Annotated in this window: 53 protein-coding genes (1 of these 53 running past the window's edge); 31 read left to right on the top strand and 22 right to left on the bottom strand. The window is 55.7% G+C overall.

The window, feature by feature from the left end; translation table 11 throughout:
• Window positions 1-34, bottom strand: the beginning of a protein-coding gene (locus RG807_RS14325) for a GGDEF domain-containing protein (RefSeq protein WP_309045494.1). The gene continues 1031 nt to the left of window position 1, outside the view; 34 of the gene's 1065 nt are visible here — the first part of the coding sequence; its start codon is at window positions 32-34; its stop codon lies off the left edge, out of view.
• Window positions 35-244: 210 nt separating this feature from the next.
• Here RG807_RS14325 and RG807_RS14320 point away from each other — a divergent pair, with 210 nt between their 5' ends.
• Window positions 245-1327 carry a patatin-like phospholipase family protein gene (locus RG807_RS14320; protein ID WP_309045493.1) on the top strand — a complete coding sequence of 361 codons (1083 nt, stop codon included), beginning with the start codon at window positions 245-247 and terminating at the stop codon, window positions 1325-1327.
• A gap of 19 nt (window positions 1328-1346) precedes the next feature.
• Here the strand turns inward: RG807_RS14320 and RG807_RS14315 are convergent, their stop codons facing one another.
• The 11 genes from RG807_RS14315 to pilG form a co-directional block, all read right to left on the bottom strand.
• Window positions 1347-2171, bottom strand: a complete 825-nt coding sequence (locus RG807_RS14315) for a metal ABC transporter permease (RefSeq protein WP_309045492.1) — start codon at window positions 2169-2171, stop codon at window positions 1347-1349.
• Complete coding sequence (gene znuC, locus RG807_RS14310; protein WP_309045491.1) at window positions 2158-2946, bottom strand: zinc ABC transporter ATP-binding protein ZnuC; 789 nt, start codon at window positions 2944-2946, stop codon at window positions 2158-2160. The genes RG807_RS14315 and znuC overlap by 14 nt, the downstream gene beginning before the upstream one ends.
• The gene (locus RG807_RS14305) at window positions 2939-3430 is read right to left on the bottom strand and encodes a Fur family transcriptional regulator (protein ID WP_309045490.1); all 492 of its coding nucleotides are present in this window, start codon (window positions 3428-3430) and stop codon (window positions 2939-2941) included. Before RG807_RS14305 ends, znuC begins: the two co-directional genes overlap by 8 nt.
• A 76-nt stretch (window positions 3431-3506) precedes the next feature.
• Window positions 3507-3968, bottom strand: a complete 462-nt coding sequence (locus RG807_RS14300) for a chemotaxis protein CheW (protein ID WP_298451952.1) — start codon at window positions 3966-3968, stop codon at window positions 3507-3509.
• Window positions 3969-3979: 11 nt separating this feature from the next.
• On the bottom strand, window positions 3980-5032 hold the full coding sequence (locus RG807_RS14295) for a chemotaxis protein CheB (RefSeq protein WP_309045489.1): 1053 nt from the start codon (window positions 5030-5032) through the stop codon (window positions 3980-3982).
• Entirely contained in the window at window positions 5032-12504 is a 7473-nt protein-coding gene (locus tag RG807_RS14290; RefSeq protein WP_309045488.1) for an Hpt domain-containing protein, read from the bottom strand. The genes RG807_RS14295 and RG807_RS14290 overlap by 1 nt, the downstream gene beginning before the upstream one ends.
• Before the next feature lie 11 nt (window positions 12505-12515).
• Window positions 12516-13415 carry a CheR family methyltransferase gene (locus RG807_RS14285; RefSeq protein ID WP_309045487.1) on the bottom strand — a complete coding sequence of 300 codons (900 nt, stop codon included), beginning with the start codon at window positions 13413-13415 and terminating at the stop codon, window positions 12516-12518.
• Between the two features lie 27 nt (window positions 13416-13442).
• The gene (locus tag RG807_RS14280) at window positions 13443-15518 is read right to left on the bottom strand and encodes a methyl-accepting chemotaxis protein (protein ID WP_309045486.1); all 2076 of its coding nucleotides are present in this window, start codon (window positions 15516-15518) and stop codon (window positions 13443-13445) included.
• A 91-nt stretch (window positions 15519-15609) separates the two neighbouring features.
• A complete protein-coding gene (locus RG807_RS14275; RefSeq protein ID WP_298451966.1) occupies window positions 15610-16155 on the bottom strand; it encodes a chemotaxis protein CheW in 546 nt (181 codons plus the stop codon).
• Between the two features lie 19 nt (window positions 16156-16174).
• Window positions 16175-16537: a twitching motility response regulator PilH gene (gene pilH / locus RG807_RS14270; protein ID WP_298451969.1), complete on the bottom strand. Its 363-nt coding sequence runs from the start codon at window positions 16535-16537 to the stop codon at window positions 16175-16177.
• A gap of 35 nt (window positions 16538-16572) precedes the next feature.
• Window positions 16573-16965: a twitching motility response regulator PilG gene (gene pilG, locus RG807_RS14265; RefSeq protein ID WP_100637866.1), complete on the bottom strand. Its 393-nt coding sequence runs from the start codon at window positions 16963-16965 to the stop codon at window positions 16573-16575.
• Between the two features lie 299 nt (window positions 16966-17264).
• Between pilG and gshB the strand changes: the two genes are divergently transcribed.
• The 8 genes from gshB (at window position 17265) to RG807_RS14225 (ending at window position 24241) form a co-directional block, all read left to right on the top strand.
• On the top strand, window positions 17265-18218 hold the full coding sequence (gene gshB, locus RG807_RS14260) for a glutathione synthase (protein ID WP_309045485.1): 954 nt from the start codon (window positions 17265-17267) through the stop codon (window positions 18216-18218).
• A gap of 39 nt (window positions 18219-18257) precedes the next feature.
• Complete coding sequence (locus tag RG807_RS14255; RefSeq protein WP_309045484.1) at window positions 18258-19124, top strand: energy transducer TonB; 867 nt, start codon at window positions 18258-18260, stop codon at window positions 19122-19124.
• Window positions 19121-19687 carry a YqgE/AlgH family protein gene (locus RG807_RS14250; RefSeq protein WP_309045483.1) on the top strand — a complete coding sequence of 189 codons (567 nt, stop codon included), beginning with the start codon at window positions 19121-19123 and terminating at the stop codon, window positions 19685-19687. Before RG807_RS14255 ends, RG807_RS14250 begins: the two co-directional genes overlap by 4 nt.
• Window positions 19680-20111: a Holliday junction resolvase RuvX gene (gene ruvX, locus RG807_RS14245; RefSeq protein ID WP_309045482.1), complete on the top strand. Its 432-nt coding sequence runs from the start codon at window positions 19680-19682 to the stop codon at window positions 20109-20111. The genes RG807_RS14250 and ruvX overlap by 8 nt, the downstream gene beginning before the upstream one ends.
• A 15-nt stretch (window positions 20112-20126) precedes the next feature.
• Window positions 20127-20636 carry a bifunctional pyr operon transcriptional regulator/uracil phosphoribosyltransferase PyrR gene (gene pyrR, locus RG807_RS14240; protein WP_309045481.1) on the top strand — a complete coding sequence of 170 codons (510 nt, stop codon included), beginning with the start codon at window positions 20127-20129 and terminating at the stop codon, window positions 20634-20636.
• 27 nt (window positions 20637-20663) lie between these two features.
• A complete protein-coding gene (locus RG807_RS14235) occupies window positions 20664-21686 on the top strand; it encodes an aspartate carbamoyltransferase catalytic subunit (protein ID WP_309045480.1) in 1023 nt (340 codons plus the stop codon).
• A complete protein-coding gene (locus tag RG807_RS14230) occupies window positions 21683-22984 on the top strand; it encodes a dihydroorotase (RefSeq protein WP_309045479.1) in 1302 nt (433 codons plus the stop codon). Before RG807_RS14235 ends, RG807_RS14230 begins: the two co-directional genes overlap by 4 nt.
• A gap of 219 nt (window positions 22985-23203) precedes the next feature.
• Window positions 23204-24241 carry a putative solute-binding protein gene (locus tag RG807_RS14225; protein WP_309045478.1) on the top strand — a complete coding sequence of 346 codons (1038 nt, stop codon included), beginning with the start codon at window positions 23204-23206 and terminating at the stop codon, window positions 24239-24241.
• A 77-nt stretch (window positions 24242-24318) separates the two neighbouring features.
• Here the strand turns inward: RG807_RS14225 and RG807_RS14220 are convergent, their stop codons facing one another.
• The gene (locus RG807_RS14220) at window positions 24319-24597 is read right to left on the bottom strand and encodes an HU family DNA-binding protein (RefSeq protein WP_309045477.1); all 279 of its coding nucleotides are present in this window, start codon (window positions 24595-24597) and stop codon (window positions 24319-24321) included.
• A 394-nt stretch (window positions 24598-24991) separates the two neighbouring features.
• Between RG807_RS14220 and RG807_RS14215 the strand changes: the two genes are divergently transcribed.
• Window positions 24992-25939 carry a hypothetical protein gene (locus RG807_RS14215; protein ID WP_309045554.1) on the top strand — a complete coding sequence of 316 codons (948 nt, stop codon included), beginning with the start codon at window positions 24992-24994 and terminating at the stop codon, window positions 25937-25939.
• Between the two features lie 27 nt (window positions 25940-25966).
• Complete coding sequence (locus RG807_RS14210) at window positions 25967-28030, top strand: TRAP transporter large permease subunit (RefSeq protein ID WP_309045476.1); 2064 nt, start codon at window positions 25967-25969, stop codon at window positions 28028-28030.
• A 99-nt stretch (window positions 28031-28129) separates the two neighbouring features.
• Here the strand turns inward: RG807_RS14210 and RG807_RS14205 are convergent, their stop codons facing one another.
• From RG807_RS14205 to mutM, 5 genes are all read right to left on the bottom strand, one after another.
• Window positions 28130-29662, bottom strand: coding sequence for a phosphoenolpyruvate carboxykinase (locus RG807_RS14205; protein WP_309045475.1), 1533 nt, complete (start codon window positions 29660-29662; stop codon window positions 28130-28132).
• Window positions 29663-29837: 175 nt separating this feature from the next.
• Window positions 29838-30692 (bottom strand): Hsp33 family molecular chaperone HslO, encoded by an 855-nt coding sequence (hslO, locus tag RG807_RS14200; protein ID WP_309045474.1) that lies wholly within the window; start codon window positions 30690-30692, stop codon window positions 29838-29840.
• Window positions 30693-30750: 58 nt separating this feature from the next.
• On the bottom strand, window positions 30751-31158 hold the full coding sequence (gene hslR / locus RG807_RS14195) for a ribosome-associated heat shock protein Hsp15 (RefSeq protein WP_309045473.1): 408 nt from the start codon (window positions 31156-31158) through the stop codon (window positions 30751-30753).
• A 41-nt stretch (window positions 31159-31199) separates the two neighbouring features.
• A complete protein-coding gene (yrfG, locus tag RG807_RS14190) occupies window positions 31200-31907 on the bottom strand; it encodes a GMP/IMP nucleotidase (protein WP_309045472.1) in 708 nt (235 codons plus the stop codon).
• Between the two features lie 101 nt (window positions 31908-32008).
• Window positions 32009-32821, bottom strand: coding sequence for a bifunctional DNA-formamidopyrimidine glycosylase/DNA-(apurinic or apyrimidinic site) lyase (gene mutM, locus RG807_RS14185; protein WP_309045471.1), 813 nt, complete (start codon window positions 32819-32821; stop codon window positions 32009-32011).
• A gap of 160 nt (window positions 32822-32981) precedes the next feature.
• Between mutM and RG807_RS14180 the strand changes: the two genes are divergently transcribed.
• Window positions 32982-34160, top strand: coding sequence for a DesA family fatty acid desaturase (locus tag RG807_RS14180; RefSeq protein WP_309045470.1), 1179 nt, complete (start codon window positions 32982-32984; stop codon window positions 34158-34160).
• Here RG807_RS14180 and rsmD read toward each other — a convergent pair.
• The gene (rsmD, locus tag RG807_RS14175; RefSeq protein WP_309045469.1) at window positions 34136-34783 is read right to left on the bottom strand and encodes a 16S rRNA (guanine(966)-N(2))-methyltransferase RsmD; all 648 of its coding nucleotides are present in this window, start codon (window positions 34781-34783) and stop codon (window positions 34136-34138) included. The genes RG807_RS14180 and rsmD overlap by 25 nt on opposite strands.
• 159 nt (window positions 34784-34942) lie before the next feature.
• On the opposite strand from rsmD, the gene ftsY reads away from it, so the two are divergent.
• The 8 genes from ftsY to RG807_RS14135 all read left to right on the top strand — a co-directional run bounded on the left by ftsY (window position 34943) and on the right by RG807_RS14135 (window position 43123).
• Window positions 34943-36148 carry a signal recognition particle-docking protein FtsY gene (gene ftsY, locus RG807_RS14170; protein WP_309045468.1) on the top strand — a complete coding sequence of 402 codons (1206 nt, stop codon included), beginning with the start codon at window positions 34943-34945 and terminating at the stop codon, window positions 36146-36148.
• A gap of 39 nt (window positions 36149-36187) precedes the next feature.
• Window positions 36188-36877: a cell division ATP-binding protein FtsE gene (ftsE, locus tag RG807_RS14165; protein ID WP_309045467.1), complete on the top strand. Its 690-nt coding sequence runs from the start codon at window positions 36188-36190 to the stop codon at window positions 36875-36877.
• The gene (ftsX, locus tag RG807_RS14160) at window positions 36867-37880 is read left to right on the top strand and encodes a permease-like cell division protein FtsX (RefSeq protein ID WP_309045466.1); all 1014 of its coding nucleotides are present in this window, start codon (window positions 36867-36869) and stop codon (window positions 37878-37880) included. Before ftsE ends, ftsX begins: the two co-directional genes overlap by 11 nt.
• A gap of 196 nt (window positions 37881-38076) precedes the next feature.
• Window positions 38077-38940, top strand: coding sequence for an RNA polymerase sigma factor RpoH (gene rpoH / locus RG807_RS14155; RefSeq protein ID WP_298452034.1), 864 nt, complete (start codon window positions 38077-38079; stop codon window positions 38938-38940).
• 235 nt (window positions 38941-39175) lie between these two features.
• Window positions 39176-40087, top strand: a complete 912-nt coding sequence (locus tag RG807_RS14150) for an NAD(P)-dependent oxidoreductase (protein ID WP_309045465.1) — start codon at window positions 39176-39178, stop codon at window positions 40085-40087.
• Window positions 40088-40092: 5 nt separating this feature from the next.
• Window positions 40093-40866, top strand: a complete 774-nt coding sequence (hyi, locus tag RG807_RS14145) for a hydroxypyruvate isomerase (RefSeq protein WP_309045464.1) — start codon at window positions 40093-40095, stop codon at window positions 40864-40866.
• A 108-nt stretch (window positions 40867-40974) separates the two neighbouring features.
• Window positions 40975-41655 carry a winged helix-turn-helix domain-containing protein gene (locus RG807_RS14140; protein WP_100637889.1) on the top strand — a complete coding sequence of 227 codons (681 nt, stop codon included), beginning with the start codon at window positions 40975-40977 and terminating at the stop codon, window positions 41653-41655.
• A complete protein-coding gene (locus RG807_RS14135) occupies window positions 41642-43123 on the top strand; it encodes a HAMP domain-containing sensor histidine kinase (protein WP_309045463.1) in 1482 nt (493 codons plus the stop codon). The genes RG807_RS14140 and RG807_RS14135 overlap by 14 nt, the downstream gene beginning before the upstream one ends.
• A gap of 3 nt (window positions 43124-43126) precedes the next feature.
• On the opposite strand, the gene RG807_RS14130 is transcribed toward RG807_RS14135, so the two are convergent.
• Window positions 43127-43408 (bottom strand): hypothetical protein, encoded by a 282-nt coding sequence (locus RG807_RS14130; protein ID WP_309045462.1) that lies wholly within the window; start codon window positions 43406-43408, stop codon window positions 43127-43129.
• A 297-nt stretch (window positions 43409-43705) separates the two neighbouring features.
• Complete coding sequence (gene greB / locus RG807_RS14125) at window positions 43706-44179, bottom strand: transcription elongation factor GreB (RefSeq protein ID WP_309045461.1); 474 nt, start codon at window positions 44177-44179, stop codon at window positions 43706-43708.
• Between the two features lie 167 nt (window positions 44180-44346).
• On the opposite strand from greB, the gene RG807_RS14120 reads away from it, so the two are divergent.
• Entirely contained in the window at window positions 44347-44805 is a 459-nt protein-coding gene (locus tag RG807_RS14120; RefSeq protein WP_309045460.1) for a hypothetical protein, read from the top strand.
• Window positions 44806-44891: 86 nt separating this feature from the next.
• Here the strand turns inward: RG807_RS14120 and RG807_RS14115 are convergent, their stop codons facing one another.
• The gene (locus RG807_RS14115) at window positions 44892-45152 is read right to left on the bottom strand and encodes an acyl-CoA-binding protein (RefSeq protein WP_298452054.1); all 261 of its coding nucleotides are present in this window, start codon (window positions 45150-45152) and stop codon (window positions 44892-44894) included.
• A 305-nt stretch (window positions 45153-45457) separates the two neighbouring features.
• Between RG807_RS14115 and tssB the strand changes: the two genes are divergently transcribed.
• The 10 genes from tssB to tssH all read left to right on the top strand — a co-directional run bounded on the left by tssB (window position 45458) and on the right by tssH (window position 57566).
• Window positions 45458-45952 (top strand): type VI secretion system contractile sheath small subunit, encoded by a 495-nt coding sequence (tssB, locus tag RG807_RS14110; RefSeq protein ID WP_309045459.1) that lies wholly within the window; start codon window positions 45458-45460, stop codon window positions 45950-45952.
• 65 nt (window positions 45953-46017) lie between these two features.
• The gene (gene tssC, locus RG807_RS14105; protein WP_309045458.1) at window positions 46018-47499 is read left to right on the top strand and encodes a type VI secretion system contractile sheath large subunit; all 1482 of its coding nucleotides are present in this window, start codon (window positions 46018-46020) and stop codon (window positions 47497-47499) included.
• A 27-nt stretch (window positions 47500-47526) separates the two neighbouring features.
• Window positions 47527-47931, top strand: a complete 405-nt coding sequence (gene tssE, locus RG807_RS14100) for a type VI secretion system baseplate subunit TssE (RefSeq protein WP_309045553.1) — start codon at window positions 47527-47529, stop codon at window positions 47929-47931.
• A 147-nt stretch (window positions 47932-48078) separates the two neighbouring features.
• Window positions 48079-49851: a type VI secretion system baseplate subunit TssF gene (tssF, locus tag RG807_RS14095; RefSeq protein WP_309045457.1), complete on the top strand. Its 1773-nt coding sequence runs from the start codon at window positions 48079-48081 to the stop codon at window positions 49849-49851.
• A complete protein-coding gene (gene tssG / locus RG807_RS14090; protein WP_309045456.1) occupies window positions 49815-50831 on the top strand; it encodes a type VI secretion system baseplate subunit TssG in 1017 nt (338 codons plus the stop codon). Before tssF ends, tssG begins: the two co-directional genes overlap by 37 nt.
• Window positions 50832-50850: 19 nt before the next feature.
• Window positions 50851-52200, top strand: coding sequence for a type VI secretion system-associated FHA domain protein TagH (gene tagH, locus RG807_RS14085; RefSeq protein ID WP_309045455.1), 1350 nt, complete (start codon window positions 50851-50853; stop codon window positions 52198-52200).
• Window positions 52197-52736 (top strand): type VI secretion system lipoprotein TssJ, encoded by a 540-nt coding sequence (gene tssJ / locus RG807_RS14080; protein ID WP_309045454.1) that lies wholly within the window; start codon window positions 52197-52199, stop codon window positions 52734-52736. Before tagH ends, tssJ begins: the two co-directional genes overlap by 4 nt.
• Window positions 52736-54070, top strand: coding sequence for a type VI secretion system baseplate subunit TssK (gene tssK, locus RG807_RS14075; protein WP_309045453.1), 1335 nt, complete (start codon window positions 52736-52738; stop codon window positions 54068-54070). Before tssJ ends, tssK begins: the two co-directional genes overlap by 1 nt.
• 3 nt (window positions 54071-54073) lie before the next feature.
• On the top strand, window positions 54074-54901 hold the full coding sequence (gene icmH / locus RG807_RS14070; protein WP_309045452.1) for a type IVB secretion system protein IcmH/DotU: 828 nt from the start codon (window positions 54074-54076) through the stop codon (window positions 54899-54901).
• On the top strand, window positions 54867-57566 hold the full coding sequence (gene tssH, locus RG807_RS14065) for a type VI secretion system ATPase TssH (RefSeq protein ID WP_435404680.1): 2700 nt from the start codon (window positions 54867-54869) through the stop codon (window positions 57564-57566). The genes icmH and tssH overlap by 35 nt, the downstream gene beginning before the upstream one ends.
• The last annotated feature ends 105 nt before the right edge of the window (window positions 57567-57671 follow it).

Below are 57671 nucleotides of genomic sequence, written 5' to 3'. Positions count from 1 at the left end.
TTGAGGTGGAATCCGTCGAGATAAACGCGCTCACAGCAAGCTCCGGCTGTTTTTGTGATATCGCCCAGCTGCTGAAAACGGGCGTGTGTTCAAGTCTAGCATGGGTGTTCTCCAGTGGAGCTGAAGTATCTGAGTATCGATAGTATTAGTTTTGTTATGTTGGCCCATAGTGACCACTTCGTTAAAATCCACGCCTCGTCTGAACCTATTATTATTCATACTGAACGCTGACAGGAACGCCGCCATGATCGCCATCCATACCCGTGCCCCGGCACTGACTATCCGGGCAGGCCGTCGAACCCTGCAGCGGTTGCAGGAAAAACCCCTGACGCCGGATGATGTGCACGTTATTCCCGGTGCTGCCGGCGGCCCCAAAGCCCTTGGGCTCAGCGGTCTGGATAAAGCCATTTTTGGGGACTGGCTGCTCCGGGTTGAACAAGAGCGCTCCCTGATTGGCTCCTCCATCGGCAGCTGGCGGTTTGCTGCAATTGCTTCCTCGGACAACCCACGGGCACAGCTTACCCGGCTGGCGGAGCTATACACTGCCCAGCGCTTCGAAAAAGGGGTCAGTGCGGCTGAGGTTACGCGCCAAAGTGTTAAATTCCTCGAAGAACTGATTGGCGGACGTGAGGACTATATTCTTGAACACCCTTGGTATCGCCTGAATGTGATGGTGGTTCGCAGCTTGGGCATGCTCGAACCAGACACCAAAGCGCGCCTGAGCCTCGGGTTGATGAGCGCCATAAGTGCTAATGCCGTTGGCCGACGACACCTTGGGCGTTTCATGGAGCGGGGTATTCTTCACGATGCCAGATTGAAGGCGCCATTGTCGCCGTTGGCGGATTTTTCAAGCCATGAAGTGCCTTTGAGCCGCGACAACTTGCACTCTGCATTGTTAGCCTCTGCATCCATACCTATGGTGATGTCCGGTGTCCGGAATATTCCCGGCGCCCCGGAGGGTATCTACAGAGATGGTGGGCTTTTGGATTACCACCTCGATCTGCCCTATGAACAGCCGGGTGTGGTTTTGTATCCGCACTTCACCGATCGAATTGTGCCTGGCTGGTTTGACAAGACCCTGCCATGGCGTCGCGGCGACGGAACTCGTCTGCAGGATGTGCTCCTGGTGGCGCCCTCGAAGGATTATCTGGAGCACTTACCGGATCGCAAGCTGCCAGACCGTAAGGATTTCGAAACCTATCTGGGCAATGACAAAGGCCGTGAGCGCTCATGGCAGAAAGCAGTTGCCGAAAGCGAGCGCCTGGGAGACGAGTTTCTTGAGCTACTTGAAACCGGCCGTTTGATGGACGTTATCCAGCCTTTGTGATGCATGGCGACCTGCTTGCTCAGGCAGGACGGCTTGCGGAGAACCGGCCAGCGCCGCCGTAAACAACCAGAAATGTTGCAAAAGCCGTTACCACCACGGATGGGCCTGCGGGCGTGTCCAGGTGCCACGACATACTCAGGCCGCCCGCTACCGCAACAAACCCGAATCCAACCGCCAGCGCTGCCATCTGTTCCGGGGTGCTGGCCAGCCTGCGCGCGGTGGCGGCGGGAATGATCAACATAGCAGTAATAAGCAATACGCCCACCATCTTCATGGCAACGGCAATCACCAGCGCAAACATTAACATCAGCAGCAGGCGCAGGCGCTCAACCGGCACCCCTTCCACCCTCGCCAGCTCTTCGTGAATGGTGCTCATCAGCAAGCCGCGCCAAAGCACGGCTAAGAGTGTCAGGATCACAACAGCGCCGCCATAAATCCACAGCAGGTCGTGTCGGTTCATGGCTAGCAGATCGCCGAACAACAGGCCGGTCAGGTCAATCCGTACATCCGGCATAAAGCTTAGCGCGACCAGGCCAATGGCCAGGGCGCTGTGGGCAAGAATTCCCAGCAAAGTGTCTGTCGCCAAGGTTTTGTTGCGGGAAAACAGCAACAGCGCCATGGCGAGAACAACGCTGGTGATGAGGACGCCAAGGTTCAGTGGAAGACTGAACAGAAAGCTCAGCGCTATGCCCAGCAGCGCCGAATGCGCGAGCGTGTCGCCGAAATAGGCCATCCTCCGCCATACCACAAAACAGCCCAGCGGCCCGGCAATCAAGGCAACGCCCAAACCACCAATGAGGGCGCGCCAGAAGAAGTCGTTCAGCACTGTATCAATGATGCTCATGGTTGCACTCCCCATGTTCGTTCGCTGAACCCGAATGACCTGTGCCAACCACGTTGCCGCTCAGGTCGTGGCTGTGGTTATGGTTGTGGTGATACACCGCCAGAGACTCCGCGACCGGCCGGCCGAAGGTTTCAATAAACGCAGGGTCGTGTGAGATATCGGCAGGATGCCCGCTGCAGCACACGTGCTGGTTCAGGCAGATCACCTTGTCGGTTGCGGCCATAACCAAATGCAAATCGTGAGAAATCATGATGACGCCGCAGTTGAGTTCATCTCTAAGCTGACGAATCAGATCATAAAGCGCCGCCTGGCCATTGATATCGACACCTTGTGCCGGTTCATCAAGCACCAGGAGATCCGGTTTCCGGACCAGTGCCCTGGCCAGTAAAAGGCGTTGCTGCTCTCCACCTGACAAATGGTGGACAGATGCCTTCAGCAGATGGCTGACACCGGTTCGCTCCAGCGCAGCGACGCAGGCTGCAAGAGGTTGGCCGCTGAGCAACATGAAGCGCTCTACGCTCAGGGGAAGCGTTGATTCAAGGCTTAGATGTTGGGGCACATACCCGATCACCAAGCCCTTTGCGCGCAGGATACGGCCGCTTGTGGCGGCCTGTATGCCCAGAACCGCCTTGATCAGGGTGGTTTTGCCGGCGCCGTTTGGGCCAATGATGGTAATGATATCGCCCCGGTGCAGCGCCAGGCTGACCCGATCAACAACTGGGCGATCATCAAACCGGACGGTAAGGTTTTCGATGGCAACCAGCGGTTCATCCATTGGGTTGCTCTCCCTGACAGCTGGGGCACAGGCCTGCTATTTCAAGAGTTATGGCTTCGGTAACGAATGCTTCGGCGCCGGCCGCTTCGTGTATGGCTTTGGAGACGGTTGTGTCTGTTAGCTCCAGAGCATTGCCGCAAGAGCGACAGATGAGAAACATCCCTGTGTGATGCTCGCCAGCATGGGCACAGCCGATAAAGGCATTCAGGGAGGCTATACGGTGCACCAACCCGTACTGTTGCAGGAAGTCGAGTGCCCGGTAGACCGTCGGAGGCGCAGCACTGTGGCCTTCTGATGCCAGTTTCGCCAGTACATCGTAGGCGCCGAGTGGTTTGTGGGATTCCCAGATAAGCTCAAGAACTCGCTCACGGGTGGGCGTCAGGCGAGCATGCTGCTCTTGGCAGATGGCTCTGGCTTCAGCCAAAGCCTGGCTGACACAGTCATCGTGGTTGTGAGGGCGGTAAGGTAGCGCGCGAGCGGACATGATCGGAATCCTGCAGAATTTGTAACATTATAACATCCGCAGGAGCCCGACTGCCAAGGGTAAGAATCGAGACGGCTTATACCAGGGAATCGCTGGCGAGAGATTCAAGGTAATCCAGGTTAGGAATCCAGGCCGTTTCGCCGTCAACGTCAACGAGCATAAGATCAGCAGGCCCGTTTTCTGCCTCCATTTTCTTGATCTGCTCTTCTGTAATGCGAACCTGGCTTGGAATGCCCTGAGTAATCAGTGCCAAGAAACGCAGCTTTTTGTTGTTGTCGGTGATGCTATTGAGCACCACGATTCGGCCCCGATTTTCACCAGGCACTGACAAGGTTCCGCCATTGGCTGCATCGTAGGAAATAACAGGCAGGTTAAGGCCTCGCCATTCCAGGCGGCCAGCAAGCCAGTCAGGTGCCCCGACACCGGCCTCACTGCTGGCGTAGTCCACCACTTCGGCAATGGATACGTTGGGCAGTAAAAGTTGCCGCCCGCTCACGGGAATCATGACGCAGGAGAGGGTTTGGCTGTTGTCATTCATTGCTTGTGTCCTCAGGCGGAGCCCCGTTTCTGCCGGCCTTTCAGCAGGCAGGATTTTTCGATGGTTTTGACCAGTTCCCGGGCCAGTTGCTCTGGTGTGCCGGTAAAGCTGGAGCAGCCGGTGGCAGCCACGGAATCCGGCATTGAGCTATTGCCGCAGCTGGAGCTCTCCTGAACCCAGATTCGGCTACCATAGGCTTTGAGCAGAGGTGCTGCAATTGCGCCGTCATTGCCCATACCGGAAAACAGAACGGCATGGCAATGGGAGCCGTAGTGGTCTGCAGTATTGAGCAACACCTGGTCAATCGACGGGCTATAAGGCCCGGGCCAAGGTGTATCCAGCTCAGTCAGAGCGCCAGTGGCAGAGAATCTCCACTCATGCTCAACCGGCATCAGTACCACATCGCCGTTTTTAACCCGGTAATTCTCTTCGGCATGCTGCAGCTTGTAATGCGCATGGCGGCCAAGCACCCGTGTGAGCACTTCGGCGAAATTCCCGTCAATATGCTGGGCATAAACGAAGCCCACTGGCAGACCCGGTGGAAGGCAGTCCAGAAACGCTTTCACGGCCGCCGGACCACCCAGCGATGCGCACAACACCCAAATCTCTTCTGCTACGGAACCCGGTGCCGCAGGGGTTAGCCACTGCGGAAGCTCCGACGATTCCAGGCTTAGTGGGGCTTCTGCTTCAAGCTCTTCGATACTGTCTTTGGAATCCAGCTGTGACAGGTCTCCCAGCTCTTGTTCCAGCTTGCCCAGCAATCGCCGTTCCCAGCGAAAATATTCTGTGCTCCCAGCCCCGGGTGCCTGATCCAACCCGAACAGAACCGGAGCCTCAGTGTTATCCAGAAGGTAATCAAACAAGGCAGGATGATCTGCCTCGTCTTCCAGTGTCACCAGCCAGAGCCCGGCTTCCGGGAACTCACGATGGCTCTGCAGGCGCTCCGGATCACCTGAGAAGCACACCTCAAGGCCGAATTTGGCGGCCGCCGCCTGCAGTCTGTGTCGCTGCAGGACAACGTCCGAAACAATGCCGACCTGAGCCCGACCGGTTTGGCCGGTCATCACTGCTTACCGGTTAGCCGTGCAATGGTCTTCAGCAGTTCCGTTTCCTGGAACGGCTTGCCCAGGTACTCGTTTACGCCGATGGCCAATGCCCGCTCACGGTGCTTTTCGCCGGTTCGGGATGTGATCATGCAGATCGGCATATCACGCAGGTTGTCATCGTGCCTTACGAAGCTGGCTACCTCAAAGCCATCCATGCGTGGCATTTCAATATCCAGCAGCATGATGTCCGGCTTATGATCCTGCAGCTGCGCCACCGCATCTAGGCCATCTTTTGCAGTGATGACCTCCATGCCATTACGCTCGAGCAGGCGCGAGGTAACCTTGCGCACGGTAACCGAGTCGTCCACCACCATGACAACCGTGGCGCGCTCTTCGTAGCGGGTAGACTCTCTTGTCTTGTCCAAGTCGGCCAGACGCTGGCGTTCAGACAATATGTCGGAACGAATCATGGCGGGCAGGTCGAGAATCACCACCACGTTGCCATCACCAAGAATGGTGGCACCGGACACACCGCGAACGGTGCCGAACTGCGGCCCCAGCGACTTAACCACGATTTCACGGCTGCCCATCAGGTTATCTACCTGCAGAGCCATAGGTTGCTCGGCACCGCGTACCAGAATTACCGGAAGCGGCAGGGCCTGGCCCTGAAGTTTCGGATGGTGATCACTGTTCAGCAGGCTGCCAAGATACTGCAGGCGGTATTCCTGGCCAGCGTATTCGTACATGGGCGCATCCGGCTTGTAGTATTCCTCAAGCTCGTAAGTGCTGACCCGCACGATACCCTCAATGGTGTTGAGCGGGATGGCGTAGAAATCTTCGCCCGTGGATACCATCAGGGCCCGGTTTACCGAAACGGTAAAGGGTAACCTGACGGTAAACACGGTGCCGCGACCGACCTGCGATTCAATGTCCAGGCTGCCGCCCAGCTGTTTGATCTCACTGGCGACCACGTCCATACCAACGCCACGACCGGAAATCTGGGTAATGTTCTGTGCGGTTGAGAACCCGGGCTGCACGATAAACTGCAGAATCTCGCGTTCGGAGAGTTCTTCATCCTCCCGCAACAACCCTTGGCGAATGGCCTTTTCCCGGATGACATTTGAAGGGATACCAGCACCGTCGTCTACCATGCGCAGAACCACGTCGCCACCTTCGCGAGCCAGCGACAGGGTGACTGCACCTGCCTCCGCTTTGCCGCTCTTCTTCCGGTCAGCCGGCATTTCAATGCCGTGATCAATGGCGTTACGCAGCATGTGTTCGAGCGGCGCAATCATTCGCTCGAGTATGGTGCGGTCCATTTCGCCTTCGGCGTTGCGTACATCAAACTCAACTTTCTTGCCCAGCTCACCGCTGATCTGGCGAACAATCCGGCGCAGGCGCGGCACCATGGAAGAGAACGGAATCATTCGGGTCTTCATCAGACCTTCCTGAAGTTCTGTGTTAATACGGGACTGCTGAACCAGCAGGGTTTCTGTATCCCGCACCCGGTCGGCTAGAGTTTCGCGAAGATCTGCGAGGTCTGAAGACGATTCCGTCAGAGCCCGCGACAACTGCTGAATGGAGGAATACCTGTCCATTTCCAACGGATCGAAATCGTCCCCGTAATCTGGACCATGCTCTTTCTCGGCACTGAACAGAATCTGTGCTTCGGTTTCGATTTCCATCCGGCGCAACTGTTCCCGCAGACGCTCGATGGTGGCAGCCATTTCATCCAGCGTATGGCTGAAGTCGCTGCTTTGCTGTTCCAGTCGACCACGGGTAATACTGGTTTCACCGGCCAGGTTAACCAGATCATCCAGCAAGGGAGCAGATACCCGAATGGTTTCCTGTGCTGCACGCTGTGCATCAACAACGCGCTTGGAGTTCTTGGCCCTGGCAGGCGCAGGCTTTGGTGTGGGCTCTGCTGGTGCCTCTGGCGCTTCGGGTACTTGTACTTCCGGTGCGGCTTCGGCCACAGGTGCGGCCGCCACTGCGCCAGACTCGTAGCGTTCGCGTATGTCAGCAACCAGGGCAATGATACCGTCGTGATCTTCGGTAATGGCTTGCCACTGGGTGTCATCAGGTGACTTGCCTGCCAGGTCAATCAAGCGTGTTTCAAAATTGTGGGCCTTATCACCCAGCAGCGTGAGCTGGGATAAACGGGCACCGCCCTTCAAGGTATGCAGTGCGCGCTGAGCTTCCTGATTGAAGTGTTTGCTGGCAGGATCTTTGCGCCAATCTGCAAGAAGGTGCTCCAGCTGGTCCATGATCTCGCCAGCCTCTTCCAGGAAGATCTCCAGAATCTCTGGATCAATCGCTTCCTGATCAGCGGTGGCCGTTTCTTCTGGTGACGCTTCAAAATTGCCTGACTCCAGAGTTTGGGCACTGCTGAAGGACATCAGAAGATCCGGGTCTGCCGCTGGCTCTGTACCAAACGCCAGCTCACCGAGCATGGACTTCAGGTTATCAAGTCCACGGGTGCTCAGGGCTAATAGCAGCCGCTGGTTCCCTGGGATCGATGTCACCGCTTCGAGGGCGCCAGCCCAAACTTCCGCCAGTTCAGCGATGGGGTCGACATCGGATAGTCGAGCACCACCTTTGAGTGTGTGCAGCTCTTGCTGAAGCTGTGGAACGCCATGCATTGCCTGGGGGTCTTCACGCCATTGGTCGAGGCACTCGCTGATGGCGTCGTGGATCTCATGGCCTTCATCCAGGAAAATATTGGCTATGTCGTCGTCATGGCTTGTGTCAGCTTGCGTGATTTCCGGAAGTGGTGCCGGAGTATCAATGTCTGCTGGCTCAATCTCAGTCTCAACAACTGTCTCTATGGGCGACGATTCGCCACGGAGAATCGCTTCAACCTGATCCACCAGATCGTTGGCGGGCGGGCAAGGCTTCTGGGTAGCAACCTGTTCAACCATCTGCGCCAGTCGGTCGTGGCATGCAAACAGCAGGTCGTTCATTGCACTGCTGGAAGCAAGCTGGCCTTCGGCTACCTTTTCAAACAGGTCTTCGAGCACGTGGGTCAGATCGCCAATGGCGTCAACCCCTGCCATGCGGGCGCCGCCTTTCAGCGTATGAACGTCGCGTTGCAGTTCTGCTGCCACGGACCGGTTCGACGGGTCTTCACTCCAGGCATGCAGGGCACTGCCTGTGGAGTTGATCAGGTCGTAAGCTTCCTCAAGGAAAATGCCGGTGAGTTCCGGGTCCATGTGCGAGAGATCGGTGCCGACGTCGGCAGCTTCCGGCTCATCAACACCCTCAAGCTCAGGCAACGGCGGCAGATCATCTGCGGAATCAGGGCTTTCCGGCTCAGCCGGTGCTGCCACATCTGTAACCGGTCGTGAACGGGTCGTGTTGTCCATGTAGGCATGGATTTCGCTGATCAGATCAGGTGCCGGGCGAGGTGATTCCTTGGCTTCCAGGTTGTCCACCATGCCGGCGAGACGGTCATGGCAGCGGAACAAAAGGTCAGACAGCTCGTCGTTTACGGAGAGTTTCTTATCTGTCAGGCCCTCGAACAGGGTTTCTAGCTCATGGGCCAGATCACCTACGGCCACAATTTCGGCAAGGCGTGCACCCCCTTTAAGGGTGTGAAGATCCCTTTGCAGCAGGCGCAAAATGTCGAGGTTGCCGGTGTCTTCGCTCCAGTTTTGCAGAGCCTCTGCGGTGCTGTCGATGAGCTCGCGAGCTTCTTCAAGGAAGATCTCCGCAAGTTCGTCGTCCATGTCACTGTCGGATGCTTCAACGCCTTCATCAGTTTCAGGCAGCGGCAGGTCGCTGGTTGTAGTGGCTTCCAGCTCTTCCATATCGAAGCTGAGGTCTATTTCCTCCAGGTCTTCGGTGAATTCCTGGTCGAATGCACTTGTGGTCTCGGTTTCGGCACCGAGCAGGGACTGGGTGAGCGCTTCAAGCTCAGCCACCAGCTCGTCACCGGACTCAGTGGCCAACCCTGCAGCAATCTGATCCATCATGTTGATCAGGTGCTCGTGGGCATTGCGAACGGATGAGAAGAACCAATCCTCTGGTGCCTCACTCTGGTTTGCGGCGGCTGCATAAACTTCGTGGAGAGCCTCTGACAAAGCGGCGACATCGGCCAGCCCGGCGTCGGATGCTGCATCGGTAAGCTGTGCCAATTCTGCAGTCAGGCGTTGGAGCGGGCCTCGGTCTTCAGGGGTTTCCGCCCACTGGGCAAGGATAAGGTCGGCATCCAGAACGACATCTAGCCCTTCACTGAGGAACAGTTGCACCAGCTGGGAGGGCGCTGGTTGTGTGCCGTCGTGGCTGATATCTTCGCTGTAGGTGCGAAGCCGGTCATTGGATATGCGTTCCAGCTTTTCCAGGAACGCTTCAGTGCTTGGCAACGAGGCCTGAGGCTCATTGCGTATCTGAGCCAGCCCTTGTGTCAGGAAGTCGCAGGCCGCCTCAATCAGTGACAGCACGTCGCGGTCTGCGCGCAGGTTCTGGGCGCGGGATTCTTTTATGAAGCGTTCAAGCGGGGCAATGATTGCCGCAATCGGCGCTATACCCGCAGTGTGGGCACTTCCTTTGAGGGTGTGCAGAGCGCGTGACAGGTCGTCTGTATAGGAGACGTTTACCTTGTCGCCTGCAGCAGCCAAAAATTCTCTGAGGGTTTGCAGATGGGTTTCTGTTTCACTCTCGAAGATATCCAGTAACACTGGATCAACGTCGCGATCATCATCCGTATCGTAATCGGATTCCGTCAGCTCTATAGCGGTACTGGCGAAGGCGCTGTCATCATCAGCTGAGGGCATCGTGCTTGCGTCAGGGATATCCCCATTCGCAAGAGCCTTGGCGCGGGCTTCCAGGTTGGAAGGGTCCATTGACGGCGGTTGTTTGTTCTCAAAATCACTGACCAGAGATGGAAGAACGCCCGTAGCCTCATCCAGCAGGCTGGCAATGTCGTCATTCATGAAGGTGCTGCCGTCGATTACGCGGTTCAGCATGTTTTCTATAGACCAGGCCAGCTCACCTACCACCATTGCACCAACCATGCGACCACTGCCCTTGAGCGTGTGGAATGCACGGCGCACTTCGGAAAGCGCGCTGCGGTCATCGTGTTGACGCAACAGCATGGGGAGGTATTCCCGGATGGTTTCCAGAACCTCACCGGCTTCCTCGACAAAGATTTCGAGGATTTCGTCGTCTATCAGGTCGTCTTGCTGCTCGCTATCGCCAGTCAATTCCGGTGTAGGAGCACTTTCAACCACTGCTTCCGGCTCAGTGACTTCGGCTGTTTCCGCGGCGGCCACTTGTTCATTGTCGCTGCGACGGGTTGTTGCCATGGCTTCCCCGCGCGCAACCAAATCTGCGACATCGTCGGCGGCTTGGCCGTCACGGAATGCATGAATCAGGGCGGGAATGCGGGCATTCGCTTCATCAATAAACGAGAACAGTTCGTCGGTCGGTTTGATGCTCTGATCAATTACCCGGTTCAGTAGATTTTCCACTGACCAAGCCAGGTCGCCAAGGCTTCTGGCACCAACCAGTCGGCCGCTACCTTTAAGTGTGTGGTAAGCGCGGCGGACTTCGGTCAGTGCCGGGCGGTCGTCGTGGTTCTGGTGCAAGCGCGGGTAGAATTCGTGGATAGTTTCCAGAACCTCTTCCGCTTCTTCCACAAAGATGCCGAGGATCTCGTCGTCCAGAAGCTCCTCATCCGAAGCTTTGGAGGCGGTACTGCCGCTATGCGCCGCAGCATCTTCTGACGCCATGGGCTCTACAACGGGCACATCATCCTGTGCCAATTCAGTGCCCCAAGTGGGCTCTTCGCCTACCGGGAACCCGAGGCCTGCAAGGCTTTCTTCAGCAATCCGAAGAATGTCTGCATTGTCGCTTATGCCTTCAGCCAGTCGCTCAAGGTAATACTCAATACTGGTAATGGCATCTGCGAGGGTATCCAACTGCCTCCAATCGGGAACATGCTTGTCGCTGAGGAGAACATCAGAAATATAACGCTCGGCAGACGCCAGCATGCTGGCTACACGCTCCAGCGGTACCAGGCTCAGGCCGCCACGGATGCTGTGGAGCAGACCGGGGACGTGTTCGATTTCACGGGTGTCCCACTGGGACGCAATAAAGTTGATAACCGCTGACTTTACTTGCTCCAGCGTATTGCGGGACTCTCTCAGAAGGGCACTGCTGGCTTCTCCAAGTTCGCGGGAACCCTGATTGGCAGGAAGGCTGTCGACGTTTCTCGAGGAAGGCTCAGGCTGCCGTTCGCTGTCCAGGCCTGCAAGGCTGGCTTCCACGTAAAGCAGAGCTCCGGCTATATCCATCAGAGTGCCGTCGTCAACCAGTTCGCTTTGGGCTCCCAGCTTTTCAATCAGCTCAATTTGTTCGGTAATAACCTTCCGAGGAATACCCAGACCAAGCACCGCTAGCGTATTACCCACCTGCACCAGGCCCGGAAGAAGATCTTCAAGCTCGCTGTTTTTTCGCAGCTCTGAACGTACAAAAAGGTCCAGTTGGTCTTTTAGCTTGGCCAGTTCTTCATTCAGTGCACTGACAACGGAGTGGATGGCTTCACGGCCGGGGCCGGAGACGCGATTTCGGGCTGCATCCACATCGTCTTCTGAAGGCAGTGCCTCTGTGAGCTGGTAGCGGTTACGCAGATCCCTTACATTTTCGGAATCCAGATCCCGCGCCCGTGCTACGTAATAAAGCAGGTGTTTGAGCAGTGCATCGGGTGCTGGTTGAGCGAGGATATCTCCATGCTCGTCGGTGAGGCGACGGATTTCGCTATCGAGCTCCCGAAGCAGGGACTTGACCGCTGCGTTGACCGGGTTCGCCTTTGCCTGAAGTGTTTCTACAAAGGCAGCCGCAGCTTTCCAGAGTTCGCCACGGGGCGTTTTCTGGCAAAGACGGGTGAGCCGGTGAATAACCTTCTGCAGGTAGACGAACTGGGCATCAAGGTCTTCTTCGCGAATGATCCCGGCAAGGGCAAACTGGTACATCTGTCGCAGTTTGCGGATGTGGCCGAGTACTTTGGGATCTTGCAGGCGCTGCGACACATTGTCTGCAACCTGCATTCGCGATGGAGCGAGATCTGGCTTGAACAGAGAGGTGTCAGACAGCAGCGAGTCGCCCCGCGCAGCCCGCAGGTCGTTCAGCAGAGGCAGCAGTACCATGGGGAAATCATCCTGGCTGCTGGCCAAGTGTTCCAGATACTGGGGAAGCTGAAGTATGGCTTCCATCAGAACATTCACGGCTTCGTCCACACTGACGACGCTGTTATCCAGCACCGCCTGGGTGAGCTTTTCCATTTCCTCGGTCAGCAGGGCTGCGCCGTATAGTTCAACCATCTGCAGGGTGCCATGCACCTGATGGAGATAATTCAGGCAGAAACGCAGGCGTGCTGTATCGTCACGATTTTCAACGTACGCCTCCAGCGCATGCTGACCTTGGGTCAGCGTGTCCTGTATCTCGCCCCGAACCCAGTCGAGGGCGATGTTGTCATGGTGGTTGCCCATAACCTCTCCGGTTATTCTTCGTCAGTCTGGCGCTTGATCCACGCCAGTACATGTTCCGAGGGTACTTTTTGTAGGCCTGGGGGCTGCCAGTCGGTCAGCTCTCCCTGGCCCAGAACCAGTAGTCCCCCGGGCGCCAGCCGCTCTGCAAGACGCCTGACAATGTCCCGTCTGCGCCAGCGACGGAAATAAATCAGCAAATTCTGGCAGAAGATAATATTCATTCCGTGCATGGGCGCTTTATCCAGATCCAACACATTCAGTCTGGTAAAGCAGACCCGCTCCCGGATGCTTTCGACAATTTCAACGGTGTTCCGCTCGGCCGGGCGGAAATACCGGGTTTTCATGTCTTCGTCCATGCCCAGCAATTTGCGGGCGTTGAACTGGCCTGTCCGGGCCTTCTCGATAACCGGTGTGCTGATGTCCGAACCGGTAACGCCATAGAGCGGCTGCAGTCCCAGCTGAGTCATACACTCGTTCAGCACCATGGCTAAGGTGTAAGGCTCTTCACCGGACGAGCAACCGACGCTCCATGCCTCAATTGGCCGTTTTCGGAACTGTTCCCTAGGTCGTGTGAGAACGTAATCGGCGACCAGTCGAAAGGCATCAGGGTCCCTGAAAAAACGGGTTTCCTGCACCGTAAGCCGGTCCACCAGCGTTGACCACTCCCGAATGGCATCCGGCCCCGAGATAATCGTTTCGTAGTAGGCCTGATAGCTACTGCAGCCTATTTCCCGCATCCGGATGGCCAGATTGGTTTCCAGAAACGAGCGGCGCTCTGCAGGCAGTGTCATGCCAGTACGGTGTTCCAGTAGGGTCTGCCACTGGCTGAACTGCGCCTCATCCATTTCCGGAAGACGGCGCAGACACCAGGAACTTTCGGCAGTTGACGGATTGTTATGAAATTCAGACATAAACCGCCATTAGCCTCGGGCTGTAAATCAGCCCACCACCGGAACGTTGCTGTCTTCCTCTTCGTCGTGGCCTGCCATATCTTCCTCGGGCAGCGTAAAGCCGGCAACGGAGGACCGCAGCTCGGAAGCCATTTCCGCCAGGTTCCCGATAGACTTCGCGGTCGCGTTGGTACCGGACGAGGTCTGGGAGGTGATTTCCTGGATAACGTTCATCGTGTTGGAAATGTGTGCCGCAGAAGACGACTGCTGGCGTGCCGCGTTGGAGATGTTCTGGATCAGTTCTGCAAGGCTCATGGATACGTTCTCGATTTCTTCGAGAGCAATACCCGCGTCCTGTGCCAGGCGTGCACCACGTACCACTTCGGCGGTGGTGTGTTCCATGGAAATAACGGCTTCGTTGGTGTCAGACTGGATTGTCTTAACCAGCGCTTCAATCTGCTTGGTTGCAGCAGAGGAACGTTCCGCAAGGCGCTGAACTTCGTCCGCAACTACCGCAAAGCCTCGACCCGCGTCACCGGCCATAGAGGCCTGGATAGCAGCGTTCAGAGACAGGATGTTGGTTTGGTCGGCAATGTCGTTGATCAGGGATACGATGTCACCGATTTCCTGGGAAGACTCACCCAGACGCTTGATCCGCTTGGAGGTTTCCTGGATCTGCTCACGGATATTGTCCATGCCGCGAATGGTGTTCTGTACCACTTCTGCGCCTTTCTTGGCGATGGCAACCGAGCGCTCCGCAACCGCAGAAGATTCCGCCGCGTTGGAAGATACCTGGTCGATAGAGACAGCCATTTCGTTAACAGCAGCAGATGCACCGGCAATTTCCTGGGCCTGGTGCTCGGAAGCATCGGCCAGGTGCATGGCGGTAGACTGGGTTTCCTGGGCCGCTGAGGCCACTCGCACCGCAGTACCACGAATTGCTTGTACCAGTCCGCGCATCTGGTCGATCGCGTAGTTGATGGAGTCAGCGATGGCACCGGTGAAGTCCTCGGTTACCGTGGCCTCCGTGGTCAAGTCACCATCAGCCAGATCGGCCAGTTCGTCCAGCAGTCGCAGGATCGCATTCTGGTTTTGCTCGTTCTGCTCCTGGGTAGTGGATAGCCGCGTTTGGGCTTCCCGGTACAGGGCAAGGCCGATAAACACAACCATGGCGACCATGGCGGCCAGGATAATAAAGGCCAGAGTCGGGCTTACCAGCCGTGAGCCACTCTGGGCGCGGAAGCTTTCGGCAAGAACAGACAGTTCAGACAGCAGAATCTCGGAGTTCTGGAAGATGTCGCTGGCAGAGTTACGTACCTTGAAGAGGTCGGGAGAGGCTTCAAGGATAGCGTCTACGTTCTGGGCGACGAATTCGAACAGCTCATCAACTGCCTCAAGGCCGTAGATTGCGTCTTCATCATCAACCTTGGTAGTGCCCATCGCCGGGTTGCCGTTTAGCTGCCCGTCGAGTACGCGGCCAAACAGGCTCGCGTCGCGACCAAAGCGGTCAGCGGCAATGACGGCGTCTTCGTCACCGGAGAGTACGTTGTTTACCGAGCGCACAATACGCTCTGCAAGCAATGACTGGCGCTGAGCCAGTGCAATCTGTTCGGCTGGTGCACCGCTATCCAGCAGGATTTGTACGATATCGTCGTACTCCACCTGAAGCTGGGGGATGGTTTCGTTCAGGGTGCGTGCCACTTCGTGCAGACCAAGAACGGCGTCCCGGGTGGATAGAATGCTGTCTGCGTTCTCGCGTACCGAGTTCCAATGCTGCTGAACACCACTTTCGCGGGCCAATTCACTGGGAGGCAGGCCGGTTTCGGGGTTGCCTTCGGTCACGTTAGACCAGAGCTGCTGGAATTCATCGCGGGAACGGCGCAACTGGTTGAACGCCTCGGCGGTACCGCCGGCGGCTTCAGTCGCGTTTTTCGCGATCTCCTGCGACAACACCCTGAGTTCAGCTGCGTTGGCAATGTATTCCTGGTCGTTCTGGCTGTCCCTGTTGATTATAAACAGGACCACAACGAGCAGGACAGTGAGTGCGATCAGCGAGGTAATCAGGCCGGCAACAAGTTTGTTGCCCCCCTGACCCGTACCGATTCTTCCGGCTCTGTTTTTCATTTTCTGGCTCCCGGCCTCTTCTGGAATTTGGCAAGTTGTTTTAATGAGGTTTCAGGCAGTCAGGGTGTTTTTCCTGCCACTGTCATCACCCTTACCACTGCGCGACGTCAAGAAAGCGTTCGTCTTCGAGCAGGTCGACTGCGGAAAACACTTTCCAGACTTCTTCGTTTCGTTCATAGCCGCCTGCGACAAACGGCTGAACGCTTTCAGGCACACCCGCGGGTGCTGCCTTGAAACTATCGGTTGCAAAGTACTGCATGCCCAACACGGAATCGACCACCAGGCCACTGAAGATGTCGCCTTGCTCAATCACAAGCACCCGCCGTTCTCGCTGACTGCGGGATGAGCGGGGAATGTCAAAGAAGCCGGCTAGATCAACCAGGGGGAGGAGGCGACCGCGCACGTTGGCAGCGCCCATCAGAAACGGCCGTACGCCCGGGATATGTGTAAACCGGGGAACGTGCAGTATTTCAGTGACCTCACCCATGGGAGCCACATAGCGCTCGCCTGCAAGAACAAAGCCGATGCCGTTCCAAAGTTCAACGGCTTCTTGCTGTTCGGGCAGACCGGCGGCCATGGATCGGCTGCGTCGGGCGATATCCGTCAGTACGGCAAAGGGGGCGGCCTGTGCGGACATGCTTTCTCCGAAGTTGGGATCAGCCAATCAAACTGTTGATTGTGTTGATCAGGTCGTCTTCGTTTACCGGCTTGACCAGGTAGCCTTTGGCGCCCTGACGGGTACCCCAAACACGGTCAGTTTCCTGATCCTTCGTGGTGACAATAATCACCGGAATGGAAGCCGTTTCGGGAGCCCGGGTAAGCTGGCGGGTTGCCTGAAAGCCATTGAGGCCAGGCATAACCACATCCATGAGTACCAGATCCGGGGTTTCGGCACGGGCCTTGGCAACACCATCTGCGCCGTTATCGGCAGTAAGCACTTCGTGCTTGTGCTTTTCCAGAATGGTGGAGATTTTTTTAACCTCGGTAGGAGAATCGTCAACAATCAGAATGCGAGCCATTGGTTCCTCGATGGTTCTTTATATGTCAGCAGGGTTTACTGTGGTGCCACAGGTACATAGTGGCGAATGGTATTGAGCAGCTCATCCTTGCTGAACGGTTTGGTCAGGTACTGGTCAGAGCCGACGATGCGACCCTTGGCCTTGTCAAAAAGCCCGTCTTTGCTTGATAGCATGATGACCGGCGTCTTCTTGAATGAGGAATTATTTTTGATGAGCGCGCAGGTCTGGTAGCCGTCCAGGCGGGGCATCATGATATCCACAAAGATGATATCGGGTTGTGAGTCGGCAATTTTAGCCAAAGCGTCAAAACCGTCTGTCGCGGTGATAACCTCACAGCCTACCTTCTTCAGGAGGGTTTCTGCGGTGCGACGGATGGTTTTGCTATCGTCGATCACCATGATCTTCAAGTTCTCGAAGTTGTCATCCATTGTCCAGGTGCCTTGCGCTCAGCGACTGTCATTGTTTTAAACGGGGGCTTTTTAGCATAAACCTTAAGGTTCTTCTATAAACCCTGTTCATTTATAGATTATCAGTGGCCTGATAAAAAGTATTACTTTGTGTCCAAATGTACTTTTGCCTGCAACATCACGTAATTTACCCAGGATTTCTCCGGATGCATTCAAGGCTCGGGTACAATACCATCTGATTTCTCAGCATAGCACTTATTACCCGGTTTACTCTGCATACCGGTTCGTGTTTTTCACCCCTCAGGAGCGCCAGAGACACTATGACCGTTCGACTTGGAATTGTGATGGATCCCATCGAGGATATCCATTTCAAAAAAGACAGTTCATTGGCGATGTTGCTGGCTGCGCAAAACCGCGGCTGGGAAATCGAATACATGGAGCTACCTGACCTTTATCTGGACGGTGGCAAGGCCATGGCCCACATGCGCAGCCTGACGGTGCGCAAGGATCCCGAAGACTGGTTCAGCTATGGCCCTGCGCGGGATCTGCCCTTGGGTGATCTTGATGTGATCCTGATGCGCAAAGATCCGCCGGTCGATGATGAGTTCCTGATGGCTACCTATATTCTTGGGTCCGCCGAGCAACAAGGCGCGCTGGTGGTTAATCCGGCTGCCACCTTGCGGGACTGCAATGAGAAGCTGTTTGCTACACAGTTTGAAGATCTTACGCCGCCTCTGCTGGTCAGCCGGTCGTCGAAGCGTTTCCGGGAATTTTATGCGCAGCACGGCGACATTATTATGAAGCCGGTGAACGGTATGGGTGGCCATTCCATTTTCCGCATTAAGGAAAACGACTTTAACCTGGGTGTGATTATTGAAACCCTGACCAATTATGGTGCGCGCCAGGCTATGGCCCAGAAGTTCATTCCTGAAATCAGCAACGGCGATAAGCGCATTCTGATGATTGAAGGTGAGGCAGTGCCATATTCCCTTGCGCGAATTCCATCGCAAGGTGAAAATCGCGGAAATCTTGCGGCCGGTGGTCGGGGCGAGGGTCGTGAGCTAACGGACCGTGACCGTGAGATCTGTGCGCGGGTGGCGCCGGTAATCAAAGAAAAAGGTTTGATGTTTGTAGGCCTGGATGTGATCGGTGATTACCTTACCGAAATCAACGTCACCAGCCCCACCTGCATCCGGGAGCTGGATGACACCTTCGGGACAGATATTGGCGGAATGTTGATTGATGCCATTGCGAAGCGTCTTAACCGGGGCTGACGTGAGTATTATGGGTCAACTACGGGAACGGGTTTAGTCATGGCGGTGCAGGTAAGCGATTTTGACAGGTTTTCCTTCACGCTGTTTATGGCGCTGGTGGTGCATGCAGTTGTGGTGTTGGGAATTACCTTTGCCCCGGAGTCTCCGCGCTCTTCTGCCCAGACAATGGAAATCACCCTGTCGCAGTTTGATGATGAGCAGGCGCCGGAAAAGGCAGATTTTTTGGCGCAGACCAACCAGCAGGGCAGTGGCACTGAAGATGAGCCCCGGGAGATGACCTCGCCGCAACCTGCGGAAATCAGCCAGCCGGAAGTGGCTCAGGTGCAGCCGGAACCCCTGGCCCAGGTGGAGCCTGTTCGCCGACAGGAGCGCGCGGTTGTGCAAACGGAGGGGCGATCGACTCAGCAGGTTCAGCAGCCTGAGCAGCGCGCTGAGCCAGAAGACGAGCCCTTGCCGGTTAAAGAAAAGAAAAGCCTGATGGAGCGTAGTCTGGAGATTGCCAGTCTGGAAGCCCGCTTTGATGCCCAGCAGCAGGCCTATGCCCGCAAACCCAGAGTGATGCGGGTGACCGCAGCTTCTACTCTGAAGTCCAGCAACGCATGGTACGTGCAGAACTGGGTAAGCAAGGTTACGCGGGTTGGCAATATCAACTATCCCACCGAAGCCCGGCGCGCCGGCGTTTATGGCACCCTGCGAATGCTGGTATCCATGCAGAAAGATGGCACAATCAAGGAAGTGGCTATTCTGCAATCGTCGGGCAGTACACTGTTGGATGATGCAGCCATTCGTATCGTCAGGATGGCCGCGCCCTTCGCGCCTTTTCCTGACGATATGCGAAAAGACGTGGATGAACTGGAAATCATACGCACCTGGTCTTTCCAGCAAAGGGGGCTGACATCTGGATGACGGCATCTAAGCATTCTCCTCACAGCTTGCGACATCACTTTCTGGTGGCATCGCCCTATCTTGCGGATCCTCGCTTTCACGGCGCTGTTATCTACCTTTGCGAGCACTCCAGTGACGGCGCCTTGGGGTTGATGGTCAACCAGCCTCTGGATATTCATTTGGGGGAGATTCTCGAACAGCTTGATCTTCAGGGTGGCGAGCTTGATTTGCCTGTGTTCAGCGGGGGGCCGGTGGAGCAAGAGCGAGGATTCGTGCTGCACTCCCCCGGAGCAGACTGGCAGAGTACCGCCAAGGTCGCCGACGACGTGATGCTGACAACCTCCCGCGATATACTGGCCGGCATTGGACTCAACGAAGGTCCGGAAGAGTTTTTGATGGCTCTCGGTTACTCAGGATGGGGCGAAGGACAACTGGAGGAGGAGTTGGGCAGCAATTCCTGGCTAACCTGCCCTGCCACCACCGACATTCTGTTCAGGACACCGTGGGCTGACCGCTATAAGGCTGTTCTTGCCCTGATAGGGATAGATATTAATCAGCTCAGTGAGACGGTGGGGCATGCCTGAACGCGGACAGCGCAGTGTGATGGCATTCGATTTTGGTCTCCGCCGTATTGGCGTGGCTATGGGGCAGGAGATGATCGGTACAGGCCAGCCCCTGACCATGATCCCTGCCGACAACGGAACCCCGGATTGGGCTCAGCTCGAAAAGCTGTTGGTGGAGTGGCAGCCGGATCTGGTGCTGGTGGGCCTGCCCCTGAACATGGATGGCAGCGAAAATGACATGTGTGGCCGCGCCCGAAAGTTTGGTAAACGCCTGCACGGGCGCTTCCATGTTCCGATAGAAATGGTCGATGAACGCCTGACCAGTTACGAAGCGAAAGGTCAGGTAATGGCTGCCGGTGGTAGTCGGGATTATGGTCGTCACGGTGTAGACGATCGCGCAGCGGTGCTGATACTGGAAACCTGGTGTCGGCTGCAAACAGAATAATAAAGTGAGGATTTAATGAGCGCATTGCTTGATGTAGACCAGCTTCTGGACAAGTTGGAGGCGGGGCTGCGTAATCTGCTTGAAGAGCGAGGTATCAAGTCGCCAGTACTCATTGGCATCCGTACCGGCGGCGTATGGGTGGCCGATATCATTGGCAAGCGCCTGGGAATCGAAGAGCCGTTCGGTGAGCTGGATATTTCATTCTACCGGGATGACTTCAGCCGGATTGGGCTGAATCCCAAGGTCACACCCTCAAGCCTGCCGTTTGATACCGAAGATCGGGATATCATATTGATCGACGACGTTATTATGAGTGGCCGTACAATACGTGCGGCGATGAATGAACTGTTCGATTATGGCCGCCCAGCCAGTATCATACTCGCCACGCTGATTGATCTCGGTGCCCGTGAACTGCCCATCCAGCCCGATGTGGCCGGGCAATCGCTGACGCTGGATGCGACCCAGCGCATAAAACTTCGAGGCCCGGATCCACTCCGGATAGAAATTCAAGCAGCCGAACAGTAAACCCCCGAACCCGATAGCAGGCACTCCATGACCGCAAACGCAGCTTCCCCCAACCACTTGCAGCTCACCCGGGATGGCCAGTTGCGGCATTTTCTGACTCTGGACGGGCTGAACAGGGAGCTGCTGACCGATATTCTGGATACGGCAGATTCTTTTATCGAAGTGGGTGAGCGAAGCATCAAAAAAGTGCCTCTTCTGCGAGGCCGAACTGTGGTCAACCTGTTCTTTGAGGCCAGCACCCGCACTCGTAGTACCTTTGAGCTTGCCGCAAAACGGCTGTCTGCCGACGTACTCAACCTCGACATAAACACCTCCGCAACGTCCAAGGGCGAGTCGCTTTCAGACACGCTTCTCAACCTTGAGGCCATGGCCAGCGATATGTTTGTTGTGCGTCATGCCCAGAGCGGCGCACCACACTTTATTGCAGAAAGCGTGACTCCCGGCGTCGCCATCATCAACGCTGGCGACGGTCGCCACGCACACCCCACGCAAGCCATGCTCGATATGCTGACCATTCGCCAGCACAAAGGCCGTTTTGAGGGTCTTAAAGTGGCCATAGTGGGTGACATTCTGCACTCGCGGGTAGCGCGCTCCCAAATCCGTGCGCTGAACGAGCTGGGCGCCGAGCAGATACGGGTTATTGCCCCCGGAACCCTGCTGCCAAAAGATGTGGAAAGTCTCGGGTGCACTGTGGAATACGATATGGCCAAGGGCATGAAGGATCTGGACGTGGTGATCATGTTGCGCCTGCAGAAAGAGCGTATGGAAGGCGCTTTGCTGCCCAGCGAGCGTGAGTTTTACCGGCTCTACGGCTTAAGTCAGGAGAAGCTGGCGCTGGCGCATCCCGAGTGCATTGTCATGCACCCAGGCCCGATTAATCGTGGCGTCGAAATTGAATCCTCGGTGGCGGATGGCCCGCAGTCGGTCATTCTTAACCAGGTTACCAATGGAATCGCCATCCGCATGGCTGTTATGTCCATGGCTATGGGTGGGCAGATGGCTGAACGACAGCAGAAACTGAACGAAATGAATGAGAGAGGCCTGGCATGAGCGGAAACGACCAACTCTCCGGTGCCAGCCTGAAAATTACTGGCGGCCGACTGCTGGATGGCCATGGCGGTGAAACACCAAATTCTTCCCTGTTGATCCGGAACGGGCGCATTGCGGCCATTGGCGAAGCGGCCGAAAAAGCCGACGCAGACCAATTATTTGATGCCAAAGGCTGCGTGATTTCACCGGGCTTTGTTGATCTGTACTGCAACCTGCGTGAGCCGGGCAATGGCCAGAAAGGCAACATGGTGTCCGAGACCCGTGCCGCGGCACGGGGCGGCTTCACCACCGTATGCGTGTCTCCCGAAACGTCCCCGGTTAACGACTCCCGGGCCGTGACTCACCTGATTCGGGATGGCGCTTATGTCAGCTCGCCGATTCGGGTGTTGCCTGTGGGCGCTCTGACTCGTGGGCTTGATGGGGAAATGCTCAGCGATATGTCGGGCCTGACCGCCGCTGGCTGTATTGCGGTGGGTAACGGTTCCCGCGGTGTGCGCAATGCCCGGGTGCTGCGCCGCTGCATGGCCTATGCCCAGACTTTTGGTTTGATTGTGATGTTGCGCCCGGAGAATCAGTCCCTGGCCGCAGATGGCTACGCCCATGATGGTCTGGTGTCAGCTCGTTTGGGCTTGCTGGGTATTCCGGAAGTGGCTGAAACCGCATCCGTAATGGAAATGCTTTTATTGGCTGAAGAAACCGGCGTAAGGCTGCACTTGAGCCAGCTCTCATGCGGCCGCAGCGTTGAAATGGTTGCCGATGCCCGCCGCCGGGGTATTGCCGTCACCGCTGATGTAGCCATGCATCAGCTTGTGTTTACGGAAGAGGCGCTGTCGAGCTTTGATAGCCGTTTCCATTTGCGCCCGCCGCTGCGTTCAGAGGCGGACCGAAAAGCGCTGGTTGCCGGCGTTCGCGAAGGCGTAATTGATGCCATCGTCAGTCAGCATCTGCCCCATGAAAGCGCTGCCAAGCAGGCGCCGCTGCCAGACACTGAGCCTGGTCTTTCCAGCATAGAAAGTCTGCTCTCCCTCGGGCTTGAACTGGTGCAGCGAGGTGAGTTAACCCTTACCGAGCTGATTCGTGGGCTTACCTCGGGTCCGGCCTCGGTGGCTGGGCTCAATGCTACGATTGGCCAGGATGATGTAGCGGATCTGTGTGTATTTGATCCTGATGCGCACTGGACTCCGAGCAAGCAGACCCTGATTTCGGCCGGTCACCACGCGCCCGTGCTCGATCGGCCGTTGCCGGGCGTTGTTCGGTTTACGCTGGTAGAAGGGCGAGAGGCCTGGCGTAGCGCCTGAAGTCTCTGGATGGGTATGAAAAGAGTGCCCGGGTTTGCGCCAATCTTTGTCGACGCCATCACATAATCCAAAATGTTGCTTAAAAACCCTTGAGACGGGGCGCCTGTGCCAACGTATTCTTATGCCTTTCGGCATAATGTCGACTTCAATAAAATGCGCAGCGTGTCAGTTCAGATAGCAAGCACTGCTGCCGGACAATAATGATTCAGGAGTCATCCCGTGACGTCAGTACTCTTCCCGCAAAAGGTGGCCTTGGCGGCTGCCCTGTGTGCCAGCTTTTTGCTCCCCTCAGTGGGTAATGCCCAAGCCAGCCCGAAAGTAGCCGATGAAATCATTGAGCGAAGCTTTTGTGTATTTGATCCGGTTGGCGCCAACGGCCCACTTTTCACCATTACCAAAACCTTTCAGCCTATTGCTCTTCAGAACGGTATCAAGCTGAACCTGAGTGCCTACACCGACGAGAAAGTTGCTGCAGAAGATTTCAAGGCTGGTCAGTGTGATGCAGTGTTCCTTACCGGAACCCGCGCACGTGAGTTCAACAAATTCACCGGCAGCCTGGAGGCCATGGGTGCTGTGCCGGGCCAAGAAGAAATGCGCTTGTTGTACAACACGCTCAGTCAGCCCAACGCGCGCCCATTGCTGATAGATGGCCCCTATGAAGTGGCGGGAGTGTTCCCGGCTGGTGCGATTTACCTCCACACCCGTGATCGCAGCATTGATTCCGTAGAGAAACTTCAGGGCAAGCGTGTTGCAACGCTGGATTTCGATCAGGCGTCGGTTCGCATGGTTCGTCATGTGGGTGCGTCTGTTGTTGGCTCCAACTCCGCCAACTTTGCCGGCAAGTTCAATAATGGCAGTGTTGATATTGCCTACGCCCCTGCTGTGGCATATCAGCCACTGGAATTGTACAAGGGCGTTGAGCCAAACGGCGGCGTGCTTAAGTACGCACTAGCCTATATGAACTTCCAGATTATCCTCCACCGCGATCGCTTCCCTGATAGCGCGGGCCAGATGGTGCGTGACGAGGCCGTCAAGCGCATGGGTGAGGCCTATGACATCATTTCCCAGGCAGAAGCCGAAATGCCGGAAAGTGTATGGATGACCTTGCCAAGGGAGGTGACAGCTGAGTACGACAAAATGCTGCGAAAAGTACGTTTGTCACTGGTCGACGATGGTGTGTACGACGAGCGTGCAATCAAGCTGATGAAAGCTATTCGGTGTCGTGTGGACGCCACACGTTCCGAGTGTGCTTCCTGATTTAACGTGCAACCTGAAACAGACCCGCATGATGAAATGCTGGCGGGTCGTTTCAGCTTTGGCAGTCGATATGGTTCTCAGTTTGAGCGAAGCGCATCTTTGAATGCTTTGCCTGCCTTGAAACCAACGGTTTTGCTGGCAGAAATACGGATTGTTGCTCCAGTTTGAGGGTTTCTGCCATCCCGTGCCTCACGGGTGCGGATATTAAAGGTGCCAAATCCCGTAAGGGTTGTGTCTTCTCCGCGAGCAGCCGCCGCCGAGATCTGGTCTGTAATAGTGGTAACCACTTCGCCGGCTTTTTCTCGAGTGAGGCCAGTGCGTTCGGCGATAGCTGCAGCAAGTTCAGGTTTGCGCATCGGGAATTCCTTTTTGTTTTTATCTAACGGAGTCACAACTCAACGAGAGTGCGGCTGTCTGAATCTATAGCGGCTTGCGGCATTTTGTGCAAACCCGAGGGGCCATAAAATCTGTGTACATAGGCGTCATTTGCGGTGCCGGTCTCAAAATGAGTGGGCGCTGTGGGCCATAATGCCCGGCTAACGGCGCGTTCAGAATAATAATTTAAAACGTTAAGAAGGTTTAAAAACCATGAAGCAAACCGGGATTCCATTAGCAGCACCCTCCAACCCGAATCATTCCCGCTCGCTATCTGTCGGGCAGTCAATTCGGCATTCGTTCGCCCGCTGCAAGGGCATTGTTGTTGCATTGAGCCTCGGTACACTGCTGTCAGGCTGTGGCGTGATTAACAACATGATGTACAAAACCACTGGCGATGTAATGCAGGGCTTTTCCAGGCAGCACACGATTCCCTACTTGATGGAAAGCGGCGATCTAGCCATGGGTTGCGCCATGAGTGAGGCCACTGCTCCTCTACTGATGTCCTTCGGCCGAGTGACCGATGAGCCCGACCAACTGGCGGTAATGCTTTATCTCTCAGCGGGTGGCTGCGCAGAAGATCAAGGCCGTGAGCATGAACTGGCCGCACTGGCAGCCATGTACGAAAGGAAAGGCAATGCCGCGGAAGACGCTATGATTCGCCAGAAACGGGCCTACACTCTGGCATCCAAACGCTACTTCAAGGCGTGGCAGCATCACAACACCTATTACGGAGAACCCGGGACCGGTGAGTGCCCGGACTTTGACGACGATCTTGATGAGTTTATTTACCTTGCCGGGCTGTTGTCCGGTTTGCAGGCACTTAATGCTGAGATCCAGTCAACGTCTTCTATTGGTGTTCCCAAGAACATTGGATCAATTGTAGCCAGAGCGTCCAGCTGTCTTGAGAATGATAAGTGGTGGGGTGCGCCAATGGCGCTGAAAGCAACGGTATGGGCCATGATACCGGGCGCACAGCCGGAAGGTGAAGATGCCTTCGAGCGGCTTGCCATAGCAGACCGCAAGGGTGAAGAGGCGGGTGTACGCCTCAGCCACGTTTTCCACGCAATTTCTGCCACCAACAAGGGTGACGAGGCAATGGTGAAGTCCGTGGTAGGTCGGCACGCTGAGTCCCTCAAAGAGCAGCCTGCAAATGAAGAGTGGGCCTTCGTGGATGCCATGGCGACCAATATCATCGTCTCAATCTCCGACCGCCTTTGGGTAGAGAACACCGGCCACCGCACCCCCTTGGGCCAGCTTGGCACCTTCTGGGATGACCAGCAGAAAGAAGTTGAAACCATGAGCCTGGATGGCCTGCTGTAACCTGTTAATGTTCCAGAGTGTAGAGTTATGACCAAGGGTAGTTTTCGTCGGAGTGGTCTGGAGTGGTTTTCATCACTACCTGCCTGTCTGCTTTTGTTGTCTGTGGTGCTTTTTTCCACAAGCAGCGATATCCATAACCAGATGCTGCGCGGTGGTGAGCAGCTCTGGAGTGGCTATTACAAACTGCGGATGGACCCGGTTGCGCCAACCTGTAACGCGGATCGGGATATTGATGCGGCAGTGGCGCAAGAGCTTGCTCAAAAGCCAGCCGACGACGACCCCATGGCAATGTTGCTGGACGCCCAGGAGAAAAACCCTGCGGACGTCCGGCTTGCGATTGAGCGCTCCGTTGCCGATTGCAAAGCTGCCTACCAAAGCTATGACAGCCTGCAGGATAAGCTTACCCCTGGCGTGAAGGCCTACCGGGCAGTGGAGCTGTTTGTTGCTGATTTGATTGCCTTTGGCCTTGAGTCGCAACGCTACATTCTGGTTTTGCTGGTGATGATGTGTGCTGCCACAGCCACACTTACGCGCCACCACATAGCCATGCGGGCTATGGAAACCCGTTTGGACTATACGGTTTCTCTGACGCTCCAAACGATTGCTAACGCTATGTTGCTGGGGTCCAGCCTGATTTTCCGCCAGTCCAGTTTGGGTACAGAAACGGCGGTTTCATCCGACGATCTGCTGCTCCATAACTTTTGGGTCGCAGGATTTGCGTGCCTTACCTTGGCCAGCCTTTACCGACTGGTTCGCGTGCCGACAGGTCTGGCTCCCGGCGGGCAACCGAACAAAGCATTCCTGGCGGTGCCGCTTTATACGGTGATGTGTCTGATTTCGGGAAGCTACTTTGCGCTGATTGGTCACACCTCAGGCATCGGTATCTATCTCGGCAAGATGGTCGAGCTAGCGGACATGTTCCTTAATGTGGGGTTGTATGTTTGGGTTGGCATGATGCTCAAACAAACGCGCCTGGCTACGCTGGTATTCAACTTGTTTCGGCCCTGGCGTATGCCTCCGGAAATGCTGGCGGTGGTTGCTGTTCTTGTCGCCGCTGTTCCTACTGCTTATACCGGTGCATCGGGGATTTTTGTTATTGCTGCGGGCGCGGTTATATACAGTGAGTTGCGAGCGGCCGGTGCCCGTAGGCAACTGGCTCTGGCAGCTACAGCCATGTCGGGCTCTCTGGGGGTTGTGTTGCGCCCCTGCCTGTTGGTTGTTGTGATTGCTTACCTGAACCGGGAAGTGACCACAGACGACCTGTTCGGCTGGGGTATCTGGGTGTTTGTGCTGACCGCTGCGATGTTCAGCGCGGTTGCGCTCACCGTAAACCGGCAGAGTAAATTTAACCTGGCACCTGTTTCCGAAGCCTTGCCAGCCACGCTTAAAGCGCTTCGCTCCTTGATTCCTTACGCACTGGTCATCGTGGGTGTTGTTCTGCTCTACCGTTTTGCACTGGATGTGCGTATGGATGAGTTTTCGGCGCCACGGTTGTTGCCGGTCATTATGCTGTCCATTCTGGTATACGAGCACGTAAGCTTCAAAAACAAGAAGGGCAGTGCGACGGGTGAGATCAACCACCAGGGGCTGGAGCGCAGTGTGCGCGGGGCCACGAATGATACAACGGCGGAAATTGGCGCGTTGCTGCTGTTGTTGGGCCTGTCGGTCAGTATTGGTGGCGTGATCGAGCGTTCTCAGATTATGGAGGCGTTCCCTCAGGCGTTCGATAGTGCCTGGTCTGCTATGTTGTTAATGGTTGTGATCCTGGTCATTCTTGGAATGATTATGGATGCCTTTGGTGCGGTCATTCTGGTGACTGCCACCGTAGCGTCCATTGCCTATTCCAGCGGCATTCACCCCATTCACTTCTGGATGGTGACCCTGGTGGCTTTTGAACTGGGTTACTTGAGCCCGCCGGTGGCACTGAACCATCTGTTAACACGGCAAGTGGTGGGAGAAGCCGAAGTGCTGGCTGCCCAGCAGGAAGATGGCACCTTCTACCAGCGCCATGAGCGCATCATTATGCCCTTGATTGCTATGGGGATTTCGCTGGTGCTGGTGGCCTTTGTACCTTTGATGTTCTACGCCTGAATCTAAACCTGAACAACGCAGGATGCAAAATGCTCCAGCCTTGAAACGAAAAAAGCGCCCTGCTTCTCAGTAGGGCGCTTTTTTTTGGGAGGGGCAGGCTTAGAGCTTCGGCCCTGCCTCCACAATGGAATCGGAAACATCAAATTTCTTGAAGTTTTCGACGAACTGACCAATCAGTTCCGCTGCCTTCTTGTCGTAGGCATCTGTACTGGCCCAAGTGTTGCGCGGGTTCAGCAATGCAGAGTCAACGCCGGGTACCTGCTTGGGTACGCTCAGGTTGAGAGTTGGCAGGTGTTCAGTTTCGACATTGTCCAGTTCGCCGTTCTGAATACCGCTGATGATCGCGCGGGTGGTCGGTATGCTGAAGCGTGTTCCTTCGCCATAGGCACCGCCAGTCCAGCCAGTATTCACCAGGAAAACCTTGCTGCCGTACTCATCCATACGCTTCATCAGAAGCTCAGCGTACACGCCTGCCGGACGCGGGAAGAACGGAGCGCCAAAGCAGGTAGAGAAGGTGGATTTCAGTGCGGACGATGAGCCCATTTCGGTAGAGCCAACCAGTGCTGTATAGCCACTCAGGAAGTGATAAGCAGCACCTTCACGGCTCAGAATGGACACAGGTGGCAGTACGCCAGTCATGTCGCAGGTCAGGAACACGATGTGAGTCGGCTCACCGGCACGGTTTTCGAGTACGCGCTTTTCAATGTGCTCGAGCGGGTAGGCACACCGGGAGTTTTCAGTCAGGGAAACGTCGGTGTAGTCTGGCTCGCGGGTTTCCGGATCAATTGTTACGTTTTCAACAATAGCGCCGAAGCGGATCGCGTCCCAGATAATAGGCTCGTTCTTCTTGCTCAGATCGATGCACTTGGCATAGCAGCCGCCTTCAATATTGAAGACAGTGCCTGGGCCCCAGCCGTGCTCGTCGTCACCAATCAGGAAGCGGTGCGGGTCGGCAGAAAGGGTGGTTTTACCAGTGCCGGATAGGCCGAAAAACAAGCAGGTTTCGCCATCTTCGCCAACGTTGGCGGAGCAGTGCATTGGTAGCACGTCTTTTTCCGGCAGCAAGAAGTTCTGCACGGAGAACATCGCCTTTTTCATCTCACCGGCGTAGTGCATGCCTGCCAGAAGCACTCTGCGGCGGGCAAAGTTGATGATGACGCAGCCATCGCTGTTGGTGCCATCGCGCTCAGGTACGCATTCAAAATTGGCAGCGTTGAGAATCTGCCATTCCTGCTTGTCTGCCTGGTTGTAGTTTTCCGGGCGAATGAACAGGTTGCGGCCGAACAGGTTTTGCCAGGCGGTCTCGGTGGTCATTTTCACCGGAAGGTAGTGCTCAGGGTCGGAACCTACGTGCACCAGGGAAACAAAGCTGTCTTTTTCAGCAATGTAGGCCTCTACGCGTTCCCACAGGGCGTCGAATTTATCGGCGTCGAACGGGCGGTTGATCGGGCCCCAGTGGATGTCGTCAGAGGTACTTGGCTCTTCGACGATGTAACGATCCATGGGGGATCGACCGGTGCGATGACCAGTTTCTACGACCAGCGAACCGTTGGATGCCAGCTGGCCTTCATTACGCGCCAGTGCCTGTTCTACCAGTCGTGCTGTACTCAGATCATTATAAGTGTTGCTCACTTCGACCTCGCCCTCGGGATGTCTTAGTGACTGCTCAGGCCGTCTGCCCGGAAATTGACGGAATTCTGAACAATCGGATCAATTCAGGCGCGCTATTATGCCAGAGGCGCCGATAAAAAACGACTACGCCGGAAGTCGCGTTATTGCTGGCTTCCGGGTGATTTCGCAACCACGCCTAGTGTAGCGTATGGCCGGAAAAAAGCTGATCAATATCATTCCTGTCGAAGCGGTAGTGCGCATGGCAGAACTGGCAGTCCATATCTATGGTTCCCTGTTCGTCCAGTATGCTGTAACACTCGTCTTTGCCAATGGCTTCAAGGGCTACAAGGGTTCTGTCTTTGGAGCAGCTGCACTGGAATGCCACGGCTTCGGCGTCAAAGAGCCGCACTGTTTCTTCGTTAAAGAGGCGGTGGAGCAGGGCTTCGCTGTCCAGCTCCAATAATTCGTCAGCTTTAACCGTGCGCGCAAGGTGGTTGACCCGCTCCCAGAGTTCGTCGTCCTCTTGCGTAGCGCCAGGCATGCGTTGAAGCATCAAGCCCGCGGCCCCACGGTCGCTGGAAAACAGGAACAAACTGGTGGGTATTTGTTCCGAGCGTTCAAAGTACTCTTCCAGACATCCTGCAAGGCTGTCACGTTCACGGGGTACAACCCCCTGGTAGCGGTTACCCTGCTGCGGAGTGATGGTTATGGCCATGCGGCCATCACCCAGGAGGTTGTGGAAACTGTCCTCGCTTACCGCATGCTCATCAAATCGCGCGAGACCGCGAATTTTACGGTCATGACTGCACTCAGCCATTAACGTTCGCAGCGGGCCTTCGCCCTGTGCTTGAATCGACAAGGTGCCCTCAAATTTCAGGCTGCTACTCATAACAATGCTGGCTACAAGTGCTTCGCCCAGAAGGCCTCGAACGGATTCGGGGTAGGGTGCCTGGCCGGTGATTTCACGGAAGCTCTCGTCAAGCTGCACCCAGGCTCCGCGCACCTGGCTGTGTTCAAATATAAAACGCTGGAACTGGTCGCGGGATGCCATGCTGGTTCTCCTGGAAGCTGGATGCTTGAATCGGTAGGTGACAACAGAACTGACTGGCTCAGATGCTGTTCTGGTCACGGAATCGTTGAATGTCGCGGCGATCTTTCTTGGAAGGGCGCCTGGCCGGCGGCAACTGTGCTGCCTGCATGGTTTTGCGTTGCCACGAGAGGTCTTCCCGCTTTTTCACGCTGTCTTCGGTTTCGTGGTAAAGCTTTTGGGCTTCGGGTGCACCGCGCCGGCGCTCGCTTACTTCGTCGACAATGACCACTTTTTCCAGATAGCCAAGGCGCAGGGTAAGCGTGGCGCCGGGTTCAACCAGTCGGCCGGGCTTGCAGCGTTGGCTGTTGTAGTGGACTTTGCCGCCTTCTACTGCTTCTTTTGCGAGAGCGCGTGTTTTGTAAAAGCGCGCAGCCCAGAGCCATTTGTCGAGTCTTACCCGTTGATCGTCCGAAGCGGATGCCGCCATATCTCCTCACCTAATGGGCGTATGTCTGGATTATAGCGCCCTCAGTCACCAGATGGCAGAGCGCTTTTCTGATGAGGGGGTCGTTGTTGATGGATGGCAGTCAGAACTTCATCAAAGTGGTGCACGCAAGGTATTTCGGGATGGCTTTCACTGGCTGCCCGTTTGCTGTCCGGGGCCAGAATTCCCAGGCATTGGGCAATTCCGGCGGACCGGGCGCTTTCGAGTACCGGGAAGCTGTCATCCACCATCAGTGTGGAGGCAGCCCGATAGGGCGCGAGTTGTTGCAAATCTCGCCAAAAAGCGGTGTCTTCCTTGGGCTTGCCTAACTGATGGCTGGAAACAATGCCATCTACATAGCGGTCGAGGCCTGTGCGTTGCAGTTTCAACTCCAAAGGATCGGGGTGGCAGTTGGTTACGATGACGGATTGCAGGCCAGCCTTCTTGAGAGATTGAAGAAAATCCGCCACATGTGGGCGGTAGCCGATGCGATCACCGAGCTCGGATTTGAGCCCGGTGATGTCAAGGGCAAGCTGCTCGCTCCAGTAATCGGTGCAATAGAAGTTGAGCGTGCCTTTTTGGGCCATGATCATGCTGATGATTTTGTCTCTGGCTTTCTCGGGGTGCATGCCGTTAGTCTCAGCGTAACGCCGGGGCAGGTGTTCCAGCCAGAAATGATTGTCGAAGTGCAGATCAAGCAGTGTTCCGTCCATATCCAGGAATACGGTTTCGAGGGACGTCCAGTTGATCATATGCAAAGCCAGCCTTAAATGTTTTCCTCAGGCTGCCGCAGATCCCGGTTTGAGGCAAGCCGGGATATTACGGATGTTGGGCACAGGCCTGCGGCCCAGAGCTACCGCTGGCATCCTGTGCAGTACACGGTAGATCGCCCGTTCATGCGGATTTCCTTCAGCGCTGTTTCGCAGTTCGGGCAGGGCTCTCCGGCGCGGCCATAAACCAGTAATGACTGAGCGAAATAGCCTGGCTTGCCATCGCTGTTCACGAAATCTCGCAGAGTGGTACCGCCCATCAGGATCGCGGCGCTGAGGATTTCCCGGATAGCTTCAACAAGGCGCTCGTAGCGATCGAGACTGATGCGCCCAGCCTTGCGTTTGGGGTGAATGCCCGCGTGGAACAGTGCTTCATTGGCGTATATGTTGCCGACGCCGACCACCACATGGCTGTCCATGATGAAGGATTTCACCGGGGTGTTTCTAGCGCGGGATAACTGGAACAGCATTCGGCCATTAAACTCTGGCGACAATGGTTCTGGCCCAAGGTTGGCTATCAGCGGGTGCGCCACTGCCGTGTCGGCCCACAACCAGCAGCCAAAGCGACGGGGGTCATTAAATCGCAGAATAACGCCGGAACGCAGCACAAGGTCAATGTGATCGTGTTTCTCTGCCGGTGCGCCATCGGTGATGATGCGAAGACTGCCAGACATTCCGAGATGAACGATCGCTGTGCCATGGTCGAGGTTCAGAAACAGGTATTTCGCTCGCCGCTCCACAGTGCGGATAACCTGGCCGTCCATTTGCGCGGCAATATCGCCGGGCACGGGCCAGCGCAGACGGCCATTCCGTACTTTGATCTGGTCAATGGTTTGACCTTCACAGTGGGGTGCGATGCCGCGCCTTGTGGTTTCAACTTCGGGTAATTCGGGCATTCAACCAGTCTCCGGTCAAATTTTGAGGTGCAATGTGGTGCAAATGTGAACGGTAGCAAACTTGCCTTTAAAGCTTGTTGTTTTAGCTAACACCTGTACGCTAAACTGCTCCTGACAGGCGCCTGTAAGGTCGCTTCTGGTTTTGATTTGAGGATTAATTATGTGGTTTAACGGTCTCCTTGACCTGTCGGTGATGCAGTTGATTCTGGTTGTTCTGGGCATGACCCACGTCACGATTATCAGTGTAACGCTTTATTTGCATCGCCATTCGGCCCACAACTCGCTTGATCTGCATCCTGCACTGAAGCATTTTTTCCGCTTCTGGTTGTGGTTGACCACAGCGCAGAATACCAAAGAATGGACTGCGATCCATCGTAAGCATCACGCCAAGTGTGAAACCGCTGAAGATCCACATAGTCCGGTGGTACTTGGTATAAAGAAGGTGTTGTTTGAAGGCGCAGAGCTGTACGCCTCAGCAGCGACCGCAGAGAATCTTGAGCGCTATGGTCAGCGAACGCCGGATGATTGGGTAGAGCGCAATATATACAGTCGCCACAGGGCGCTGGGCATTATTCTGATGGCGGTCATTAACCTGGCGCTTTTCGGTGTTAACGGCATCTGGATTTGGGCTGTGCAAATGGTCTGGATACCCTTCTGGGCCGCGGGCGTGGTGAACGGAATCGGTCACTGGATGGGCTACCGGAATTTTGAGTGCGCTGATAACGCGCGCAACATTTCTCCTCTGGGAATTCTGATCGGTGGTGAAGAGTTGCACAATAATCATCACACTTACCCGAATTCTTCCAAGCTCTCACGCCGCTGGTACGAAGTGGATATTGGTTGGGGTTACATTCGCCTGTTCCAGGCGTTTGGTCTTGCTAAGCCCAAAGGCTACCGGCCAATTGCCCATTACGTTCCGGGCAAGCAGGATGTGGATGTAGAAACCGTGCAGGCCATTGCCAACAATCGTTTTGACATCATGCGCCAGTACCGTAAACGTGTGACAGAGCCAGTTTTACGTCAGCAAAAGAGCCTGATGGATGATGAAATCCGGCCCAGGTATCGTAAGCTCAAGCAGCTTCTGTCGCGGGAGGTAACGCTGATAAAACCGCGTGATAAAGAGACGCTGGAGTCGGTTCTCGAAAGCAACGCCGTGTTGCGTCAGATTTATGAAATGAGCAACGAGTTACAGGCACTCTGGCGCCAGCGCGGTCTTAAGCCGCAGGATAAACTGCAGGCGCTGATGGAATGGTGCAAAGATGCTGAGGCCAGCGGCATCCGCTATCTGGAAGAGTTTGCCGCCCATTTGCGGGCTTATTCGCTGCGCCCGGCGGCTTGAGCCACCCGATATAAGCAGTAAGTGACCTGACCTGCGGTTTTTTGCCGGTGCAGTTGCCAGTTGGCGGGTGCAGCCGGTGAAGGCAGGTCACTTTCATGTTCAACGTACACCCAGCCCCCAGGTTTCACCCAGCCCCGAGAATCCAGTAGCGGAATCAGCGTCGTCAGCCAGCCTTGGTGGAACGGCGGGTCCATGAACACAATGTCGAACGGCTGCCGATTGCGCTCGCCCAGGTAGGTGCTCACATCGTCACATACTGCAGTCCCGGATTCGGAGCCCAGCAGCCTCAGATTGCCTCGCAGCGCGGTTGCTAAAGCGGCGTTGTTATCAATCAGCGTGGCCTGGGCTGCACCCCTGGAAAGTGCTTCGAGTCCCAAGGCGCCGGAGCCGGCAAACAAATCCAGACAATCACTTCCCGCGATGTGAAATGATAGCCAGTTAAATAGGGTTTCCCGGGTGCGCGCGGGTGTTGGGCGAACCCCTCCGGCATCCGGGAAGCGTAATTTTCGGCTGCGCCAGTCGCCCCCGATAATGCGCAGCTCGCCCCCGGCACCCTTGCTCTTGGTGGCTCCTTTGGAGGGCTTGTTTGAAAAGCTCGGGCCTGAGGAATTTCTGCGGGTCATATGGTTGGCTCCGGAAGCGGGCTGCAATATTTGTGGCTGGCGTATATTAGCGGAAATCGTGCCTTTCATGATAATCCACAGCGGTCTCACTTCGCTGGGACAGTCTGCTAGAATATGCGCTTTATTTGTCCCGCCCAATCAGACTGATGGTATGACTTTATGATGGCAGAGTGGATTTCGGTCGGCCTACTGGCCCTTCTTGTATGTGTATTTTTTCTGGACATCGCCAGCAATCGTCGCCGTGTGCCGCGGCCGAAACCCGTGCCCCAGCGCAAGCCCGAGGCGGTCAAAGGCCCTGAGCCGGAAAAGCCGGTTGAGAAGAAGGCTCCTGATGCTGCCCCTGAACCCCTGTCAGAAGAAACCGCAGTGGTACCTGCGGCTGTTGAGCCTGAATTGGTGCCAGAGCCCATCCCAGAGAAGGTTCCTGAGCCGGAGGCTGCACCACAACTCAGTGTTTTTGAGCGCATCAAGCAAGGCTTGGGTAAAACCCGTGCAAGCCTGACTGGCGGCATGGCCGACCTGTTTTCGGTTGGCAAGAAGATTGATGAAGACCTGCTGGAAGAAATCGAAACCACACTGCTGATGGCGGATGTGGGCGTGACGGCCACCTCTGAAATTATTGAATCCCTTACGGACAAGCTCCAGCGTAACCAGCTTAAAGATGGCGAAGCGTTGCGCAAGGCGTTGCGTGATGAGTTGCATGGCCTGCTAAAAGACGTCACCAAACCGTTGACGATTGATGCAGGAACCAAGCCCTATGTGATCCTGATGGTCGGCGTGAATGGCGTAGGCAAGACCACCACCATTGGCAAACTCACTAAAAAGCTCCAGAGCGAAGGCAAGTCAGTGATGCTGGCGGCTGGTGATACCTTCCGTGCGGCCGCCGTTGAGCAGTTGCAGGTTTGGGGTGAGCGCAACAACGTTCCAGTGGTTGCTCAGCACACGGGTGCCGACAGTGCATCTGTTATTTTTGACGCGATCCAGTCGGGCCAATCACGGGGAGTGGATGTGGTGATCGCCGATACTGCAGGTCGATTGCAGAACAAAGACAACCTGATGGGTGAGTTGGAAAAGGTTGTCCGGGTTATGAAAAAGCTGGATGACACAGCACCCCACGAAGTCATGCTGGTGTTGGACGCTGGTACGGGGCAGAACGCCTTGAGTCAGGCGCAAGTGTTCCAGAAAGCGGTTGGCGTGAGTGGCATTACCCTAACGAAACTGGACGGCACCGCCAAAGGCGGTATCGTGTTCGCCATTGCCCGCCAGTTGCAGCTCCCTATCCGTTTTATCGGGGTTGGTGAGCAGGTTGATGACCTGCGCAGCTTCGATGCTGAAACCTTTGTGGACGCACTGTTTGCAGACTAGTTTGCTAAACAACCCGGATTTTTGGAGCAGTAGCCCGTTATGATTGAATTCCGCCAGGTTACCAAGCGGTATGACAGTGACCATACGGCGTTGCGGCAGGTGAATTTTCACCTGGATCGCGGTGAGTTGGCGTTTCTGACCGGACATTCAGGTGCGGGCAAAAGCACCCTGCTGAAACTGCTTATGGTTATGGAGCGCCCCACTGCCGGTGAAGTGGTGGTTGGTGGCCAAGTGCTTAACCGCCTCCCGAGAAGGCAGATTCCCTACATACGCCGGCACATCGGTGTGGTCTTTCAGAATCACCAGTTACTTTTTGACCGCACAGTGTTTGATAACGTGGCTATGCCCCTGGAAGTTATGGGCGCCTCTCCCCGCGATGTGGGCCGGCGTGTACGTGCAGCGCTGGATAAAGTGGGATTGCTCAGCAAGGAAAAAATGAACCCCCTGCAGTTATCGGGTGGTGAGCAGCAGCGCGTGGGTATCGCCCGGGCTGTGGTGAATAAGCCACCGCTCCTGCTGGCAGATGAGCCTACAGGTAACCTGGACCCTGAGCTGTCTGCAGACATCATGAATCTGTTTGCCCAATTCAGTCAGGTAGGTGTAACGGTGCTGATCGCCAGTCACGATCTTGCCCTGATAAATGAAATGGATAGGCGCACTCTGACTCTCGATCACGGCAACCTGATTGCGGGCGGTACCCCGCTACAAGGAGGTTTCCGTGGCCGTTGATCCTTCAACCAAACCCCGTAAACCGGATGTTGCCAGGGGCGCCAAAACCTCCCGCTCACCCTGGCGCGAGCAGGCGGAATCGTACTTCATTCATCATCGAAAAGTGGCCCGTGACAGTGCTTCACGCCTCTGGCAAACCCCGGTGGCCAGCTTGATGACCTGGACGGTCATGGGCGTTGCCTTGGCGTTACCCGTTGCGCTCCTGCTTTTGTTGACCAGCCTTCAGGGTGTGAGCGCGGGTTGGGAAAGTGGTGCCCGGGTGACCGCTTATATGAGCCTGGACGCCAGTCTTGAGCAGACCCGCAAACTGGCCAAAGAAATTGGCGCAGACGGTCGTGTAGATGAGATTGAATTGATTGACCGTGATCGCGCACTGGCAGAATTTCGTGCATCGTCGGGGCTTGATGATGCGCTGGATTATCTGGAAGAAAACCCCTTGCCTCATACGCTGTTGATCACGCCTGAGGAGAGTGCGAGGACGGCAGATGGCGTAGCAAGCCTGCTGTTGTTTATTGAAAGCATGGAAGGTGTTGAGCGGGTTCAGGTCGATCTGGGCTGGTTGCAGCGGCTCAATGCCATGACAGACCTGCTGGCGCGGGCCGTGTGGGCGCTGGCAATACTGCTGGCGGCAGCGGTGGTGCTGGTGATCGGCAATACGGTAAGGCTGTCCATTGAAAGCCGCCGCGATGAGATCCTGGTGGCCAAGCTGGTCGGGGGAACGGATGGCTTTGTGCGCAGACCCTTCCTCTACACGGGTGCATGGTTTGGTCTGGGCGGTGGTGTTGTTGCCTGGATACTGCTGCAACTCTCTCTTTGGTGGCTTAGTGGCCCCATTGAGCGCCTTGCTGGTTTATACAGTAGCGACTTCTCGCTGAGCGGCCTGAGTTTTGACGGTGCGTTTGCATTGATTATTGCAGCGATGCTGCTAGGCTGGCTGGGCGCCTGGATAGCGGTAAAGCGCCATCTGGACGATATTGAGCCAGGTGAAATTGCTGGCGGTTAGTGATCCGGATTGCGGTAAAAGCGTATTGAATACGGATCGGTTCCGGGGTAGTTTCTAAGTTAGCGAAAGTCAGGGCGAATTCTCCATTTTGTTGATTTAAAACGTTTTACTGGAGAGATTCGGGAACTTTTAAGGTTCTTGGCGGTCCAATCTTTATTCGCTATATTATGCGACCGTCAGGTTCGGAGGTTAAAGCATGGGTACGAGTTTACAGCTTATTGAAAGACTGGTTCCGGGCGCCAATCTCGAGGCATACATTCAGGCCGCGAGCCGCATTCCGGTGCTGACCGTGGATGAAGAGCGAGAGCTGGCCGAGCGCCTTCACTACGATGAAGACGTAGATGCAGCCCGCCAGATGGTTCTGTCGCACCTGCGCTTCGTTATTCACATTGCCCGCAGCTATTCCGGTTATGGTTTGGCGCAGGCTGATCTGATTCAGGAAGGCAACGTCGGCCTTATGAAGGCCGTCAAACGTTTCAACCCGGAGTACGGCGTTCGGCTTGTGTCCTTTGCCGTGCACTGGATCAAGGCTGAAATTCACGAGTTCATTCTGCGCAACTGGCGTATTGTGAAAGTGGCGACGACCAAGTCCCAGCGTAAGTTGTTTTTCAACTTGCGCAGCCAGAAGAAGAAGCTGGCTTGGCTAAGCCACGACGAGCTGCACGCGGTGGCAGACGACTTGGGTGTTGAGCCAAGGGTTGTGCGGGAAATGGAAGGTCGACTGGCCTCCCACGACACAGCTTTTGATGGCCCGATGGACGATGATGACGACAGTGCATACAAGGCGCCGGCGTATTATCTGGAAGACCATCGTAGCGATCCTGCCGTTCAGCTCGAAAAAGCGGATTGGACGGAGGATTCCAACGGTCGTCTGATGGAAGCTCTGGAAATGCTTGATGAGCGCAGTCAGGATATTCTGCGGGAGCGCTGGTTGTCCGAGAGCAAGGCAACGCTACATCAGTTGGCCGACAAGTACGGTATTTCTGCTGAGCGTATTCGCCAGTTAGAGAAGAATGCCATGAAGAAAATCCGTACGCAGATGACTGAAGAAGCTGCCTGATCAGGCTGTCTATCTGAACGTACTTTGAAAACGCCACCACCGGTTCCGGTTGGTGGCGTTTTTGTTTGTGTCCTTTGTGACTTATAGTTTGGTGCACGAAGTAATTGGGCAGGCCCTTCCAAAACACGCTGTGAATACATCCCTGTACGCTCGGCTCCGCCATCCATGGCTCCGCACGGTTTTGGAGAGGCCTGCCCAATTACTTCTTCCCGGTACTTGATAGAGGCTCGCAAAAATGAAACGGCAACTACCCCATATCGCTTTTCTCGGTATTGGTCTCATGGGCACTCCCATGGCCCGTAATCTGCTGGATGCAGGTTTCCCCATGACTTTATGGAATCGCACTACCAGCAAGTGCGAGCCGTTTGCCAGTGAGGCAAGGGTAGCTGAGAGCTCCGTTGATGCAGTGCGAACCGCCGATGTGGTAATCACCATGCTGGAAAACAGTGATGTGGTGGACCAAGTGTTGGTTGCAAGTGGCGCTATGGCAGCTTTAAAGCCGGGTGCCCTGGTGATTGATATGAGTTCCATTCAGCCATCGGTCGCTCGTCGGCATGCTGCGCTTGCGATGGAGCAGAGCGCTGGCTATGTGGATGCGCCGGTTTCTGGTGGCACGCTGGGTGCTCAGGAAGCGCGGTTAAGTATTATGGCGGGCGGCTCAGAGGAAGATGTTTCCAGAGCTTTGCCCGTGTTTGAGGTGCTGGGTAAGTGCACGAGAATCGGGCCGGTTGGAGCCGGGCAGCTTGCCAAATTGGCTAATCAGGCGATTGTTGGAATTACTATTGGCGCGGTGTCTGAAGCTTTGTTGCTGGCTGCCAAGGGCGGGGCTGATCCGGCGGCAGTGCGGGAGGCGCTTATGGGCGGTTTTGCCGGCAGTCGGATTCTGGAGTTGCATGGCCAGCGTATGATCGATCGGGATTTTGCGCCCGGCGCGCCAGCGCGGATACAACTGAAGGACATGCGGATGATTCTGGATGAGGCCCGGGCAGAAGGATTAACGCTACCGCTGGCACAACAAGTGCACAACGGATACCTCTCGTTGGTCGCTAATGGCCACAGTGATGCAGACCACAGCGGCCTGCTGCTGGAGTTGGAGCATATTAACCGCACCCGTCTTGGTGCTGCCGGCTCAGGTTCGAAGGAGTAACTGCCATGCCGCGTTTTGCTGCAAACCTTTCGATGTTGTTTACAGAAGTGCCGTTTACCGAGCGTTTTGCCAAAGCGGCGGAGGCCGGGTTTGCGGGTGTGGAGTATCTCTTCCCCTATGAGTGGCCGAAAGAGGAGCTGCGTAAAGCGCTGCAAGATAATGGTTTGACTCAGGTTTTGTTCAATCTACCCCCGGGCGACTGGGCTGCAGGCGAGCGCGGTATTGCTTGCTTGCCAGACAGGGTCGATGAGTTCCGCGCCGGGGTGGACCAGGCCATCGAGTATGCCCTGGCGCTGGGGTGTAAGCAGCTGAACTGTCTGGCTGGGTTGAAGCCGGTGGAGCTGGATGACGGTACGGCCTGGCAAACGCTGGTGGCGAATGTGGCCTGGGCAGCGGATAAGCTGGAGGGCGAGGGTATTACGCTGTGCGTTGAGGCCATAAATTCACGGGTCGATATGCCCCGTTTCTTTCTTGATACGTCCGCCAGAGCCATGGCGCTGATTGAGGAAGTGGATGGCGATAACCTGCGCCTGCAATATGACATCTACCACATGCAAATCATGCAGGGTGACCTGGTGCGATCCATGGAGTGTTTGCTGCCGTGGATCGGGCACATCCAGTTTGCCGATAATCCAGGGCGACATGAGCCGGGAACCGGTGAAATTAACTTTTCGAATGTTTTTTCCGCCATTGATAAAATGGATTATGACGGCTGGGTAAGTGCGGAGTACCTGCCCTCCGGGGCTACGGCAGATAGCTTGCACTGGTTGCGGTCATAGTACCGACCGTCGCCATTGGCGACACCCTCTTACAAGATCGTAACTGGCCGGTGCTCCAAGTTATTCGTACTCTGTTGTTAATGTAATCCGCTATCAGGAGGGGATCCGGTGAAAGCGCTGGTAATCGAAGACGATCAGGACGTAGCAAATTATCTTGTTAAAGGGCTGAAAGAATCAGACTTCGTGGTTGATCATGCTGCCGATGGCAAAGACGGCATGATGATGGCCGCCAGTGAAGAGTACGACATCATGATTGTCGATCGCATGCTTCCAGGCATGGACGGGCTCTCTATTATCAAAACGGTTCGTGCAACTGGAAACCAGGTGCCGGTTCTTATCCTCAGCGCGCTGGGCGATGTAGACGATCGTGTTGAAGGTCTGCGGGGTGGCGGTGATGATTACCTTACCAAGCCTTTCTCTTTTACTGAGCTTCTTGCCCGGATTGAGTCGCTGGTTCGCCGGAACCGCCAGTCGGCGGAAACTGAAACCGTGCTGCGCGTAGCCGATCTGGAAATGGATCTGCTGGCCCGCACAGTGAAGCGCTCCGGTCAGAATATTGATGTGCAGCCCCGGGAATTCCGGTTGCTGGAGTATTTGATGCGCAACGCCGGCCAAGTAGTCACCCGGACCATGCTGCTGGAAAAAGTCTGGGATTATCACTTTGATCCCCAGACCAACGTGATCGACGTGCATATAAGCCGTCTCCGGGCAAAGATTGATAAGGAATTCGAAACACCCTTGCTGCAAACCGTCAGGGGTGCAGGGTACATGTTACGTGAAACTGCTTAGCCAGCTCAGGACATCGTCCTTCCAGCTTGCCCTGCTGTATATGGTGGTGTTTGCCACCTCGGTATTTTTATTACTGGCCTTTATTTACTGGCGTACAGCGGGTTTTATGACCGCTCAGACCGACGAAACCATTGAAGCGGAAATCGCCGGACTGGCGGAGCAATACAGAGGGCGCGGTGTAAACGGCCTGATCACGATTATTCGTGAGCGGGTTGCCCGCGATCCCAATGCAAAAACCATCTACTTGCTGACCACCGAAGACTTCCTCAAGCTGGCCGGCAATCTGGAAACCTGGCCAGAGGGCAGTCCCTCAGAAGGTGGTTGGGTTAACTTTACGCTCAGCTCAGCTGTGGGCTGGAAAGGGCCAGAGCGCCTGGCCCGGGCCCGAATATTTGAAGTTCAGGGCGGCTTGCGGCTATTGGTGGGTCGGGATGTTGACGAACTCACCAGCCTCAAAAGAGTAATTGAGACGGCCATTAACTGGGGCATGGGGATCACCCTTGCGCTGGCACTACTCGGTGGCTATTTGATGAGCCGAAATACCATTCGCCGCATAGAGGTCATCAACAATACCTCCCGGCGAATAATGAACGGACACCTCTCCCTGCGTATACCTACCCGTGGCACTGAGGACGATTTCGATCAGCTTGCAGAAAACCTGAATCAGATGTTGGACAGGATTGTTTATCTGATGGAAGGTATCCGCCATGTGTCTGACAGCATTGCCCACGACCTTCGTACGCCTCTCACGCGATTGCGGAACCAGCTTGAAAACACCCTGATGTCCGTCGACAACGATGAGGCCCGTGAGCAGGCAGGCCGCGCTGTTGCAGAGGCAGATCAGCTTCTGGCAACGTTTAATGCACTGCTGCGCATCGCGCGTCTGGAGACGAAAGGTAACTCGTCTGATATGAAGCGGGTGGCTTTGGACGAATTGGTGTCTGATGCCTGTGAGCTCTATGAGGCGGTGGCAGAGGATAAAGATCAGGCATTTGAGCAGTCTCTTGAGCCAGGTGTGGTACTTGAAGGCGACCGGGACCTGTTATTTCAGATGATCAGTAACCTGATCGACAACGCAATAAAATACACGCCTGAGCACGGTGCCATTGGTGTGGCTGTGCGGAGAGAGGGCGATGATGCTGTTTTCGAAGTCAGCGATAGTGGTATTGGTATTCCGGACGATGAGAAAGATCAGGTATTCCAGCGATTTTATCGGGTTGGTAAAAGCCGTTCGCTACCCGGCAATGGCTTGGGGCTAAGCTTGGTAAGTGCCGTGGCGGAAATCCATAAGGGGCGGATCATACTTAGCGATACCGATGAAACTCAGCAACCGCCAGGGCTGACAGTTTCTGTGTACATGCCCGCGCTTACCCGTGTGCGCAAACGCATACGGGCTACTCAAGCGGAGCAGGCACTCGCGTCGACCACCGATGACGCAACGGGCGCCAAAGAGGCCGACCGCGCCTGAGCATCAGTGGCTTGGGCGGAACCGGTTCACTTGCGACATAACCGGTGCGATCAGCGCATCGGTGCGGGTCTCGAATTGCTGGGTGATGCGCTCAAACTGAGAACGGCGAAGGTTTAGGCGCACCTGAATGCTGTCCCACTCACCTTCCAAGTGTTTCTGCTCTGTCATCAGAAACGCCGCAATATTGTGACGGTTAATTTTTCCGGTAATGCCCATTTGGTCGAGGCGAAAGCCCAGTGCATCTACGCCTTCAAGAGCCATGTTCAGCAGCTTCTGTGTGTTCATTTGTGCTATCTCCATAACTGGAAGCGGATCTAAGGTTTGATGCCATAACGCTATCCCTGTCCCCTAGAGTGTACAACCTAATTTTCTGCGCAGAATTGCCGAGCCTACCCTGACCAAAAGGTAATTCATCGGCAAGGGCCAGGTAATACCGGGTGTGGAGAATGGGCATTGTAGATAGAAGCAAGCATTAATAGCCGCTTGCTTCTCCCTCCAGTACAGCGCTAGCCTTACCCCGTTTTTACGGGGTTTTTTTATGTCTGGCGATTAGCGTCAGGCGAGAATATCTACCCGGGCGCGCTACTTATCGTATGCAATAGAGTTGATATGCCAGGTGATTGTGCCGGCATCGGTTCGCACCTCGGCCTCGTCGCCCACTTCTTTTTTCAGCAGGGCCCTGGCCATCGGTGAGTCGATGGAAATGTAGTCATTGCGGTTGAATATCTCATCGTAGCCAACGATTCGGAACTTCAGGGTTTTGCTATCGTCGTTTTCAACTTCTACCCAGGCCCCGAAAAATACTTTTCCTTCCTGATCCGGGTGGTACTCCACTACTTTCAGATTGTCCAGGCAGCGTCTCAGGTAGCGTACTCGGCGATCAATCTCTCTGAGTCGTTTCTTGTTGTACTGATAGTCTGCGTTCTCACTGCGATCGCCAAGGCTGGCCGCCCAGGTAACTTTTTTGGTGACCTCCGGGCGCTCAAATCTCCAGAGTTCGTCGTGTTCTTTTTGCAGATCATCGTAGCCCTGCCGGGTGATAAGTGGCGTCTTCAAGGCTGCTCCTGTTGTTCAAAGAGGGTGCGTAACGGGCGGTCCTATTTAACAGGGCCAGTGAAAGTTGTCACAAAACGGTCAATTAACTGAGAAACACGCCCGGTTTGGCGATAGACTGATCGAAAATTGACACATTAATAAAAAGCGTGTCTTCGAGGGTGAATCTCATGAGTCTCTTGCATCGTTTTATCAGAGCGCCGGAATTGATGCGTTCCGGTTTGGTTTCTGCCGTTTTCCTGCTCATGGTAACAGGATTGGCCAGTGCGCAGACCAGTCCTGGCGAGAGCCAGCTGTTTGAGGTTGAACAACGGTCAACGCTGGAAACTATCCCTTTTCGCTCCATTGCTGAAGATGCGCTGTCGGACACGGTGATAGAGGGCGGTTTGGCTGCGCCAGCTGAGGGTGTCCCTGTGCAACAAGCGGGTGCTGATGACTTCTATCTCGACCCCTTGGCGATACAGCCTGGGGATGGCCGTACGGATCTCGGGCGTTCTCAGATACCGGTAGAGTTTCGCTTCAGCAATCCAAAATCTCTTCCCGGGCAGACACACAGCAATAACTATGTGATTCGTCCGCCAGAAAATCGCACCTACGAAGCCCTTAATGTGAATATGAACGGCCGCTGACAGGTCCGGAAAATATAGGGATGCGTTGAATAAAAGGTGTTGTGATCCCGGCAGAGTTTCTGCCGGGATCGAAAAGCAGCGACGGCTTACTTCAGGGCTTCGAGTTTGTCGATGTACTTCTGCATTGCGTCATCTTTCGACATGCCTTTGCACTTTTCCCAAGCGTCGTACTTGGCGCGGCCAACAAAATCCATCATGCCCGGGCGCTTGCCGGACACATCGCCTTCGGTGCCCTGCTTGTACAGTGCGTAGAACTCCAGCTTCATCTCGTTGGATGGTTTGAAATCGCCTTCGGCATTTTGAATGTAGTTTACGGCTTCTTCGAAACGGGTTTTCACGTCGCTCATATCAATCTCTTCCTTGGTTATTGTGAAAGTACTTTGAAGCTTTAACTATGGGTTTCAGGAGTATAGCTACGACGCCAGGTGCCGTCATTGACCAAATTTACCAAGGCTATGGCCAGTAGGTCATAAGTACACACATGGGGACAAACACTTTGGCAAAAGTTTGCCCGCGCGCACAGTTTGCGTCATTGCTGGCCAATTTTTGCTTGAGAAACCTGATCCACGTGTGTACAGTTTTGCCGTTGCGTACCAGGATGGTGCGCACGAAGGACTGAACAACTGCAAATGATTTGCACAGGGAGCAAGCCATGTCGTCTAAAGACGGTTCTGTCGCGCCTAAAGAGCGCATCAATATCAAGTATGTCCCCGCCACCGGAGATCAGCAGGCTGAAACCGAACTGCCGCTGAAGATGTTCGTCGTTGGTGATTTTAAAGGACACGCCGAAGAAACCCCCATCGAAGAACGCAAAGCCATTTCCGTCGACAAGAACAACTTCCGTTCTGTCATGAAGGAAGCCGGCCTTACGTTATCCACTACTGTATCCAACCAGCTGGAAGATCAAGCCGACGAACTGCCGGTCAACCTCGAATTCCAGTCCCTGGATGACTTCTCGCCCGATAGCATTGCCCGCCAGGTTCCCGAGATGAAGAAACTCATCGAGCTGCGGGAAGCGCTGGTTGCCTTGAAAGGCCCGTTGGGTAATGTGCCTTCGTTCCGTTCCAAGCTGCAGGAATTGCTGGATAACGACGAAGCTCGTGAAACCCTGTTGTCTGAGCTGGAACTGGCGACAGACGGCGAGTAATCGATGCTGCCGCTTGTACGCGGTACACAACATCAAATATCAATCACGTACTGAAGGGATGTGGTATGTCTGATACTGCTGCGCAGCAATCCGCTGCCTCCGAATCTGTAATGGAAGGCTCGTTGCTCGACCAGGTAATGGCCAATAGCCGTATGGCGCCGGCTGACGAGGGCTATGATGTAGCCCGCAAAGGCGTCGCAACGTTTATTGCCAACCTGCTGAAAAGCGAAGAGAAAGGCCAGCCGGTCAACAAGGCACTGGTTGACCAGATGGTGGTAGAGCTGGATCGCAAGATCAGCGCCCAGATGGATGAAATTCTGCACGCGCCCAAGTTGCAGGAACTGGAGTCCTCCTGGCGCGGCCTCAAGCTGATGGTTGATCGCACTGACTTCCGCGAAAACATCAAAGTGGATATTTTGCACGCCACGAAAACCGAACTTCTCGAAGACTTCGAGTTTGCTCCCGATGTGACTCAGACCGGCTTCTACAAGCATATATATTCCACAGAATACGGCCAGTTCGGCGGCGAGCCTGTCGGTGCGGTTGTTGGTAATTATGCGTTCACACCGTCTACCCCGGATATGAAGCTGCTGCAGTATGTATCGTCTGTTGGTGCTATGGCCCATGCGCCTTTCCTGTCCTCGGTTGCGCCATCATTCTTTGGCGTAGACAGCTACCAGGAATTGCCGGCGATCAAAGAGCTGAAAGCCGTTTTTGAAGGCCCGAAATACGCCAAGTGGCGTTCCCTGCGTGAATCCGAAGACGCCCGCTACCTTGGCCTGGCTTCGCCACGTTTCCTGCTACGGGTGCCTTATGACCCAAGCGAAAACCCGGTACGCAGCTTCAACTACAAGGAAGATGTCTCCGGCGATCACGAGCATTACCTGTGGGGCAATACCGCCTACCTGCTGGCTACGCGATTGACTGAGAGCTTTGCCAAGTACCGTTGGTGCCCGAACATCATCGGCCCACAAAGCGGCGGTGCTGTGGAAGACCTGCCGGTTCACCTGTTCGAATCCTTCGGCCAGCTGGAAGCGAAGATCCCGACCGAAGTACTGATCACCGACCGCCGTGAATACGAAATGGCCGACGAAGGGTTTATCTCCCTCACCATGCGTAAGGGTAGCGATAACGCCGCATTTTTCTCAGCCAACTCCGTACAAAAGCCCAAGCAGTTCCCGAACACCAAGGAAGGCAAAGAAGCGGAAACCAACTACAAGTTGGGCACCCAGCTGCCTTATATGATGATCGTTAACCGCCTTGCTCATTACATCAAGGTGCTGCAGCGTGAGCAGATCGGTTCCTGGAAAGAGCGTCAGGATCTTGAGCGCGAGCTGAACACCTGGATTCGCCAGTATGTAGCCGATCAGGAAAACCCGCCGGCCGAAGTACGCAGCCGCCGCCCATTGCGCGCAGCTCAGGTAACGGTTTCCGATGTAGAGGGCGATCCGGGCTGGTACCAGGTGTCTTTGGCCGTGCGTCCGCACTTCAAGTATATGGGGGCCAACTTTGAGCTGTCGCTGGTAGGCCGTCTGGACAAGGATTAATCCGTGTTCAGTGGTGATGCACAACCCATGGGAGGCAGCCTGTTCGAACGATTGGAGCAGGCTGGCTCTCCGGAAGGGCAAAGCATAGGGGAGGTCACCCATGTGGTGGCTTCCATCAAACGCCACCTGGTTCGACTGCTCAATGCACATCCCGGCAATAGCGCCTGTGCGCCAGAGCTGGGACTGCTGGACTTCAACGATGCGACTCTGGGTACCCACGATCTGAGTATCCAAATCCGCAGCGCAATCCGGCAGTGTATTGAGAAGTACGAGCCCAGAGTAAAGCGGGTTGATGTGGTTGCTTTGCCCCAGGGACCGGATCCTTTGCAGTTGCGGTTTCAGGTAACGGTTTATCTTAATGTTGGCTCTAAAGACGATAAAACCACCATCGATTTGTTGCTGGATGACAAGCGGTATTATCGGGTGATGTAACCAGGCTGGGACTTTGGTGGAGTGAGCGGGTGGGGATGCTTTTCTTCTGGGAAAAACAACTCGCTTCGCTCAGACATCTTTTTCCCGCCAGAAAAGCATCCCCACCCACTCTTTCGAACATTGTTGCAGTTGTTCAGGTGTAGTTGGATGAAGTTGAATCGGTTTTACAGGGATGAGTTGAGCTTTCTAAGGCTGCAGGGGCGGGAGTTTGCTGAGGCTCACCCGCAGCTTACCCGATTCTTGTCAGAACAAAGCACTGATCCCGATGTGGAACGGTTGCTTGAAGGCTTTGCGTTTTTGACTGGAAAGCTACGGGAGAAAGTCGAGGACGAGTTTCCGGAGTTAACGCATTCGTTGTTGAACATGCTTTGGCCGAATTACCTGCGGCCAGTCCCAAGCTGCACCATTATGCGGTTTGATCCGCAGTTGCATTCCATCAGTGAGCGACAAAGGGTTGAGCGGCACACGGAAATAAAGAGTCGGCCTTTGGGGGATTCCACGCGCCAGACTCAGTGCCGGTTTCGTACTTGTCGGGCGGTCGATGTGTTTCCCATAAGTGTTGCCGATGCTCATGCCGAACATTCCCGGGAAGTCTCGTCGATGACCGTGGATCTGGCGTTGCATACAGATCAGCCATTGAGCGCCTTGGATCTTGATAGCCTGCGCTTCTATCTGGGCGGTGATAACCACACGGCTGAAACACTGTATTTGTGGCTGAACCACTACCTCAGCCGAATGGAGTTGGTCGTTGGCGACTCCGTTTTCAGTCTGCCAACGTCTTTGTTGAAACCGGTTGGCTTTGCCAGTGATGAGGCGCTTTTGCCTTATCCGAAGAACGCTTATTCCGGCTATCGGATTCTTCAGGAATACCTGAGTTTTCCCGAAGCCTTCCGGTTCGTGGATATCACTGGCTTGAAGAACCGTTTGCCTGTAGTCCAGGCAGACGAGATCAGTCTGCGCTTTCATTTCAGCCGGATTCTGCCGCCGGATGCGCGGATTCGGGCAGAGAATATGCAGCTTTACTGCACGCCGGCGGTGAATCTGTTTACCCATGAGGGGGAGCCGGTGGATCTTAACGGGCGTCAGACGGAATACCGGATTCTGGCATCGAGCCGGTCGCCGGATCATTTTGAAGTGTTCAGTATTCAGCAGGTGGAAGGCTGGCTGGAGGGTCGTTCGGGGCGGGGCGAGCGTCGCCTGTATACGGCTTTCGAGAGCTTTCAGCACGAAGTTGAGCGGGATCGCGGTCGCACAGCCCTGTATTACCGGGTTCGGGCGAAGGACAGCGTGCGTGGTGATGGCTTTGATCACTATATGTCGTTCGTCCGCGGTGATGAATCCGAGTGTATGGATCGGCAGGAAGCGATTTCCCTGACGCTGACCTGCACCAACCGGCAACTGCCGCAACAGCTGGCGGTTGGGGAAGTTTGCATGGCTACCGAAACCACGCCGGCGTTTGCGTCCTTCAGCAATATCACCCGTCCCACCGCTACCTTGAGGCCGACTCTGGATGGCAGTCTTCTGTGGACGCTGATTTCCAATCTGTCGCTGAACTATCTTTCCATGCTGGATGTGGATGCCCTGCGCACCGTATTGCGTGTGTATGATTTCCGCGCACTGGTGGATCGCCAGGCGGAGCGGGTGTCCCAGAAGCGGTTGGCGGGTATCAGCGCCATTGAAACCAACCCGGTGGACAAGATGATCCGGGGGCTGCCGGTGCGCGGGATTCGTTCGGTAATGAAGCTGGATCAGCAGGCTTTTGCTTCAGAAGGCGATTTGTACCTGTTCGGCACCGTACTCAGCCAGTTCTTTGCACTTTATGCCAGTATCAACGCATTTCACCAACTGGAAGTGGTGAATACAGACAATCAGGAACGGTATACATGGACGTTACAGCAAGGTCAGCAGCCGCTGATGTAGCCGGCCTGCAACCCGTTCTGGGCAATGCGCGGCGCTACAGCTTTTTTCAGCTGGTGGATCTCATTCACCGGCACCACGGTGACGATCTGGAAGGCGGTCGCGACGAGCAGCCACGGCAGGAGCGTATCCGGTTTTCCGCTTCGGCAGGCCTCGGATTTCCCGGTAGCGATGTGGTTTCCGCCCTGTCGCCAGAGCATGAACACGGTCCCTACCACATGGAAGTGAGCTTTCTGGGGCTGCACGGCTCCCAGTCGCCGCTGCCGGGTTACTACCTTGAGGATCTGGCCTGGGAAGCGGGTCAGGATTTGGGTATTCGCCGGCATTTTCTGGATTTTTTCAATCACCGGCTGGTTACCCTGTTTCATCGGTCATGGCGCAAATACCGTTATTACGTGCGCTTTCGCCCCGGCGCGTCGGATGGATTTTCCAAACTGATTTATTCCCTGACCGGGCTTGGCGACAGCCGCCTGCGGGAAGCCACACCGGTTAACTGGTCAAAAATGCTGGCCTATTCTGGCCTGATGGCAGGTCGAAGCCGGTCTCCCGAGGTGGTCAGCGGCATCATTGGGCACTGTTTTGATCTGGACGATGTGAGCATCGAACAGTGGGTGTTGCGCAAGGTGGCCATTGGCGAGGATCAGCAAACGCAGCTTGGCAGAAGCAACGCCACCTTGGGGAATGACACCCTGGTGGGCTCTCAGGTTCGTGATCGCAGTGGCAAGTTCATTCTGCGGATTCGCAATCTCAGTCGTCAGCGTTTTGCCGACTTTTTGCCCAATGGACAGGATCACCAGCGCCTGGTGAAGCTGGTTGAGTTTGCCACCCGCGAGCAACTGGCCTACGACCTGGAGCTGCAGATGCGTGGTCAGGATATCCGACCCATGCAGATGGGAGAGGACATACGGCTGGGCTGGAACTCGTTTGTGACACCTGAGAAATCCGAAATCCGGCCCGCCGTGCGGATTCAGATACGCCGTTAATATGAAAAGGAACGCAATCATGGAAGAGCGGCAGATAACCAGACTGAAGCTGACGGTCACCAACCCCGGTACAACACGAAGTGGGGCAGGCGTTGAGCACAGCTTTGGCCCCAAAGGTGGCTCTATTGGCACCGCCGAAAGTGATACCTGGCAACTGTCGGCGCACCGCACCGGCGCGGTTGCTGGCCATGCGGAGATTCGTCTCTTTGACGGTGGTTACTGTCTTATTGATCGCAGTGGCCGCACCTATATTAACAGTGCAACCCAGCCTGTTGGGCGTGGCCGCCGGGCGCGGTTGAATCAGGGCGACACGGTGAGTATTGGTCGCTACCGCATACGGGCAGAGTTAGTAGCAGTGTCATCAGGTTCGTCCACCGAACAGGAACTGGTACTCCACGAGGCGGCGGAAGACAGAAAATTGGTGGATATAGCAGAAGGAGAGTTGGTACGTGGAGCTGGGCGCGATAATGATATACAGGTAGTTGAGCCGATGGAGGGGCTGGCGCCAACAGCTGCTGAAACCCCGAGCGCTGACCCCCTGCAGCACTGGCAGAACGAGCCAGCTCATGTGAATCAGGAAGAGCGCACCTTGATGGCAAGCGAGCGCGCCTGGTTTGCAACTGAAACCGACGTAACGGATGAATACCGGGAGAATCGCGACGTGGCGATGGGTCTTCCGGTAAGAAATGGAGAGAGAGACAGGATGTCAGAAACCCATAACGGCGCATCAAGCCAGAATACTGGTGAGAAAAATGACCGCCAAAGTGATCAGAGCCGCAAACATATCAGTGCCGCCCCGCTGATGCATGGCATGGAAACGGGGCTCGACTTTGCTGATAGTGATGGGATGCAGTTGTTCCTCGAAGAAGCCGGGCAGACCCTGAAAGCGACCATTGATGGCTTGCTGGCTCTGCACCAGGGCGAAGACAGCCGGCATCAGGCTCTGCGCACGCGGCTGCAGCCCATTGAAGACAACCCCTTGCGCCTTGGCGGGGATTACGAAGAAACCGTACAAACCCTGTTTGCCAGCCAGCGCAGCCCGGTGCACTTGTCGGCGCCGGCCGCTGTACAGGAAAGCCTGCAAAGCCTTAATCACCATCAGCAGGCCACTGGCGCGGCCATCAGCGAAGCGCTGGACGCCATTCTTCATGCGTTTTCACCAGAAGCTCTGCTGCGCCGCTTCCATGGCTACCGCCGCGGCTTGCAGAAGAACGAGGATGAAGGTCGCTGGGCATGGGATATGTACCAGCACTACTACAAAGAATTGAAATCGAGTCGTCAGCAGGGTTTTGAGCGCCTGTTTCAGGAAGTGTTCGATCAGGCTTACGACCAGCATTTGCGTCAACTACAAAGGGAGAACCTGGTGTGAAAACCTGCAAATGGAAGTTGCTGACGATGGCAGTAGTATTTGTGCTTGCAGGATGCAGCACACCCTATAACGCCGTCACCAAAACCGCGAAAGTACTCTGGGACCCCAGCATTCCTGTGGGCTATCCGGAAGATCTGCCCAGCCGGGTGGATCTGACCATGGTGGCTGAGCCGGGTGTGAACCCGAACGAGTCTCTGGCACCGACACCGATTGCCTTTCAGATCATTGAAATGCGCGACAGCTCCTTGTTGATGGCCGGTGATTTCGACCAGCTTCTGAACAACCTGAAAGACTCCCTTGGTCGGAACTACATCGAGCACAGTGACTACACACTGCTGCCCGGTCAGTTCAAGTTTGTTGAGCCGTTTGAAATCAGCAAAGACACCCGGTTTATCGGTGTGATTGCCTTTTACGCCTACCCGAACCTGTCCCAGTGGAAGAAGGTAGTCAGGGTGGATCCTGTCGGTGGCCGTTACCACCTGCTGGTGAATCTGCGTGACAGGGAAGTCAAACTCAAGCGGTCGGAAGAAACCTGATGGCAGTTACAAATCGAGTGGTCTGGAGTGATGGGCTGTTTATCAAACCCCAGCACTTTCAGCAGCAGCAACGGTATCTGGAACACCAGATCAACGAGCGGTCTCTGGCGGTTTCTGACTACCTGTACGGATTTAGCGATCTGGAGCTGAACGCGGAATACCTCAGTTTCGGGCGTGTAGGTCTGGTGCGGGCCAGCGGCCTGTTCCCTGATGGCACCCGCTTCAACCTGCCCCAGGACGATGTGATGCCAGAGCCTCTGGAAATCACCGATGCATCAGTGGCGAATCAGGTTGTGTACCTGGCTTTGCCTTTGGGCAACGACAGTCTGGCCGAAGTAGAGTGGCCAGATGCGCCTGCCGCCGGGCGATTCCGGGCCCAGAGCACCGAGATCCGCGACTTGCATTCGATCGACGGCGACGCCCACATCATCGACGTGGCTCGGGTCGCGCCGCGCCTGATGCTTGAGCGGGACGACCGCAGCGCATATGCGGCTGTGGCCATTGGCCGGATTCTGGAAAAACGTCCGGATGGCAGCCTGGTGATGGATCCGAATTTTATACCCACCATGCTAAGCGTTCGGTCAGCGCCCAAATTGCAGCGGTTTGTCGGCGAAATGGCAGGCTTGATGCGCGAACGTGCGCGTAACATTGCGGAACGTGTTGGTGCGCCAGGGCAGGGCGGTGTTGCCGATGTGGCGGATTTCATGCTGCTCCAGATGCTCAATCGGGCCCACCCGAGGTTCATGCATCTGGCTCGATTGCGCCAGCTGCACCCGGAGCGTCTGTACGAAGTTCTTCTGGAACTCTGCGGCGAGTTGGTGACATTCACCGACGAAAGCCGGCTGCCACGGGAATATCCCCCCTACGACCACGACCTTCCGGAAGACAGCTTTACGCCACTGATGCAGGTGTTGCGACAATCCCTGAGTACGGTGTTGGAGCCACGGGCTCTGGCTATTCAGCTGCAACAGCGCCAGTACGGCCTGACGGTCGCGCCGGTTCAGGACGGCCAGCTGATTAATGGTGCCGAATTTATTCTGGCGGTGAAAGCCGACATCCCACTGGACGATTTGCGCAAGCAATTCACCCAGCAGTGCAAGGTGGCCTCCGTGGAGAAAATTCGCGATCTCATCAGTCTGCAACTACCGGGCATTCCGCTATCCGCCTTGCCGGTGGCGCCGCGTCAGTTGCCCTATCACGCAGGGTTTGTGTACTTCCGGCTGGACGATCAAAGCCAGGCCTGGCAGATGCTCGACAACGCCAGTGGTTTTGCCTTCCACGTGGCGGGCAGCTTCCCGGGCCTGGAAATGCAGTTCTGGGCAATCAGGAGCTAAATTATGACCAATGCACAGGTAATGGATTTACCCAATGGCAGCAGGCAGTCCGGCGGCAGTGCATTCAGTGATCTGTTGTTTGCCGACGAGCAGCCACAAAACGGCGCTTCCGGCAGCGATTTTGGCAATGACCAGTTCCAGCTCAGAGGGCTGGAAGATAACCGTTTGACGGATGCCGCCACCCCCTTACTCGGGCTGGTTATCCGGATTCGCCGGCTGGCGGATTATCGCGCCGTTGAAAGCCTCTACCAGCAGGTAGTGGATGAAGTGGCCGCCATAGACCGCGAGCTGATCGAGCAGGGCTATGAACGCCCTACCGTGGTGGCCTATCGCTACGTACTTTGCGCCTTCATTGATGAAGCGGTGCTGGGTACGGACTGGGGTGCCCACAGTGTCTGGTCGCAACATTCGTTGCTGTCGCGCTTTCACAACGAAACCTGGGGTGGCGAGAAGGTATTCGCCATCCTTGCGCGCATGGAGCAGGAGCCGGCGCGCTACAAGGACATGCTCGGGTTTATCTACCTGTGTTTGTGCCTGGGTTTTGAAGGCCGCTACAAAGTGATGGAAAACGGCCGCGACGAATACGAACAGATCTTGAGAGGGCTTCATGAGCAGCTGCAATCGCTCCGCGAAAACTCTGACCCCGAGCCTCTGGCAGACGCGCAGATCAACGTAACACCGGCGCGCAACCGGTTACGCAGTGGCCTGCCGATCTGGGTAATTGCCGGGCTGTTCGCAGCAGCCATGGCGGGAATATATAGCTTATACAACATAGCGCTGGAAGAACGCATCAGGGATGTGCTCAGCGTATTGGAACAACTACCGAAATAAGGATATCACTGTGATTCGGGTAGAACTGCCAGCGCTCATCGGGCGCCTCAACGACATTTGCCGCAATGGCCTGGAAGCCTCAGCGGCCCTTTGCATCAGCCGCCAGGGCGCCGAAATAACCCCGGCCCATTTGCTGTTCAAACTGCTTGAAACGCCGTTTTCTGACGTGCGCCAGATTCTGGAGCAAGCCGGCATTAACCATCAGGAATTCCAGCCCATTGTGGGAGAAAGCCTGAACGGCGAGCTGCAAACCGCAGAGCCTTATCCGTCGTTTTCGCCATTGTTGATCGACTTGCTGCAGGACGCCTGGCTACTGGCCTCCACCGAGCTGGGTCATCGGGATTTGCGCTCCGGCGCCATCTTTCTGGCCTTGCTGATGAACGCCGACCGCTACCTCATGCCACAGGTTAGCCAGCACCTCCGGGACATTAACCGCGAACAGCTGCGCCGCCAGTTCGACACCATGACAACAGGCTCCGCCGAGCGCCCGGAAATAGCGCAAGGCGAAGCAGGCGGGGCTCAGGTTGAGGCGGATATGGACCCGCTCAAGCGCTACGCCACCGATTTTACTGCACTGGCCCGTGCCGGAAAGCTGGACCCGGTGGTGTGCCGCGACGCCGAAATCGATCAGATGATCGACATCCTCTGTCGCCGACGCAAGAACAACCCCATCGTAGTAGGGGATGCGGGAGTTGGTAAAAGTGCCATCGTGGAAGGCCTCGCCTTGCGCATCGTCAATGCCGAAGTACCTGAGCGCCTGCAAAAGGTAGAGCTGTGGACTCTCGACATGGGCGCCCTGCAGGCAGGAGCCTCGGTAAAAGGCGAGTTTGAAAAGCGCCTGAAAGGCGTGATTGAAGCGGTAAAAGCCTCAACCACCCCCATCATTCTGTTCATCGACGAAGCCCATACCTTGATTGGTGCTGGCAACAGCGAAGGCGGCTCTGACGCCGCCAACCTGCTCAAGCCTGCACTGGCTCGTGGTGAACTGCGCACCATCGCCGCAACCACTTGGCGCGAATACAAAAAGTACTTCGAAAAAGACCCGGCCCTCAGCCGCCGCTTCCAGCCGGTAGCATTGGACGAACCCAGTCCGGCGCAGGCTGTACACATTCTCCGTGGCCTGCGCACCGTGTATGAAAAAGCCCACCAGGTACTCATCGCCGACAGCGCCCTGAAAGCCGCCTCTGAAATGTCCGCCCGCTACCTGGCAGGCCGACAGCTCCCGGACAAAGCCATCGACGTATTGGACACTGCCTGCGCCCGGGTTAGTCTCAACCTGAGTACGCCACCGCGCAAACTCAGCCACGTGCGCAGCGAATTGCACCAGCTCTCCATGGAACTGGAATTGCTGAACCGTGAGCACACCCTCGGCCAGAGCGTCGACACAGACCGGGAAGCCGAGCTGGAGCAACGCATTGCCGAACTGAACGAGCAGTCCGCTGAACTGGAAGAAAGCTGGAACACCCAGCGCGACATGGTCGCCCGCCTGGTAGACATCCGCGAACAACTGCTCAACCCGGCGGACGTTCAGGAAGCCATTGCAGAAGACGAAGCGGAGACCGCAGTCAGGCCCGAACAGACTGGCCTGGAAGAACACCCCAGCCTGCAAAACGAAGCCGCTGCCCTAGAACAGGAACTGGCAGAACTGCAAGCCGACGAACCGCTGGTGCACGCCCGGGTAGACGCCCGCCAGATTGCCGAAGTCATCGCCGACTGGACCGGCATCCCCGTCAACAGCATGACCACCGACGAACTGGAAAAAATCACCCACTTGCCGACGTACCTGCAAGCCCACATCAAAGGCCAGGACACCGCCATTGATTGCCTGCACCAGCACCTGCTCACCGCCCGCGCCGATCTCCGCCGCCCCGGCCGCCCCATGGGTGCCTTCCTGTTGGTGGGCCCCAGCGGCGTGGGCAAAACCGAAACCGTGGTACAACTGGCCGAACTCCTCTACGGCGGCCGCCAGTTCCTCACCACCATCAACATGTCCGAGTACCAGGAGAAACACACCGTCTCCCGCCTCATCGGCTCACCCCCAGGCTACGTCGGCTATGGCGAAGGCGGCATCCTCACCGAAGCCATCCGCCAGAAACCCTATTCCGTGGTGCTGTTGGACGAAGTCGAAAAAGCCCACCCGGAAGTCCTCAACCTCTTCTACCAGGCCTTCGACAAAGGCGAACTGGCAGACGGCGAAGGCCGGTTGATCGACTGCAAAAACATCGTCTTCTTCCTCACCTCCAACCTCGGCTACCAGACCATCGTCAACCACGCCGAGGAGCCAGAGAAAATCGAAGAAGCCCTGTACCCGGAACTGGCCGACTTCTTCAAACCCGCGTTGCTGGCAAGAATGGAAGTCGTACCTTACCTGCCGCTGGGCGAAGACACCCTCAACCGCATCGTCGGCGACAAACTGGAACGCCTGGCCCAGCAAATCCGCGACCGTTACCACACAGAAGTGGTGATGGAAGAAGGCCTGGTAGAAGCCATCCGCAGCAGAGCAACCAGAAGCGAAAACGGTGCGCGCATGTTGGAGTCGATCATTGAAGGTGAGCTGTTGCCGCCAATCTCGTTGGCGTTGCTGGAGAAACTCGCTGCAAAAGAGCCGGTAACCAAGGTCACACTTGGTGTAGACGACAACAAATTCACGGGAATAGTAGCTTAGCGCTGAGGCCTCCTGAATTGTAGCGCACCGCGGGGTTGAGCTTTCCAAAACCCTGCGGAGCCATGGATGGCGGAGCGGAGCCTACAAGGACGTATTCACGGCGTG

The organism is Marinobacter sediminicola (assembly GCF_031157525.1).
Classification (GTDB): domain Bacteria; phylum Pseudomonadota; class Gammaproteobacteria; order Pseudomonadales; family Oleiphilaceae; genus Marinobacter; species Marinobacter sediminicola.
Note: the sequence above shows the minus strand (reverse complement) of the source record. Positions and strands in the feature narration are given on the sequence as shown.

What these genes read in the sequence shown, in the direction of transcription:
- tssK (WP_309045453.1), top strand. Translation starts at nt 52,736, where the DNA reads ATGGCAGTTACAAATCGAGTGGTCTGGAGTGATGGGCTGTTTATCAAA.
- RG807_RS14215 (WP_309045554.1), top strand. Translation starts at nt 24,992, where the DNA reads ATGATGTACAAAACCACTGGCGATGTAATGCAGGGCTTTTCCAGGCAG.
- RG807_RS14320 (WP_309045493.1), top strand. Translation starts at nt 245, where the DNA reads ATGATCGCCATCCATACCCGTGCCCCGGCACTGACTATCCGGGCAGGC.
- RG807_RS14235 (WP_309045480.1), top strand. Translation starts at nt 20,664, where the DNA reads ATGACCGCAAACGCAGCTTCCCCCAACCACTTGCAGCTCACCCGGGAT.
- RG807_RS14230 (WP_309045479.1), top strand. Translation starts at nt 21,683, where the DNA reads ATGAGCGGAAACGACCAACTCTCCGGTGCCAGCCTGAAAATTACTGGC.
- ftsY (WP_309045468.1), top strand. Translation starts at nt 34,943, where the DNA reads ATGATGGCAGAGTGGATTTCGGTCGGCCTACTGGCCCTTCTTGTATGT.
- RG807_RS14180 (WP_309045470.1), top strand. Translation starts at nt 32,982, where the DNA reads ATGTGGTTTAACGGTCTCCTTGACCTGTCGGTGATGCAGTTGATTCTG.
- RG807_RS14285 (WP_309045487.1), bottom strand. Translation starts at nt 13,415, where the DNA reads ATGTCTGAATTTCATAACAATCCGTCAACTGCCGAAAGTTCCTGGTGT.
- rpoH (WP_298452034.1), top strand. Translation starts at nt 38,077, where the DNA reads ATGGGTACGAGTTTACAGCTTATTGAAAGACTGGTTCCGGGCGCCAAT.
- tssH (WP_435404680.1), top strand. Translation starts at nt 54,867, where the DNA reads ATGTGCTCAGCGTATTGGAACAACTACCGAAATAAGGATATCACTGTG.
- hyi (WP_309045464.1), top strand. Translation starts at nt 40,093, where the DNA reads ATGCCGCGTTTTGCTGCAAACCTTTCGATGTTGTTTACAGAAGTGCCG.
- mutM (WP_309045471.1), bottom strand. Translation starts at nt 32,821, where the DNA reads ATGCCCGAATTACCCGAAGTTGAAACCACAAGGCGCGGCATCGCACCC.
- RG807_RS14295 (WP_309045489.1), bottom strand. Translation starts at nt 5,032, where the DNA reads ATGACCGGCCAAACCGGTCGGGCTCAGGTCGGCATTGTTTCGGACGTT.
- rsmD (WP_309045469.1), bottom strand. Translation starts at nt 34,783, where the DNA reads ATGACCCGCAGAAATTCCTCAGGCCCGAGCTTTTCAAACAAGCCCTCC.
- RG807_RS14115 (WP_298452054.1), bottom strand. Translation starts at nt 45,152, where the DNA reads ATGAGCGACGTGAAAACCCGTTTCGAAGAAGCCGTAAACTACATTCAA.
- tssF (WP_309045457.1), top strand. Translation starts at nt 48,079, where the DNA reads ATGAAGTTGAATCGGTTTTACAGGGATGAGTTGAGCTTTCTAAGGCTG.
- RG807_RS14250 (WP_309045483.1), top strand. Translation starts at nt 19,121, where the DNA reads ATGACGGCATCTAAGCATTCTCCTCACAGCTTGCGACATCACTTTCTG.
- yrfG (WP_309045472.1), bottom strand. Translation starts at nt 31,907, where the DNA reads ATGATCAACTGGACGTCCCTCGAAACCGTATTCCTGGATATGGACGGA.
- tssG (WP_309045456.1), top strand. Translation starts at nt 49,815, where the DNA reads ATGGACGTTACAGCAAGGTCAGCAGCCGCTGATGTAGCCGGCCTGCAA.
- RG807_RS14130 (WP_309045462.1), bottom strand. Translation starts at nt 43,408, where the DNA reads ATGAACACACAGAAGCTGCTGAACATGGCTCTTGAAGGCGTAGATGCA.
- pyrR (WP_309045481.1), top strand. Translation starts at nt 20,127, where the DNA reads ATGAGCGCATTGCTTGATGTAGACCAGCTTCTGGACAAGTTGGAGGCG.
- RG807_RS14210 (WP_309045476.1), top strand. Translation starts at nt 25,967, where the DNA reads ATGACCAAGGGTAGTTTTCGTCGGAGTGGTCTGGAGTGGTTTTCATCA.
- RG807_RS14150 (WP_309045465.1), top strand. Translation starts at nt 39,176, where the DNA reads ATGAAACGGCAACTACCCCATATCGCTTTTCTCGGTATTGGTCTCATG.
- RG807_RS14315 (WP_309045492.1), bottom strand. Translation starts at nt 2,171, where the DNA reads ATGAGCATCATTGATACAGTGCTGAACGACTTCTTCTGGCGCGCCCTC.
- RG807_RS14300 (WP_298451952.1), bottom strand. Translation starts at nt 3,968, where the DNA reads ATGAATGACAACAGCCAAACCCTCTCCTGCGTCATGATTCCCGTGAGC.
- RG807_RS14275 (WP_298451966.1), bottom strand. Translation starts at nt 16,155, where the DNA reads ATGTCCGCACAGGCCGCCCCCTTTGCCGTACTGACGGATATCGCCCGA.
- tssE (WP_309045553.1), top strand. Translation starts at nt 47,527, where the DNA reads ATGGGAGGCAGCCTGTTCGAACGATTGGAGCAGGCTGGCTCTCCGGAA.
- tagH (WP_309045455.1), top strand. Translation starts at nt 50,851, where the DNA reads ATGGAAGAGCGGCAGATAACCAGACTGAAGCTGACGGTCACCAACCCC.
- icmH (WP_309045452.1), top strand. Translation starts at nt 54,074, where the DNA reads ATGACCAATGCACAGGTAATGGATTTACCCAATGGCAGCAGGCAGTCC.
- RG807_RS14305 (WP_309045490.1), bottom strand. Translation starts at nt 3,430, where the DNA reads ATGTCCGCTCGCGCGCTACCTTACCGCCCTCACAACCACGATGACTGT.
- RG807_RS14120 (WP_309045460.1), top strand. Translation starts at nt 44,347, where the DNA reads ATGAGTCTCTTGCATCGTTTTATCAGAGCGCCGGAATTGATGCGTTCC.
- RG807_RS14280 (WP_309045486.1), bottom strand. Translation starts at nt 15,518, where the DNA reads ATGAAAAACAGAGCCGGAAGAATCGGTACGGGTCAGGGGGGCAACAAA.
- hslO (WP_309045474.1), bottom strand. Translation starts at nt 30,692, where the DNA reads ATGGCATCCCGCGACCAGTTCCAGCGTTTTATATTTGAACACAGCCAG.
- gshB (WP_309045485.1), top strand. Translation starts at nt 17,265, where the DNA reads ATGACCGTTCGACTTGGAATTGTGATGGATCCCATCGAGGATATCCAT.
- pilH (WP_298451969.1), bottom strand. Translation starts at nt 16,537, where the DNA reads ATGGCTCGCATTCTGATTGTTGACGATTCTCCTACCGAGGTTAAAAAA.
- tssC (WP_309045458.1), top strand. Translation starts at nt 46,018, where the DNA reads ATGTCTGATACTGCTGCGCAGCAATCCGCTGCCTCCGAATCTGTAATG.
- RG807_RS14255 (WP_309045484.1), top strand. Translation starts at nt 18,258, where the DNA reads ATGGCGGTGCAGGTAAGCGATTTTGACAGGTTTTCCTTCACGCTGTTT.
- ftsE (WP_309045467.1), top strand. Translation starts at nt 36,188, where the DNA reads ATGATTGAATTCCGCCAGGTTACCAAGCGGTATGACAGTGACCATACG.
- RG807_RS14220 (WP_309045477.1), bottom strand. Translation starts at nt 24,597, where the DNA reads ATGCGCAAACCTGAACTTGCTGCAGCTATCGCCGAACGCACTGGCCTC.
- hslR (WP_309045473.1), bottom strand. Translation starts at nt 31,158, where the DNA reads ATGGCGGCATCCGCTTCGGACGATCAACGGGTAAGACTCGACAAATGG.
- znuC (WP_309045491.1), bottom strand. Translation starts at nt 2,946, where the DNA reads ATGGATGAACCGCTGGTTGCCATCGAAAACCTTACCGTCCGGTTTGAT.
- tssB (WP_309045459.1), top strand. Translation starts at nt 45,458, where the DNA reads ATGTCGTCTAAAGACGGTTCTGTCGCGCCTAAAGAGCGCATCAATATC.
- pilG (WP_100637866.1), bottom strand. Translation starts at nt 16,965, where the DNA reads ATGGATGACAACTTCGAGAACTTGAAGATCATGGTGATCGACGATAGC.
- ruvX (WP_309045482.1), top strand. Translation starts at nt 19,680, where the DNA reads ATGCCTGAACGCGGACAGCGCAGTGTGATGGCATTCGATTTTGGTCTC.
- RG807_RS14290 (WP_309045488.1), bottom strand. Translation starts at nt 12,504, where the DNA reads ATGGGCAACCACCATGACAACATCGCCCTCGACTGGGTTCGGGGCGAG.